The sequence below is a fragment of the Pseudomonas sp. GL-B-12 genome, assembly GCF_019955895.1.
In the GTDB taxonomy this organism is placed as follows: Bacteria; Pseudomonadota; Gammaproteobacteria; order Pseudomonadales; family Pseudomonadaceae; genus Aquipseudomonas.
The window spans coordinates 1-46,670 of sequence record NZ_JAHBCX010000045.1; the positions used below are offsets into that span (position 1 = coordinate 1).

General features: G+C 54.1%; 45 protein-coding genes. 14 read left to right on the forward strand and 31 right to left on the reverse strand.

Annotated features, from left to right (window positions below; all coding sequences use genetic code 11):
- Nucleotides 1–254: 254 nt before the first annotated feature.
- Together KGA85_RS23640 and sthA are read left to right on the forward strand one after the other, a co-directional pair.
- Nucleotides 255–1,280 carry an FAD:protein FMN transferase gene (locus KGA85_RS23640; RefSeq protein WP_223543406.1) on the forward strand — a complete coding sequence of 342 codons (1,026 nt, stop codon included), beginning with the start codon at nucleotides 255–257 and terminating at the stop codon, nucleotides 1,278–1,280.
- Nucleotides 1,281–1,487: 207 nt separating this feature from the next.
- Nucleotides 1,488–2,882, forward strand: coding sequence for a Si-specific NAD(P)(+) transhydrogenase (gene sthA / locus KGA85_RS23645; protein WP_223533360.1), 1,395 nt, complete (start codon nucleotides 1,488–1,490; stop codon nucleotides 2,880–2,882).
- Between the two features lie 42 nt (nucleotides 2,883–2,924).
- On the opposite strand, the gene KGA85_RS23650 is transcribed toward sthA, so the two are convergent.
- Nucleotides 2,925–3,647: a glycerophosphodiester phosphodiesterase gene (locus KGA85_RS23650; RefSeq protein WP_223533361.1), complete on the reverse strand. Its 723-nt coding sequence runs from the start codon at nucleotides 3,645–3,647 to the stop codon at nucleotides 2,925–2,927.
- 14 nt (nucleotides 3,648–3,661) lie between these two features.
- A complete protein-coding gene (locus KGA85_RS23655) occupies nucleotides 3,662–4,243 on the reverse strand; it encodes a PilZ domain-containing protein (RefSeq protein WP_223543407.1) in 582 nt (193 codons plus the stop codon).
- A 94-nt stretch (nucleotides 4,244–4,337) separates the two neighbouring features.
- Here KGA85_RS23655 and KGA85_RS23660 point away from each other — a divergent pair, with 94 nt between their 5' ends.
- From KGA85_RS23660 to KGA85_RS23670, 3 genes are all read left to right on the forward strand, one after another.
- Nucleotides 4,338–5,588 (forward strand): lipoprotein-releasing ABC transporter permease subunit, encoded by a 1,251-nt coding sequence (locus KGA85_RS23660; RefSeq protein ID WP_223454460.1) that lies wholly within the window; start codon nucleotides 4,338–4,340, stop codon nucleotides 5,586–5,588.
- A gap of 7 nt (nucleotides 5,589–5,595) precedes the next feature.
- The gene (gene lolD / locus KGA85_RS23665) at nucleotides 5,596–6,279 is read left to right on the forward strand and encodes a lipoprotein-releasing ABC transporter ATP-binding protein LolD (RefSeq protein ID WP_173677889.1); all 684 of its coding nucleotides are present in this window, start codon (nucleotides 5,596–5,598) and stop codon (nucleotides 6,277–6,279) included.
- Between the two features lie 63 nt (nucleotides 6,280–6,342).
- A complete protein-coding gene (locus tag KGA85_RS23670) occupies nucleotides 6,343–7,587 on the forward strand; it encodes a lipoprotein-releasing ABC transporter permease subunit (RefSeq protein ID WP_223543408.1) in 1,245 nt (414 codons plus the stop codon).
- Between the two features lie 123 nt (nucleotides 7,588–7,710).
- Here KGA85_RS23670 and KGA85_RS23675 read toward each other — a convergent pair whose 3' ends face one another.
- Together KGA85_RS23675 and KGA85_RS23680 are read right to left on the reverse strand one after the other, a co-directional pair.
- Nucleotides 7,711–9,060 (reverse strand): heavy metal sensor histidine kinase, encoded by a 1,350-nt coding sequence (locus tag KGA85_RS23675; protein WP_223543409.1) that lies wholly within the window; start codon nucleotides 9,058–9,060, stop codon nucleotides 7,711–7,713.
- Nucleotides 9,060–9,740, reverse strand: coding sequence for a heavy metal response regulator transcription factor (locus KGA85_RS23680; RefSeq protein ID WP_223454454.1), 681 nt, complete (start codon nucleotides 9,738–9,740; stop codon nucleotides 9,060–9,062). Before KGA85_RS23680 ends, KGA85_RS23675 begins: the two co-directional genes overlap by 1 nt.
- Nucleotides 9,741–9,895: 155 nt before the next feature.
- On the opposite strand from KGA85_RS23680, the gene KGA85_RS23685 reads away from it, so the two are divergent.
- Both KGA85_RS23685 and queF read left to right on the forward strand, forming a co-directional pair.
- Entirely contained in the window at nucleotides 9,896–10,432 is a 537-nt protein-coding gene (locus KGA85_RS23685; protein WP_223543410.1) for a plastocyanin/azurin family copper-binding protein, read from the forward strand.
- Nucleotides 10,433–10,493: 61 nt separating this feature from the next.
- On the forward strand, nucleotides 10,494–11,324 hold the full coding sequence (gene queF / locus KGA85_RS23690) for an NADPH-dependent 7-cyano-7-deazaguanine reductase QueF (RefSeq protein WP_223534966.1): 831 nt from the start codon (nucleotides 10,494–10,496) through the stop codon (nucleotides 11,322–11,324).
- 187 nt (nucleotides 11,325–11,511) lie between these two features.
- Here queF and KGA85_RS23695 read toward each other — a convergent pair whose 3' ends face one another.
- Complete coding sequence (locus tag KGA85_RS23695; protein ID WP_008053327.1) at nucleotides 11,512–11,775, reverse strand: DUF4404 family protein; 264 nt, start codon at nucleotides 11,773–11,775, stop codon at nucleotides 11,512–11,514.
- Between the two features lie 122 nt (nucleotides 11,776–11,897).
- Nucleotides 11,898–12,518: an HAD family phosphatase gene (locus tag KGA85_RS23700; RefSeq protein WP_223454449.1), complete on the reverse strand. Its 621-nt coding sequence runs from the start codon at nucleotides 12,516–12,518 to the stop codon at nucleotides 11,898–11,900.
- Between the two features lie 191 nt (nucleotides 12,519–12,709).
- On the opposite strand from KGA85_RS23700, the gene KGA85_RS23705 reads away from it, so the two are divergent.
- The 3 genes from KGA85_RS23705 to rssC all read left to right on the forward strand — a co-directional run bounded on the left by KGA85_RS23705 (nucleotide 12,710) and on the right by rssC (nucleotide 15,451).
- Complete coding sequence (locus KGA85_RS23705) at nucleotides 12,710–13,399, forward strand: VacJ family lipoprotein (RefSeq protein WP_223454447.1); 690 nt, start codon at nucleotides 12,710–12,712, stop codon at nucleotides 13,397–13,399.
- A 388-nt stretch (nucleotides 13,400–13,787) separates the two neighbouring features.
- The gene (rssB, locus tag KGA85_RS23710; RefSeq protein ID WP_056722032.1) at nucleotides 13,788–14,969 is read left to right on the forward strand and encodes a two-component system response regulator RssB; all 1,182 of its coding nucleotides are present in this window, start codon (nucleotides 13,788–13,790) and stop codon (nucleotides 14,967–14,969) included.
- Nucleotides 14,969–15,451, forward strand: a complete 483-nt coding sequence (gene rssC, locus KGA85_RS23715) for an anti-sigma factor antagonist RssC (RefSeq protein WP_008003418.1) — start codon at nucleotides 14,969–14,971, stop codon at nucleotides 15,449–15,451. The genes rssB and rssC overlap by 1 nt, the downstream gene beginning before the upstream one ends.
- 246 nt (nucleotides 15,452–15,697) lie before the next feature.
- Here rssC and tal read toward each other — a convergent pair whose 3' ends face one another.
- Nucleotides 15,698–16,624: a transaldolase gene (gene tal, locus KGA85_RS23720; protein WP_150758837.1), complete on the reverse strand. Its 927-nt coding sequence runs from the start codon at nucleotides 16,622–16,624 to the stop codon at nucleotides 15,698–15,700.
- A 469-nt stretch (nucleotides 16,625–17,093) separates the two neighbouring features.
- Between tal and KGA85_RS23725 the strand changes: the two genes are divergently transcribed.
- The gene (locus tag KGA85_RS23725) at nucleotides 17,094–17,468 is read left to right on the forward strand and encodes a hypothetical protein (protein WP_223533367.1); all 375 of its coding nucleotides are present in this window, start codon (nucleotides 17,094–17,096) and stop codon (nucleotides 17,466–17,468) included.
- A gap of 116 nt (nucleotides 17,469–17,584) precedes the next feature.
- Nucleotides 17,585–18,169: a hypothetical protein gene (locus KGA85_RS23730; protein WP_223534960.1), complete on the forward strand. Its 585-nt coding sequence runs from the start codon at nucleotides 17,585–17,587 to the stop codon at nucleotides 18,167–18,169.
- A gap of 38 nt (nucleotides 18,170–18,207) precedes the next feature.
- On the opposite strand, the gene KGA85_RS23735 is transcribed toward KGA85_RS23730, so the two are convergent.
- The 20 genes from KGA85_RS23735 to KGA85_RS23835 form a co-directional block, all read right to left on the reverse strand.
- Complete coding sequence (locus tag KGA85_RS23735) at nucleotides 18,208–18,669, reverse strand: mannose-1-phosphate guanylyltransferase (protein WP_223543411.1); 462 nt, start codon at nucleotides 18,667–18,669, stop codon at nucleotides 18,208–18,210.
- 70 nt (nucleotides 18,670–18,739) lie between these two features.
- Complete coding sequence (galU, locus tag KGA85_RS23740; RefSeq protein WP_223462655.1) at nucleotides 18,740–19,573, reverse strand: UTP--glucose-1-phosphate uridylyltransferase GalU; 834 nt, start codon at nucleotides 19,571–19,573, stop codon at nucleotides 18,740–18,742.
- Between the two features lie 122 nt (nucleotides 19,574–19,695).
- On the reverse strand, nucleotides 19,696–20,085 hold the full coding sequence (locus KGA85_RS23745) for a VanZ family protein (protein WP_223534956.1): 390 nt from the start codon (nucleotides 20,083–20,085) through the stop codon (nucleotides 19,696–19,698).
- Nucleotides 20,082–22,160, reverse strand: coding sequence for a YjbH domain-containing protein (locus KGA85_RS23750; RefSeq protein ID WP_223543412.1), 2,079 nt, complete (start codon nucleotides 22,158–22,160; stop codon nucleotides 20,082–20,084). The genes KGA85_RS23745 and KGA85_RS23750 overlap by 4 nt, the downstream gene beginning before the upstream one ends.
- Entirely contained in the window at nucleotides 22,157–22,924 is a 768-nt protein-coding gene (locus KGA85_RS23755) for a capsule biosynthesis GfcC family protein (protein WP_411741676.1), read from the reverse strand. Before KGA85_RS23755 ends, KGA85_RS23750 begins: the two co-directional genes overlap by 4 nt.
- Nucleotides 22,921–23,580, reverse strand: a complete 660-nt coding sequence (locus tag KGA85_RS23760) for a YjbF family lipoprotein (RefSeq protein WP_317848694.1) — start codon at nucleotides 23,578–23,580, stop codon at nucleotides 22,921–22,923. The genes KGA85_RS23755 and KGA85_RS23760 overlap by 4 nt, the downstream gene beginning before the upstream one ends.
- 13 nt (nucleotides 23,581–23,593) lie before the next feature.
- Nucleotides 23,594–24,706, reverse strand: coding sequence for a polysaccharide biosynthesis/export family protein (locus tag KGA85_RS23765; protein ID WP_223543413.1), 1,113 nt, complete (start codon nucleotides 24,704–24,706; stop codon nucleotides 23,594–23,596).
- 87 nt (nucleotides 24,707–24,793) lie between these two features.
- Entirely contained in the window at nucleotides 24,794–25,087 is a 294-nt protein-coding gene (locus tag KGA85_RS23770; RefSeq protein ID WP_223534938.1) for a hypothetical protein, read from the reverse strand.
- 477 nt (nucleotides 25,088–25,564) lie between these two features.
- The gene (locus KGA85_RS23775) at nucleotides 25,565–26,974 is read right to left on the reverse strand and encodes a mannose-1-phosphate guanylyltransferase/mannose-6-phosphate isomerase (RefSeq protein WP_317850337.1); all 1,410 of its coding nucleotides are present in this window, start codon (nucleotides 26,972–26,974) and stop codon (nucleotides 25,565–25,567) included.
- A 28-nt stretch (nucleotides 26,975–27,002) separates the two neighbouring features.
- Nucleotides 27,003–27,473: a GDP-mannose mannosyl hydrolase gene (locus KGA85_RS23780; protein WP_223543415.1), complete on the reverse strand. Its 471-nt coding sequence runs from the start codon at nucleotides 27,471–27,473 to the stop codon at nucleotides 27,003–27,005.
- A gap of 3 nt (nucleotides 27,474–27,476) precedes the next feature.
- Entirely contained in the window at nucleotides 27,477–28,685 is a 1,209-nt protein-coding gene (locus KGA85_RS23785) for a glycosyltransferase WbuB (protein WP_223543416.1), read from the reverse strand.
- On the reverse strand, nucleotides 28,685–29,662 hold the full coding sequence (fcl, locus tag KGA85_RS23790) for a GDP-L-fucose synthase (protein WP_223543417.1): 978 nt from the start codon (nucleotides 29,660–29,662) through the stop codon (nucleotides 28,685–28,687). The genes KGA85_RS23785 and fcl overlap by 1 nt, the downstream gene beginning before the upstream one ends.
- Before the next feature lie 2 nt (nucleotides 29,663–29,664).
- Entirely contained in the window at nucleotides 29,665–30,786 is a 1,122-nt protein-coding gene (gene gmd, locus KGA85_RS23795; protein ID WP_223534928.1) for a GDP-mannose 4,6-dehydratase, read from the reverse strand.
- A gap of 61 nt (nucleotides 30,787–30,847) precedes the next feature.
- Complete coding sequence (locus KGA85_RS23800; RefSeq protein ID WP_223543418.1) at nucleotides 30,848–31,804, reverse strand: glycosyltransferase family 2 protein; 957 nt, start codon at nucleotides 31,802–31,804, stop codon at nucleotides 30,848–30,850.
- Between the two features lie 568 nt (nucleotides 31,805–32,372).
- The gene (locus tag KGA85_RS31290; RefSeq protein WP_317850338.1) at nucleotides 32,373–32,915 is read right to left on the reverse strand and encodes a CatB-related O-acetyltransferase; all 543 of its coding nucleotides are present in this window, start codon (nucleotides 32,913–32,915) and stop codon (nucleotides 32,373–32,375) included.
- A gap of 8 nt (nucleotides 32,916–32,923) precedes the next feature.
- Nucleotides 32,924–34,084: a glycosyltransferase gene (locus KGA85_RS23815; RefSeq protein WP_223543419.1), complete on the reverse strand. Its 1,161-nt coding sequence runs from the start codon at nucleotides 34,082–34,084 to the stop codon at nucleotides 32,924–32,926.
- A gap of 30 nt (nucleotides 34,085–34,114) precedes the next feature.
- Nucleotides 34,115–34,900 (reverse strand): polysaccharide pyruvyl transferase family protein, encoded by a 786-nt coding sequence (locus KGA85_RS23820; RefSeq protein ID WP_223543420.1) that lies wholly within the window; start codon nucleotides 34,898–34,900, stop codon nucleotides 34,115–34,117.
- A complete protein-coding gene (locus KGA85_RS23825; protein ID WP_223543421.1) occupies nucleotides 34,881–36,158 on the reverse strand; it encodes a flippase in 1,278 nt (425 codons plus the stop codon). Before KGA85_RS23825 ends, KGA85_RS23820 begins: the two co-directional genes overlap by 20 nt.
- A 52-nt stretch (nucleotides 36,159–36,210) precedes the next feature.
- Nucleotides 36,211–37,203 carry a hypothetical protein gene (locus tag KGA85_RS23830; protein WP_223543422.1) on the reverse strand — a complete coding sequence of 331 codons (993 nt, stop codon included), beginning with the start codon at nucleotides 37,201–37,203 and terminating at the stop codon, nucleotides 36,211–36,213.
- A 47-nt stretch (nucleotides 37,204–37,250) separates the two neighbouring features.
- Entirely contained in the window at nucleotides 37,251–38,282 is a 1,032-nt protein-coding gene (locus KGA85_RS23835; RefSeq protein ID WP_223543423.1) for an O-antigen ligase family protein, read from the reverse strand.
- Between KGA85_RS23835 and KGA85_RS23840 the strand changes: the two genes are divergently transcribed.
- Nucleotides 38,263–38,526 (forward strand): hypothetical protein, encoded by a 264-nt coding sequence (locus KGA85_RS23840; RefSeq protein WP_223543424.1) that lies wholly within the window; start codon nucleotides 38,263–38,265, stop codon nucleotides 38,524–38,526. The genes KGA85_RS23835 and KGA85_RS23840 overlap by 20 nt on opposite strands.
- Nucleotides 38,527–38,675: 149 nt before the next feature.
- Here KGA85_RS23840 and KGA85_RS23845 read toward each other — a convergent pair whose 3' ends face one another.
- The 3 genes from KGA85_RS23845 to KGA85_RS23855 form a co-directional block, all read right to left on the reverse strand.
- Nucleotides 38,676–39,998, reverse strand: a complete 1,323-nt coding sequence (locus KGA85_RS23845) for a UDP-glucose dehydrogenase family protein (RefSeq protein WP_223543425.1) — start codon at nucleotides 39,996–39,998, stop codon at nucleotides 38,676–38,678.
- Between the two features lie 510 nt (nucleotides 39,999–40,508).
- A complete protein-coding gene (locus KGA85_RS23850; RefSeq protein WP_223543426.1) occupies nucleotides 40,509–42,734 on the reverse strand; it encodes a polysaccharide biosynthesis tyrosine autokinase in 2,226 nt (741 codons plus the stop codon).
- Between the two features lie 37 nt (nucleotides 42,735–42,771).
- Nucleotides 42,772–43,212 carry a low molecular weight protein-tyrosine-phosphatase gene (locus KGA85_RS23855; RefSeq protein ID WP_223543427.1) on the reverse strand — a complete coding sequence of 147 codons (441 nt, stop codon included), beginning with the start codon at nucleotides 43,210–43,212 and terminating at the stop codon, nucleotides 42,772–42,774.
- 629 nt (nucleotides 43,213–43,841) lie between these two features.
- On the opposite strand from KGA85_RS23855, the gene rfaH reads away from it, so the two are divergent.
- Nucleotides 43,842–44,372, forward strand: a complete 531-nt coding sequence (rfaH, locus tag KGA85_RS23860; RefSeq protein ID WP_223543428.1) for a transcription/translation regulatory transformer protein RfaH — start codon at nucleotides 43,842–43,844, stop codon at nucleotides 44,370–44,372.
- Nucleotides 44,373–45,045: 673 nt separating this feature from the next.
- On the opposite strand, the gene KGA85_RS23870 is transcribed toward rfaH, so the two are convergent.
- Nucleotides 45,046–46,440, reverse strand: coding sequence for an undecaprenyl-phosphate glucose phosphotransferase (locus tag KGA85_RS23870; RefSeq protein ID WP_223543429.1), 1,395 nt, complete (start codon nucleotides 46,438–46,440; stop codon nucleotides 45,046–45,048).
- Nucleotides 46,441–46,670 lie beyond the last annotated feature (230 nt).

Here is a 46,670-nt window from a genome sequence, read left to right on the forward strand (position 1 = left end):
CGTGGTTTGACAGGCTGGGACTGGTGCGCCTCTCATAACCTCAATCTCTCGAACCGCCCGGTGCGGACCCGCATGCCGGGTGGTGTGGCAGGGGTACGGCCTATGAAGGCCGTCCCCTATGCCGATTGTGTTTGTCAGTCGGAAATATGTTGCCTGCGCCGGCCTCTTCGTCGGATCGCCGCCCGGACCAAGCCCGCTCCCACAGTTCTATCGCATAATGGCTGGCCCTGGCGGTGTGTCAGGGATTCTTGGAGATGCGGGATTTGTTCAAATGGCGGCTGCATGGCCTTGGGGCTCTGATCATCATGCTGTCCGCCTGCGGCAACGGCGACACTCTGGAAAGCTTTGGCGGCCCGACCATGGGCAGCGCTTATTCGACCAAGTATGTGCGCCATGCCGGCCTTCCGGCGCCGGATGAAGTCCGTGTCCAGGTCGAGCAGATTCTCGCTGACATTGATCGGCAAATGTCGACCTACCGCAGCGACTCGGACATCGAGCGCTTCAATGTATTACCGGCCAACGGCTGTCAGGCAATGCCGGCGTCGATCCTCGAACTGGTCCGCGTGGGCGAGCAACTGTCGGTGCAAAGCGACGGTTCTTACGATCTGACGGTGGAGCCGTTGCTCAATCTCTGGGGATTTGGTCCGCAGGCCCGCGGGGGAAAAGTCCCGACCGCCGACGCGCTCGCCGAAGCCCGCAAGCGCGTCGGCCATGAACACTTGCGCATCGATGGCGACCAGTTGTGCAAGGACGCCGCCGTCGAGGTCGACTTCAACAGCATCGCCGCCGGTTATGCGGTGGACACGATTGCCGCAAGACTCGAGGCGATGGGCATCCATGACTACCTCGCCGAGGCCACGGGTGAGCTCAAGGCGTCCGGCAGGAAGGCCGACGGCTCGCCATGGCGCATCGCCCTGGAAGAGCCGCGGGATGATCGGCAGGTGGCCGAGCGCGTCATTGTTGTCGACGGCTATGGTCTGTCCACCTCCGGCGACTATCGTAATTACTTCGAGCAGGACGGCCAGCGTTTTTCCCACACCTTCGATGCCCGCACCGGTGCGCCGGTCTCACACAACCTGGCATCGGTGACGGTGATTCATCCTTCAGCGTTGATGGCCGATGGCTTATCGACGCTGTTGCTGATTCTCGGCCCGGAGCGTGCTTGGGACTACGCAGAAAAACACGATATCGGCGCATTTTTTGTGATTCGTGCCGATACAGGTTTCGTCACACGCAGCAGTCACGCTTTTGAACGCCTCAGTGGCCAAAAAACCGAGTGATTGTGGCGATTTGAGCATTGAAAACTGGCGTTGTAGCGCAGGCAAAAGTAGCCTACGACGCGACCAAGGGTTAATGTGCGCGGCGTTGACGCTTCTATAGACTGTGTCCGGGTTCTGCACTGGCCCCAAATTGTTCCTTCATGCCACGCATTGGCGTGATTTAGCCGCAGGTGCCGAGGGTGCCGCGGCCTGTTCTGAGGAGTACGCATGGCTGTCTACAACTACGACGTGGTGGTGTTGGGTTCCGGCCCGGCGGGGGAAGGCGCGGCAATGAACGCCGCCAAGGCAGGGCGCAAGGTGGCGATGGTCGATAGCCGTCGCCAGGTCGGCGGCAACTGCACTCACTTGGGCACCATCCCGTCCAAGGCACTGCGTCACTCGGTGCGGCAGATCATGCAATTCAACACCAACCCGATGTTCCGGGCCATTGGTGAGCCACGCTGGTTCTCCTTCCCGGATGTGTTGAAAAGCGCCGAGAAAGTCATCTCCAAACAAGTCGCTTCGCGTACCGGCTACTACGCCCGTAACCGCGTCGACGTGTTCTTCGGCACCGGCAGCTTCGCCGACGAGCAAACCATCGAAGTGGTCTGCGCCAACGGCGTGGTCGAGAAGCTGGTGGCCAAGCACATCATCATCGCCACCGGTTCGCGTCCTTATCGCCCGGCCGACATCGATTTCCACCACCCGCGTATCTACGATAGCGACACCATCCTCAGCCTCGGCCACACCCCGCGCAAACTCATCGTTTACGGCGCCGGCGTGATCGGTTGCGAATACGCCTCGATCTTCAGTGGCCTGGGTGTGCTGGTTGAACTGGTGGACAACCGTGGGCAACTGCTGAGCTTCCTCGACTCGGAAATCTCCCAGGCGTTGAGTTATCACTTCAGCAACAACAACATCACGGTTCGCCACAACGAAGACTACGACCGCGTCGAAGGCGTGGACAACGGCGTGATCCTGCACCTCAAGTCCGGCAAGAAGATCAAGGCCGACGCCTTGCTCTGGTGCAACGGTCGTACCGGCAACACCGATCAGTTGGGTCTGGAAAACATCGGCGTGAAGGTCAACAGCCGTGGCCAGATCGAAATCGACGAGGCGTACCGCACCTGCGTGCCGAATATCTACGGCGCCGGTGACGTGATCGGCTGGCCGAGCCTGGCCAGTGCCGCCCACGACCAGGGCCGTTCGGCCGCCGGCAGCATTGTTGATAACGGTAGCTGGCGCTTTGTGAATGACGTGCCGACTGGCATCTACACCATTCCGGAGATCAGCTCGATCGGCAAGAACGAGCAGGAGCTGACCCAGGCCAAGGTGCCGTACGAAGTGGGCAAGGCCTTCTTCAAGAGCATGGCGCGGGCGCAGATCGCCGGCGAGCCGCAAGGCATGCTGAAGATCCTGTTCCACCGTGAAACCCTGGAAGTCCTGGGTGTTCACTGCTTCGGTTATCAGGCGTCGGAGATCGTGCACATCGGTCAGGCGATCATGAACCAGCCGGGCGAACAGAACACGTTGAAGTACTTCGTCAACACCACGTTCAACTACCCGACCATGGCCGAAGCCTATCGGGTAGCCGCGTACGACGGCCTCAACCGGCTTTTTTGACGGGCTCCGGCCGGTGGCCTGAGCCGGCCGGGGAGACCGATTTCAGCAATTCTCGAGCGTGGCAGTGGCCAAACCGGGAAAGTCTGTAATCAGGCTGTCAACGCCGAAGTCGGCGAGTCTGCGCATCAGCGCAGGCTCGTTGACGGTCCACACCGACACATGCAGCCCCTGACGCTGCGCCCTTTGCAGGCGTTCCGGCGTGCACAGGGTCCAGTTCAGCGCCAGGATCTCACAGCCATAGCTGGCCGCGACCTTCAGCGGGTCGAGCCAGGCATACTCGGCCACCAGTCCGCGGGACACGTCCGGCACCAACTCCAGCGCAGCCTTCAATACTTCGCGTGAACTCGAGGTGATGGTCACCTTGTCCATCAGCCCGTGACGCTGCACCATTTCACGAATCGCCAGCACGGTGGTCGCGGCACGCATCCTCGATGCGCTTTTGACTTCCAACTGCCAGTGATCGAAGTCGCATTTCTCGAACAGATTTTCCAGCGTCGGAATCGGGCACGGCTTGATCCAGCCCGGGCCACCCTTGCGTGCGTCGTAAGTCACAAGCTCAACCGCCGTGTGTTCGACGACCTTGCCGCGACGGTCCGTGGTGCGCTTGAGGGTCGGGTCGTGGATGACCATCAACTCGCCGTCCATGGACAGGTGCAGGTCCAGTTCGCAGCGACGCACGCCGTGCTTGAGACATTCCTGAAAGCTGGTCAGGGTGTTTTCCGGTGCTTCGCCCTTGGCGCCGCGATGGCCGTAGATGAGGGTCACGGTTCTTCCTTAAATTAATTGCCTGATTCGAGTTGGTCGCGGGCCAGACGTCGTTCCTGGGCCTGCTTTTGCAAGATGTGGCGGGCCAGCAGTTGGCGCTGGGCGTCGGTCAGGTGTTCGAACTCGGTGCCAACGTCATACCCGTCGCCCTTGCGGTCGCAATGGGTGACGCGAGCGCGCAGCAGCAGGCCCAGGGCTTGCGGCATCAACACCAGCTTGACCGACAGGCGTGCGCCAGCGGCGATGGGCGTTGGATGCTGAAAGTCGATGCCGCCTTCGGAGATGATCACCGGCTGCGGTTCGCCGATCTGCCCGAGCACTGTCAGAGCGACGACCTGACTCAGCAAATCGATGCGTTTGTTCTGGGATTTGAGGAATGCGGCGGTCGTGCGGTCGCGTTCGCTGATCTGGCGCAACAGGTGTTGCGACTCGAATTCGCTCAGGTGCAGTTCGCTGAGCAAGTTGAAGAGAGGGGACGCATCCTGCAACACTTCCTGGCCGGCGGCTTCGGGAGCGGACAGGGGCCGAATTTCCAGTGCGATCGTATCCTCGATACGGTAGTATTCGCGGCGATCTTCTTCATCTAATGTCGACATGGCGAACCCATGGTAGCGGCGGTGGTCTGAGTGTAAAGCTGGTTATCGACCCCCGCCACAAGGACGTTCCTTTTCCCTCCGAACAAGCCCCGACATGTTCAGACCTCTCTTCGTATTTATCGGCACGCGTTACACCCGTGCAAAGCGTCGCAATCATTTTGTGTCATTCATTTCCCTGACATCGATGATCGGGCTCGCCCTTGGCGTGGTCGTGATGATCGTGGTGCTGTCGGTGATGAACGGCTTCGATCATGAGATGCGCACCCGCGTGCTGGGCATGGTGCCCCACGCGACCATCGAGTCCGGCGAGCCGATCAGCGATTGGCAAAGCCTGGCCGCCAAGGTCAAGCAGAACCCGCAGGTGACGGCCGTGGCGCCGTTTACGCAAATGCAGGGTTTGCTGACCAACAACGGCAAGGTCTCGAAAGTCCTGCTCAATGCCATCGACCCGGCACAAGAACGCCAGGTGTCGATCATCGATCACTTCATGACCCAGGGAAAACTCGACGACCTGGTGCCGGGTGAGTTCGGCATCGTCATCGGCGACAAGGCCGCGGCCAAGCTCGGTGCCGCGATTGGCGACAAGCTGACCTTTGTGGCGCCCGAAGTCACCGTGACCCCGGCCGGAATGTTCCCGCGCATGAAGCGCTTTACCGTGGTCGGCATCTTCCATGTCGGCGCCGGTGAGCTCGATGGCTATCTTGGCGTCACCAACCTGCAGGATCTGGCCCGGCTGCACCGCTGGAAACCGGATCAGGTCCAGGGCCTGCGCCTGAAGTTCGACGATCTGTTCCAGGCACCGCGCACCGCGTGGAGCATCGCCCGCGATCTCGGTGAAGACCGTTACTACGCCCGCGACTGGACCCGCACCCACGGCAACCTGTACCAGGCGATCCGCATGGAAAAAGCCATGATCGGCCTGTTGTTGCTGCTGATTGTCGCGGTCGCGGCGTTCAACATCATTTCCACGCTGGTGATGGTGGTGAACGACAAGAAGGGCGACATCGCGATCCTGCGTACACTGGGCGCCACGCCGGGCACGATCATGCGCACGTTCATGGTGCAAGGCACGGTGATTGGCGTGGTCGGCACGGCCATTGGCGCCGTGGTCGGCATCTTCGCCGCGCTGAACGTCAGCGCCGCGATCTCGGCCCTCGAAGGCCTGATCGGCCACAAGTTCCTCAACGCCGACGTGTACTTCATCGATTACCTGCCGTCGCAAGTGCAGAGCCAGGACGTGGTGATGGTCTGTTCTGCGGCGTTGGTCCTGAGTTTCCTCGCCACCCTGTATCCAGCTTGGCGTGCCGCGCGCACCCAGCCTGCGGAGGCGCTACGTTATGAGTGAGCCGGGCATGAGTGATAAAGCAATCTTGAGCTGCCGCAGCCTGGGCAAATCCTACGAGGAAGGCCCGGAATCGGTGGAAGTGTTGGCCGGCCTGCAACTGGAGTTGCACCCGGGAGAGCGTGTGGCGATTGTCGGCAAGTCGGGCTCGGGCAAAAGTACCTTGCTCAATCTGCTGGGTGGCCTCGATACACCGACCAAGGGCAGCGTCTGGCTCGACGGCGAAGAACTGTCGGCGCTGAGCGAGAAAAAACGCGGCCTGCTGCGTAATCGCGCCCTCGGCTTCGTGTACCAGTTCCACCACCTGCTGCCGGAATTCACCGCCCTGGAAAACGTCTGCATGCCGCTGCTGATCGGCAAGACCGCGATCCCCGAAGCGCGCCAGCGTGCCACGGCGTTGCTGGAGAGGGTAGGGCTGGGCCATCGCCTGGAGCACAAGCCGGCCGAATTGTCCGGTGGTGAGCGTCAGCGCGTGGCCATCGCCCGCGCCCTGGTGAACAATCCGGGCCTGGTGATGCTCGACGAGCCGACCGGCAACCTCGATTCCCACACCGCCCAGGGGATCCAGGACTTGATGCTGGAACTCAGCACCTCGATGCGCACGGCGTTCCTGGTGGTGACCCACGACATGAACCTGGCCCGCCAGATGGATCGCGTCCTGCATTTGCAGGAAGGCTGCCTCACTCCTATCTGATTGGCTGAAACCCGATGTCTGAAAAGGCGTCGGGTCTTTTATTTCCATACGGTGCCCCAGCGAATGTTCAGACCGTTATCGATCTTTATCGGCATGCGCTATACCCGCGCCAAGCGCCGCAATCGCTTTGTTTCCTTCATCTCGATGACCTCGATGATCGGCCTCGCCCTCGGCGTACTGGCGATGATCGTGGTGTTGTCGGTGATGAACGGCTTCCAGCGCGAAATGAGCTCGCGCATCCTTGGCATGGTGCCCCACGCCACCATCGTCGGCGTCAATCCGATTGATGACTGGAAGCCCGTGGCAGCGGCGGCGATGAAAAACCCGGAAGTGACGGCGGCGGTGCCGTTCACCGAGATGGAAGGCATGCTGTCCTACAAGGGCACGATGCAGCCAATCCAGGTCAGCGGTGTCGACCCGGCGCTGGAAGGCCAGGTGTCGATCGTCGCCAAGCACATCGTTCAGGGCAGCCTCGAAGCCCTGAAAACGGGCGAATTCGGCGTGGTGATCGGTGAAATCACGGCGCGCCGCTTCCGCTTGAACGTCGGCGACAAGATCACTCTGATCGTGCCGGAAGTCAGCAATGCGCCGGGCGGCATCACCCCGCGCATGCAACGGCTGAATGTGGTCGGCGTGTTCAAGGTCGGTGCCGAATTGGATGGCACCATGGCGCTGATCCACATGGCCGATGCCGCGCAGATGCAGCACTGGGAGCCGAATCAGGTGCAGAGCGTGCGCCTGGCGGTGAAGGACCTGTATGCCGCGCCGCAAGTGTCGAGCGACATCGCCACGGGGCTGGGCGCCGCCTACAAGGCTGACGACTGGACCCACACCCAGGGCAGCCTGTTCAGCGCAATGAAAATGGAAAAAACCATGATCGGCCTGCTGTTGCTGATGATCGTCGCGGTGGCGGCGTTCAACATCATCGCAACCCTGATCATGGTGGTGAACGACAAGGGCGCGGACATCGCGATCCTGCGCACCATCGGCGCCACGCCACGGGAGATCATGGCGATCTTCATGGTGCAGGGCACGGTGATCGGGATTGTCGGCACCCTGATTGGCGGTGTGTTGGGGGTGATTGCCGCCCTGAACGTCAGCCAGATCGTGGGCTGGATCGAGCGGGTCAGCGGGCAGCACATCTTCAGTTCCGACGTGTATTTCGTCAGCAACCTGCCGTCTGAGCTGCAAGGCGGGGATGTGGCGCTGATCTGCACGGCGGGCTTCGTCATGAGCTTCCTGGCCACGGTTTACCCGGCATGGCGGGCGGCGAAGATCGAGCCGGCTGACGCTCTTCGGTATTCGTAAGCCGCTACACCGCCTTCGCGAGCAAGCCCGCTCCCACAGGGATCTGCGTGTACACAGATTATGTGAACGCCACAAAACACTGTGGGAGCGGGCTTGCTCGCGAAGGGGCCGGAACTGCCGGCCTCATTCCCCCCTTGGCAACTCGATCACAAACCGCGTCCACCCCTTCTCCGATTCGCAACGAATCTGCCCGCCATGGGCCCGGATGATCGACTGGGTGATCGCCAGTCCCAGTCCCGCATGTTCGCTACTGCCTTCACGACGAGCAGGATCGGCCCGGTAAAACCGGTCAAAAAGGCGCGGCAATAGATCTTCGGAAATCTGTTGGCCCGTATTTTCAACGGTCAGCCGCAATTCTTTTGGTAGATCGACGATTCGCACCCGAACCTCGCCATCGACCGGCGTGAACCGCAGTGCGTTGTCCAGCAGGTTCGAAAGCGCTCGCCGCAACATGCTGCGGTCACCTTCGATGCGGGCATTGCCGTCACGACTCAGTTTTACCTGCGCGTCTTCCGCCAATGGCGCAAAGAACTCCAGCAGCAGATCCGCTTCCTCCGCCAGTTCCAGTGGCTCGCATTTGGGCATTAACAAGCCGTGATCGGCTTTCGCCAGATAGAGCATGTCATTGACCAGTTGCGCCATCCATTGCAGCTCTTCGAGGTTGCTGTGCAGGGCTTCGCGGTAGTCCTCGATGGGGCGAGGGCGGGTGAGGGTGACCTGGGTGTGGGTCAGCAGGTTCGACAATGGTGTGCGCAGTTCATGGGCAATGTCGGCGGAGAACGCCGACAGGCGCTGAAACGAGTCGTCGAGACGTCCGAGCATGGCGTTGAAGTTGTGGGCCATTTCCGCCAGTTCCGGCGGCATGTTTTCTTCAGGCAACCGCGAGTTCAGCGATTGCGCGGAAACACCACTGGCCACCGCACTGATCCGCCGCAACGGGCGCAAGCCGCTGCGTGCCGCCCAGGCGCCCAGCAGTGCGGTGGCCAGGGCTGACAGACCGACGGTCAGCCAGATCAAATGCTGCATGCGTTGCAAAAAGTGCTGGTGGTGGGTGATGTCCAGCAGCAAGGTCAGTTGCGGTGAATCGGGTTTGCCCGCGAAAAGCGGCGCATTCAGGACGCGGTAATCCATGCCTTCATGGCTCACCGTCGACAATCCGGGCTGGCGCGGCAATGCCTGGGGAATGTTGGTCGAGCTGTCATACCAGCGCTGGCCGTCGCTGCCGGTGATTCGCAGGGACAGGTCAGCCTGCCGGCTCAATTCCTCCGCCAGCTTCGTTTCGCTGTCACTCGACTGAAGGTCGTGCAAGGCCCGACGCAAGCCAATCAGCTTGCCGTCCAGCAGTTGCTGGTCGAGCTCAACGAAGTGCGCCTCACTGGCACGGCTGAACAGCACCCCGGCGAACAACGACACCACCGCTGTGCATGCCGCAAACAGCAGTGCCAGGCGGCTGCTCAAGGACAGCTGGCGCATCAGACAGGGCGCTCTTCAAGGACGTAACCCATGCCGCGCACGGTGTGAATCAGCTTGTTGGGGAATTCATCGTCGATCTTCAGGCGCAGGCGACGGATCGCCACCTCGATAACATTGGTGTCGCTGTCGAAATTCATGTCCCAGACCTGGGACGCAATCAGCGACTTGGGCAAGACTTCGCCCTGGCGGCGCAGGAGCATTTCCAGCAGGGCGAACTCCTTGGCGGTCAGGTCGATACGCTGGCCGCTGCGTTCGACCCGGCGCCGGATCAGGTCCAGGCGTAAATCGGCCAGTTGCAGGCTGGTTTCCTGGGGCGTGGCGCTGCCGCGACGCAACAGGCTGCGGACCCGGGCCAGCAGTTCGGAGAAGGCAAACGGCTTGACCAGATAGTCATCGGCGCCCAGTTCGAGGCCGTGAACCCTGTCTTCCACGGCGTCACGCGCGGTCAGAAAAAGTACCGGCGTGTCCAGACCGGCGCTGCGCACCGCTTGAAGAATCTGCCAGCCATCACGACCCGGCAGCATTACATCGAGAATCAGCAGGGCATATTCGCCGCTGAGGGCCAATTGCTGGCCGGTGTTGCCGTCGGCCACCAGTTCGGTGTTGAACCCGGCCTCGGCTAGGCCCTGGCGCAGGTAATGGCCGGTTTTCGGTTGGTCTTCGACAATCAGCAGTTTCATGGGCGACTCATGGCAAATGGAACGAAGGCTTTATACCGTGGGCAGCATTCGCACAGGGCAACCTGACAAAGTTGTAATCTGGCTGTCAGGTTACGGGCAGTGGCAGCAGTTTAGAGTTTTGCCCATGCTGAGCCTTATCTTGTTGGAGTATGACGATGTTTTTACGCAATACCGTGGCGAAAATCCTGTGTTTGCTGGCGCTGAGTTCGCCGGTGTGGGCCGACGGCGGGCATACCTATGATTTCGGTCAGCCGGCCCCGGCGGCCAAGGCGACCCGCAGCGTTGAGGTGGTGATGGGTGACATGTCCTTCACGCCGCAGGCCATCGACATCAAGGCCGGAGAAACCGTGCGCTTCGTGCTGGTCAATAATGGCCAGTTGCTGCATGAGTTCAACCTGGGGAATGCGGCGATGCACGCCAAACACCAGCAGGAAATGTTGCAGATGCAACAGAGCGGCATGCTGACGCCCACCGGCATGAAGGCCATGGATCACGGCAACATGGCCAGCATGGATCACAGCAAAATGGACCACGGCATGAAGCATGACGACTCGAACAGCGTGCTGGTGGAGCCGGGCAAGACCGCCGAGCTGACCTGGACCTTCAGCAAGGCCACCAGCCTTGAGTTTGCCTGCAACATCCCCAGTCATTATCAGGCCGGCATGGTCGGCAAATTGACTGTCAGTCAGTAAGCACTCAAAGGCGGGAGCAAAGGCTGATAGAATCCGCTGATTCTTCAGTCAGGTTTCCGCCATGCATCCCGCAGCCGAACACTCGCCGCTGGGCAAGTCCAGCGAATACATCGCCACCTACACGCCGTCCTTGCTGTTCCCGATCCCGCGCACCGCGAAGTGGGCGGAACTGGGCCTGACGGCGCAAACCCTGCCGTATAAAGGCGTGGACTTCTGGAACTGCTTCGAACTGTCCTGGCTGCTGCCGTCGGGCAAGCCGGTGGTGGCGATCGGCGAATTCAGCATTCCGGCGGATTCGCCGAACATCATCGAGTCGAAGTCGTTCAAGCTGTACCTCAACTCCCTGAACCAGACGCCGTTTACCGATACCGCGAGCCTTGAGGCGACGCTGGCCAAGGACTTGTCGGCGGCTGCCGGCAAGCCGGTGGGGGTGCGCATTCGCAGTCTCAAGGATGTCGAGAGCGAAGGCGTCGTGGCCTTGCCGGGTGTGTGCATCGATGAACTGGATATCAGCGTCAGCAACTACGAGCATCCACGGCCGGAACTGCTGCGTTGCGATGATTCGCGCATTGTCGAGGAGAGCGTGCACAGCCATTTGCTCAAGTCCAACTGCCCGGTCACCAGCCAGCCGGACTGGGGCAGCGTGGCGGTGGAGTACCGTGGCGCGGCGCTGGATCACGCGAGCCTGCTCGAGTACATCGTCAGCTTCCGCCAGCACTCGGACTTCCATGAGCAGTGTGTAGAGCGGATCTTCCTCGACCTGCAGCGGTTGCTGAAGCCGGAGAAACTGACGGTGTATGCGCGTTATGTGCGCCGTGGCGGGCTGGATATCAACCCGTATCGCAGCACTGAAGAGGTGCAGCTGCCGAACCATCGCCTGGTCCGTCAATGAAGATCTAATGTGGGAGCGGGCTTGCTCGCGAAGGCGGTGGGTCAGTCAACATCATCGTTGAATGTGAAACCGCCTTCGTCGGAACGCCGCCCGGAGCAAGCCCGCTCCCACAGGGGATTTGCATTGCCAGTCGTAGAAATGAAAAAGCCCTGCTGGCGATAGCAGGGCTTTTTTGCATCAGGAGGGTTCAGATCCCCATGTTGGCCAAGGCCTGCCCGATGTTGCGCAGGGTGCCGGCAAGGGTAGGGTGTTCGAGTTCGAAGCGTTCCACGGCCAGGTTGACGCCATCGGCGAGGCTGGAATCCTGGGTTTTGGTTTCGAGCTCAAGCTTCAACTCGATCTGTTGCATCAGTTCGTGTAGCTCGGCGCGTTCGGCTTCGGACAATGGAGGATTCTGTTCCAATTGCTCGCGCAGGGCATTGAGCTGTTCTTGCAGTTCGCGGGCAGGCATGGCGTTCTTCCTTCTATCGATAGGCACTGGCATAGACCCTGGCGGCACGCCAAGGCAGCGCGCCAAAGATCTATGGCTGACCTTTAGATTAATCCACTCGCGCCCAACGTGCATGATCTCGATCAGGGCTTTTCGCCCTTGAGCCGACGCAAGCTGATATCGGCCAGGCAGGTGTCGAGTTCACCGAGGTGATCGATCACCGAATGCACGCCCAGGCCGAACAGTTGCATCGTCGCCTTGCCGCGTTTGATGTCGCGCTCCTGCGGGGTCAACGCTTGCCATTGCTCGGGCGCCAGCCCGCACAACGAGCCGCAGGACGCCAGGCCGATGGTCCACAACCCGGCATTGAGCCCCGCTTGCAGCAAACGGGGTTCGCCGCTCACCAGTACGCAGCCGTCGAGTCGCTCGACGTTCAGGGTCATCAAGGCTTGCCAGCAGGCATTCGGGGCGGGCCATGGGGTGTTTGTTGCTGGATGTTGCGAAGGTTTGATCCACTCCGGCAGCGCCGCGGCCAGGGATTGGCTGAGGGCAGGGGGCAGTTCATCGAGCCAGGCACAGGGGATTTGCTGGCGCTGCAAGCTGCGCAGGCTATCCAGTGCGCCGGGTGTGGCCTCGGCATGTTCAGCCGAGTGGCTACCATGCCGGTGCGTGTGTGCGCCGAAATCCACCAGGCAGCCACTGAGGCCGAACAGTACGGCGGTCAGGCGGGGTGCGGTTTGGGGCAAGGCTTCGGCGAGCGGCATGTGGACGTCCCTGAAATAGCCTGAAGGCTAGCGGGCGACGGTGACAGTTGAGTGACATGGATGTGAATCGCTCACATTTGGCATGTGTGGATTTCGTGCAAAGTGCCTTAAACGGCGTTTACGTCTTATACTTGCCAACTTATTGCCCGGGCCAGGCGCCCGAGCCAGTACAAACCAAGGAGTTTTTTTCTATGCGCTGGAGCAATCATCTAGCCAGGATTTGTGTATGCGCCAGTGCGATGCTGGTTCCGTTCGTTGCCCAGGCAGCCACGGAAGATGATCCTTGGGAAAGCGTCAACCGCCCGATTTACAAGTTCAACGACGTAATCGACACCTATGCGCTCAAACCCCTGGCCCAGGGCTACCGGTACGTGACGCCGCAGTTTGTCGAAGACGGCGTTCACAACTTCTTCCGCAACATCGGCGATGTGCGCAACCTGGCCAACGATATCCTGCAGGTCAAACCTCGCGCCGCAGGCGTTGATACCGCTCGAATCATTTTCAACACCACCTTCGGCTTGCTGGGCGTCATTGATGTCGGCACCAAAATGGGCCTGCAGCGCAATGACGAAGACTTCGGTCAGACGCTGGGTTACTGGGGTGTCGGCAGCGGCCCTTACGTGATGCTGCCATTCCTGGGGCCAAGCACCTTGCGTGATGCGCCGTCCAAGTACGTCGACAGCTACACCGGCGCTTATCGTTACGTAAACGACATTCCGGTGCGTAACTCGTTCTTCGCGCTGGACGTCGTCGATACCCGTGCCAACCTGCTGTCGAGCGAGAAGCTGATCACCGGCGACAAGTACACCTTCATCCGCAATGCGTACTTGCAGAACCGTGAATTCAAGGTAAAAGACGGTAAGGTTGAAGACGATTTTTAACCTCGAGCGGTAAATTGAGAAGGCGGCCATCAAGGCCGCCTTTTTTGTCTGTGAAGACCTGCAGGCGGATAAAATCGCGCTTTTCGCTGCAGTCCCGAGCGGTTTGACTCATGGGTTGGAACCTTCCATTGGGTTACGGATTTGCCTGTTCTTATAACTCTCAGTGATTTGACAAATAAAGACGGCAAGCGACCATCGGCGTGAGCTTGAAACGCCCCGCGGATGGGAGTACCGTCTGCGCCTTAGAAGGGCACCTCTGGCGTACATGTGTGTAGGGCAAATGCCCGAAAGCGGTGCGACAGAGAGGCTAGAAAGCGAATCCAGTAGTCAGTGCCGGGCCAAAGTCCCCGCCTGCTACGCCAACCTAATTCTGGCGCCGTTTGCCCACATGCCAAAAACCAGTGCCACGCTGCTGATAATCGATGATGACGAAGTAGTGCGCGCGAGCCTCGCCGCCTATTTGGAAGACAGTGGTTTCAGCGTCTTGCAGGCCAGCAATGGTCAGCAGGGTCTTCAGGTATTCGAGCAAGACAAGCCCGACTTGGTCATCTGCGATCTGCGCATGCCGCAGATGGGCGGACTCGAACTCATTCGCCAGGTGACCGAACGTTCGCCGCAAACGCCGGTGATCGTGGTGTCGGGTGCGGGCGTGATGAACGACGCGGTCGAAGCCCTGCGCCTGGGCGCAGCGGACTACCTGATCAAGCCTCTCGAAGATCTGGCCGTGCTCGAGCACTCCGTGCGCCGGGCCCTGGATCGTGCGCGCCTGCTGCTGGAGAACCAGCGCTACCGCGAGAAGCTGGAGAAGGCCAACCGCGAGCTCGAAGCCAGCCTGAACCTGCTCCAGGAGGACCAGAACGCCGGTCGCCAGGTGCAGATGAACATGCTGCCGGTCAGCCCCTGGACCATCGACGAGTTCAAATTCGCTCACCAGATCATCCCGTCGCTGTACCTGTCGGGTGATTTCGTCGACTACTTCCGGGTCGACGAGCGCCGGGTCGCCTTTTACCTGGCGGACGTTTCCGGTCACGGCGCCTCTTCAGCCTTCGTCACCGTGCTGTTGAAGTTCATGACCACGCGCTTGCTGTTCGAATCCAAGCGCAGCGGCACATTGCCGGAGTTCAAGCCTTCAGAGGTGCTTGGTCATATCAACCGGGGCCTGATCAGTTGTAAGCTGGGTAAACACGTCACAATGGTCGGTGGAGTCATCGACGAGGAGACCGGTTTGTTGACCTATAGCATCGGCGGTCATCTGCCGTTGCCAGTGTTGTACACGCCAGACAGTGTTCGTTATCTGGAAGGGCGTGGTCTGCCGGTGGGCCTCTTCAACGAAGCCACCTACGAAGACCACGTGCTGGAACTGCCACCGACGTTCAGCCTGACGCTGATGTCTGACGGTATTCTGGACCTTTTGCCAGAACCCACACTCAAAGAAAAAGAGGCGGCGTTGCCCCAACGGGTCAAGGCTGCGGGCGGCACCCTGGATGGGCTGCGGCAGGTTTTTGGATTGGCCACGCTAGGGGAGATGCCGGATGATATCGCCCTGTTGGTGTTGAGCAGGAATCTTTGATGAGTACCGGTAGAATCCAGTTCGCCGAGCAGGATGGCACCTTCGTCCTGAAGTTCGTCGGTGAAGTTCGCCTGACCCTGTGTTCGGCGTTGGATGCGACTATTGAGCGGATCTTCAGCGCGTTGAATTTCAACACGATCGTGATCGATCTGACCGAAACCCGCAGCATCGACAGCACCACGCTTGGCCTGCTGGCCAAGCTGTCGATCCTGTCGCGGCAGAAAGTCGGCCTGTTGCCGACCGTCGTCACCACCCACGAAGACATCACCCGTCTGCTGCAGTCCATGGGCTTCGAGCAGGTGTTCAACATCGTTGACCAGCCAGTGCCGTGCCCGGAATGCCTGGACGACCTGCCAGACCAGGATCAGTCCGAAGAAGTGGTGCGGATCAAAGTGCTCGAAGCGCACAAGATACTCATGGGCCTGAACGACACCAATCGTGAAGCCTTCCATGACCTGGTGAATGCGCTCGAACGCCATTGATTGAGATATACCTGTGGCGAGGGGGCTTGCCCCCGTTGGGCTGCGAAGCGGCCCCAAGGCCATTCACCTCATAGTGTCAGTAGCATCCGATCAGCAAGATTTGCGGCTGCTGCGCAGCCGAACGGGGGCAAGCCCCCTCGCCACAAATGATCATTTTCTCTAAACCATCATCTGGCACATAATCGAGCGACACAAAAAAGGGCGAACCTGTGAGGATTCGCCCTTTTTGCATTACACCAACTCAGATCACAGCTTGGCCTGCAACAACGCCTCGAGCTTCTCCTGATCCCGCGCGAACTGACGAATGCCTTCAGCCAGTTTCTCGGTCGCCATCGCATCTTCGTTGGACTGCCAGCGGAACTGCGATTCGTTGAGGCTCAGGCGCGCTTCACCGGCATGCCCTGGCGCCAGTTTGCGCTCCAGCTTGCCGGTATCCGCGGCCAGCTTGTCGATCAGGTCCGGGCTGATGGTCAGGCGGTCGCAGCCGGCCAGTTGTTCGATCTGCCCCAGATTGCGGAAGCTCGCGCCCATGACCACGGTCTTGTAGTCATTGGCCTTGTAGTAGTTGTAGATGCGCGTCACCGACTGCACGCCCGGATCATCCGCGCCGGTGTAGTCGTTGCCGTTGGCCTTCTTGTACCAGTCGTAGATACGGCCCACGAACGGCGAAATCAGGAACACCCCGGCGTCGGCACAGGCGGCTGCCTGGGCGAAGGAGAACAGCAGGGTCAGGTTGGTCTGGATGCCTTCCTTTTCCAGGATCTCGGCAGCGCGGATGCCTTCCCAGGTGGACGCGATCTTGATCAGCACGCGGTCGCGGCCAATACCGGCCTTGTCGTACAGCTCGATCAGGCGATGCGCACGCTTCAACATGGCATCCGTGTCGAACGACAGGCGCGCATCCACTTCGGTGGAAATACGGCCCGGGATCACTTTGAGGATTTCTTGCCCCACGGCCACGCCAAAACGGTCGCTGGCCAGGCCCACATCGCCCTTGCAGTCATTGACGCTGGCGTTCAGCAGCCCGGCATACGCAGGAATGGCCGCGGCCTTGAGCAGCAGGGAAGGGTTGGTGGTGGCGTCCACGGGTTTAACGCGAGCGATAGCTTCGAAGTCGCCGGTGTCGGCAACCACGGTGGTCATTTGCTTAAGTTGTTCCAGCTTGGAAGTCATGGGCGTGCTCTGTCCTATGGGTCTGATGACATTACCCGAGCGCTGACAGCCACTCAAGGGCGTGTACGTGTATCGATGGTCCCTGCGGCAACAACCTGAAAACAGGTGTTTGAAAGGTCGGGCGCCGTATAGAGGAATAGGATGCCAGGCGGGCTCACAGGTTCAACTGACCTGACGGTTAGCGCCTGGCAATCGGATCATCCGACTCCCGAGTCCCCTGATAACTCTCGCGGCGCCTTACGTGTAATTACCGATATCGTTGAAGTCTATATAGTTCGGTTGCGGGCTCAATAATTGTTATAAAAGGTCAATTAATACCCCGACAAAGTTATCTCCCTGTTAACAAGTGTAATGTTATTTGGAAGAGGTTTTGATCGTTAGAATACGTCCAGTACATATATGGAATAAAGTGTAATGTGATAGTGAGAATGTGTGTTTGTAGAAATAACTTCACAACGTGAAGAGGTATATGTTTTTGGATGCGTTTGATGATCTGATGCTTGGCTACGCACTAAAAAAGTTGACCGGCGTGTTTGAAGAAATCGTGGAGGTTTCGAAAAACACCGCTTCGGACAAGGCAACGGGCGTGCTGGGTATCAGGCCATCCAAAACCGCAAAAAAAATTCCCGTCTGGCTGGGACGTCTGAGGGGCAACACCCCTTATCAAGTGACCCATGTGCTGATCGATCAGATGCACGCCTCTCGAAAACTCAACCTCGACCTGCGCTTCGCCGCACAAGCTGCTTTGCTGGATGCGCTGGTAGAGGACGGACTGGCAATGCACATCGCCAGTTATTCGGTGGCTGTCGTAGAGAATCGTCTGAAGTGCTTTGTTGATCGATGAACGTTGTACCTACTGAACACACGCCCAGTATTCATTACACTGGGAAATTGCATGAGACGTGAGTAAGTAGATTGGTGTCAAAACTGTACATCGCACAATACGCCGGAATCACCGTCATGCTTCCAGCGGCCATGGTCGTCGCCGGTTGGTTATGGTGCATGGCATCCAGAAAACTCGCCCTCTTATGGCTAGGCGTACTGTTCGCAGCCTATTGCGTCGTCGGTCTCAGTAAAGTGCTGTTCAAGGGCTGGGGAATCGGCCTGGAAAGCCTGGATATTGCGGTCATCAGCGGCCACGCGATGAACGCCTGCCTGGTGTCGACCGTTGTCCTGAGTTTGCTGTTGCGCCAACTGGATCATCGGCTTCGATGGCTGGCACTGGGTGCGGGGCTACTGTCGACCTGGTGGTTCAGCGTCCAGTATGTCGGCCAGACGATTCATCCTCTGCCGGAAGCGATTGCCGGGGCAGTTGTGGGCTCAGCCGCGGCGTGTGTATTTCTTTTCAGGCTGGAGAGAAAGGAAATCCGCAAAATTCCCCGCACGGCCTTGGCGCTGGGTCTGGCGGTAATTCTACTGAGTACGAGCATTCCCAAGTACACCGCTGAGGGGGTCTTGAACTCGCTGGCGGTGACTCTGTCGGGGGCGGAAAAGGCTTTTATGCAGCCTCATTGGCGCACTTCTAACGGGCCGTCACGGTTATAGAGATTGGCTTGATTTTGAGTCCTGACAAGAGGGCGGGGCTAGGACTCAATACTGCTTTTCTCATCAATCCGGGCCAGCAGCTCTGCTGTTTTCAACTGCATCAGTGCAACATCACCACGACTCTCAACGTTCAACACGATTTCGGGCTCGGTCTGCGAGAGGTGGATCTTGAAGCGCCATTCGGCGAACGTCAGGCTTAGGCCATCGCTCTCGTCTACATCCAGCGCTTTACTGGCATACAACGACCGAAGATGCGCCAGTACGGCAATCGGATTACCGACTGCACATCGAATGTCCCCGGAGGAGGGGAAAAGCCCGATGCGTTCCACCAGCAACCTGGGTTGAGTGGCAGACGAGGGGGGTGCGCTTTCGTATGTCCGCAACCAGGCCATCAACCCACTGTTGCCCTCGGTGAACTTCTGCCCCAAAACCATATTGCCCGGTGCAAAAGGGTCCAGCGATTTATAGACAGAGTCGATCGGTGATCTGGAAGCGTTCATGGTTGGTCTGCCTTGCAAAAGGTTTATGGCCGCTCAAAAAACGCGGCGCCCAAGAGCTAAGAATTACCGTTTACAGGCCTTTCTTATACAAGTTTTCATAACAGAAATTGGTCGCGTCGATATAACCTTCCGCGCCGCCGCAGTCAAAGCGGTGACCTTCGAACTTGTATGCCAATACACAGCCGCTTTGTGCCTGCTTCATCAACGCATCAGTGATCTGGATTTCACCGCCCTTGCCAGGCTCGGTATCAGCAATCAAGTCAAAGATATCGGCCGTCAGAATGTAACGACCAATAATGGCCAGATTGGACGGAGCATCTTCCGGTTTAGGCTTTTCAACCATGTTGGTGACCCGGTAAACACCTTCGCGAATCTGCTCGCCAGCGATGATGCCGTACTTGTGTGTCTGGTCGTTGGGTACTTCCTGGATGGCCACGATCGAGCAACGGAACTGCTTATAGAGCGCGATCATCTGCGACAGCACACCATCGCCTTCCAGGTTCAAACACAGGTCGTCAGCCAACACCACTGCAAAGGGTTCGTCACCGATCAACGGCTGGCCAGAGAGAATGGCGTGTCCAAGCCCCTTCATTTCTACCTGGCGGGTGTAAGAGAACGTGCATGTCTCCATCAGCTCCCGAGTGCCCAACAGGAACTTCTCTTTTTCGGTACCGCGAATCTGATGTTCCAGCTCGTAGCTGATATCGAAGTGGTCTTCCAGGGCCCGCTTGCCTCGACCGGTAACGATCGCCATATGCTGAAGACCTGCATCCCGCGCTTCCTCTACGCCGTACTGGATCAGAGGTTTATTCACAACCGGCAGCATTTCCTTGGGCATGGCCTTTGTGGCAGGCAGAAAGCGCGTGCCATAGCCGGCAGCAGGGAACAGACATTTACGGATCATAGAAGCGTCCTTTATTCCAATGTATAAGAGAAACCGTCATTTACTGCGGACAGCACTAAGATGCCCCCGCCAATAGGCAGAGCCCCCCAACTCTCGCTATGCGCACGAACGAAGCCATGGTCTTAAGTGCCTGGGAACCCGGCGGACTGTTTGACGGGCTGCACCCAACGCCACGCAATCAAGCCGATCAACACACCGACGGCATTGGCCAAGGCGTCGTAAGGTGATGCCGTGCGCAGCGGCATCAGTGCTTGTGCATATTCGATCAGGATCCCCGTCAGCAGACAGCCCAAGGCGATCCAGTGCGCCTTGACCCGCAGGAAGGCCAGCCGGCAACTAAAAGACAACGCGAAAAAACCAACCAGGTGATGCAGCTTGTCTTCCTGGGCAAAGGCTTCGGGAATCGGTTGCGCTCGCAAAGCGGCTGTCAGCAAAACCAGACTAACGCTGATGAAAAACAGCGTGCGTATCCATTGGGAAAGTTGTGTGACACCCAGGAATAACGAACTCATTCGGTGATTTTCTCAAAGTTCTTATAGAACGCATCTTTGTCGCGGCCATTGGTCATTGTGTACAGCGAATATTGGCGGTTAAGACGCGCGCCACCATCGCGGGTCAGCGGAGCCCAGACCAGGTTGGCGCGACGCATCGTGGAAACGCTCATCAACTCGTCGAAGGGGACCGAGATATAGATACCTTTGTCGAAGCTACCCTCGCCGAACTCTTCTGTGGAGGCCGTGGTGCGGGTGACCCAGCCACCGAACTTCACGCCGTTAGTGAACTCATGCGACAGATCGAACGTGGCACCCCAATCGCGCGCCAGGTAACGTCCGACACTGACCGCCGCCTGCAATTCGAAAGGCAGTTCGGTATAGGTGGTGATGTGACCGGTCGCGGTCTTGTAATCGCGCAGACCAAAACCCTGGTCAAAGTCACGCTGGCGTACATAGTTCAAATCAGCACCCAAGGCCCAGCGCTCGCCCATGGGGCGGTACAGCAATTCACCGCCGACCCCGGCGAACATTGACTCCAGATAACCGCCATACACCATGCCAAACAAGTCTTGATCCAGTTGCTTGGCATGATTGAGCTGAAATGTCGGCATTGTTACGTCAGAGGTGATGACGTACTTGCGCAAATCGGTCCGCACTCGGGGCAGATTGCTCGGCGCGTCGTACGTGAACTTGTCAAAGTTGTTCAGCAGATTGGTGCTGATGACCCCGCTCGTCCACGTATTGCGGGTAAAGCGGTATTCTGCGTCCACATCAGCAGTCAGTTGGTACAGCAAGCCGTCGGGGCCGCCAATGTTTTGCTTGTAACCCAAGCCGATACCATAGGTGAAACGCTCGAGGGCCTGGGAGTACAGCGTGTTTTCAATGTGTGGCGTGGCCCGGTTCAATTCGGTGGTGCGGTGCAGGTCTGTAAGGTCTTGTTGGTTGTTCACCACGGCCCGGAAGGTGTCGCGCGGCACACTGACTTCATCCACAGGCATGTCGTAACGCTTGTTCACCATCGTGAACCAGTCGATGTCGTCATTCGCGCTGTTGTCCAGAATCCGGCTGGCCCGGCCCACGCCTTTGGCGGAGTAGAAATAGCGCGACTGCTCGCCATACACAATCAGCTCGGAATCGCGCTGAGCAATACGCTCGACCTTATAACCTGCGTTGTTTTCCAGCCGTTTGGAAACCCCCGCCCAGTCGACCTGATCGAGCGGCGTAGTTGGCGCGTGTGCCGGCAGCGCTTCGGCAGCGGGGTCGTAGCGCTTGGCCGGCGCCTTGCGGCTGGCGAAATTGGTATGAAAAGTGATGCCGAACAACGCGGTGTTGCCGCGCTCCCAACCGGCGGTCAAATCGACAGAGTCAGTTAGCTTGAAGACCGCCCCGATGTTGATGGGCGAGTCCTGCTCCTGGTTATTGTTTTGCGGCTCGTGCTTGTAGTCGTTACCGTCGAACTCGAGTTTCAAGCTCAAGGGCGCCCAGGGCGTCTGATAGGCCACACCGCCAAACAACGCGGGCGAGCCTCGAAAATACGAGCCGGTATTGACGTCGCCCGCGGTCGTGCCTCCCGGGCGTGTATCAAAGCGCTCATCGAGGTACCCCAGCGGGTTCTCGAAATCCCCGCGGTTACCGATGTAGCCCCAAGCAACGCCCAGGCTGAGATCCAGATCGTAGTAACGTTTGTTCGCCACAAAGTATTCGCTGGAAAACAGGCCGGTGCCCCCGACATCCCGAAAACCGAGCGCGACCTCGGGCAACCAGTGGCTTTCTTGCCAGAGGCGGGCTTTGACATCGACAGCTTTGTCTTTATAGCTCTGGCCGCCACTGAATGATTCGGGCCCGTATTTACGGTTGCTGATAGAGGTATAACGAAAACTGCCTTCCAGCCAATCAAGGGGCTGTATTGAAATGCTATAGCGCGAATATGGGTCTGTCCGGTTGGCGTTCAGGCTGAATTCGCCGGCGGGTGCCATCCGTGCGGTGGGGGTTTGCAACAAACCCACGCCACCGAAATCATTCTGGGTAAAACGCGGCTCAGCATGAGCCAAGCTGTAGGGCAACAACACTACGGCGGCGAAACGTAACTTCAAGGGGCCACCTCGGGCAGCGGTTGGGTGGCGAGAAACTGGGCAAGCTGCTCGTTCAAGTCGGGTGTGGGCAGGTCCGGATCATCGTTGCGCACGGGCACCAGAATTGTGCTGCCTGCGGCGGCAAACACCCCGTCTTCGCGGTTCCAGGCGGCGTTGCCGACTCGCTTGACCTGGCCATCGGGCTGAATCAACCACAGGTAATCGGCATCTGCGTCGGTCACCGGCAGACAGCTGTTGAGGTATTCCTGGACTGGCTGCAGGGCGCGATAAGGCAGCGTGCAGGGCTGTTCAACTGCGCCCAGGACAGTGACCGTAGTCGGGCGTAGAGGGTAAATCAGTCGGTCGCCGTCACTGAGCGAGTAATTGCGGGCGAACGCAACCTCCAGCGCCACGGGGTCGAGCACCGCGACTTTCCGGCCGGTAACGGGTAGTCGGCTGACCTCTTCAAACAGGCGCGCAGCCAAGGCCGCAAGGCTGCTTTTTTCTTCAAGCAAGGCCCCACGTTGCAGCAATTTCAGATCGAACAGCACACCGGCTTTAAGGCGGACTTGCTGCTCCAACAGTGGCTGGTGCAGCCAGGCGGCGGCCAGCCAGTAACTTTCGGCGTTCGGGCGTCCCTGGCTGACGGCATCAAGCAAGCGTGCACCTGGCACGAACGCGAAGGATCCGGCGTTTTTTACATCACCCGTGACCGTGACAGCGGCCTGAGTCATCGCAGAACTTGCCAGCAACAGGCAAGCCGACAGCGTTTTCGAATATCTCACCGAGCCGTCTCCCGGTCAGGGCGCAATTGCACAATCTTCAAGAAAAGTTCCGGCGTAAGGTGTTGTTCGCTCTGCAGGATCAAGCCATCGTCAGGCCTGACCCAAAAACGGTTGGTGGCCTTGAATCCCAGCTCGGGTATGTCGACGCGTTCGTCTATACGCAGCAGCGCATAGTCCTTGTCCAGGATGGTGACGGTTTCGATGGCCTTGCGACTGAAACGACTGTTAACAACCATTCCGACCCGCGGCCCCTGATAGACATCTATCCAGCGGGTACTGCTGTAACCATCGGGCAATCGCTGCAAGCCAAGCTTGAACGGCGACTCGCCGTCGAAGCGCGTGCCATCGAGATTGATGCCCAGGCCGACGCTGCGCACGACCAGACCGTCGCGCATCAACAACACCTGTTTGCCGGAGGCGACCCAGAACTCCAGGTCGCCCTGCTGGCGTAGCTTCGCCAATACACCTTCGCTGGCGTCGGTGGTGACCTTGATCTGCGCATAGGGCACGGCCTCCACTTGCGCCGCAGTCACTTCCAGCGGCTGGGTGCCCAGTGTGGCGGCTTTAAAGGTATCCAGGGACGCCTGCATCAACGGATTACAGCCACACAGCAGTAATCCCACCGCCAGGCATGAGCTGTTACGCAAAGTTTTCAAAGCGGCTCAAACCTTATCGACTGCTGGCTTCACTGAGATTGTTTGTGGCCGCTGCTCCGGTACCCAGGATAACGGCCGAAGGTAGCAACTGGCTGATCAAGCGGTTCCAGCGGGTCACGCCTGCAGGGCCGACGTAGACAATGTCCTGGGGTTGCAGATCGAAGCGGCTGGCGATAGCAAACGCGGTAGGCGATTCGGCGTCCAGTTGAAAGACTTTTGCCGGCTCGGTTTCAAGGTTCTCGGCACCTCGAATGACATACAGCGCATTGCCATTGGATGTGGCCTGGTTCAGTCCACCGACCGTTCCGATCGCATCCGCCAGATTCATCCGATTGATTTTGAACGTGAGCGCCCGAGGCTGGCTGACCTCACCCATGACGTAGATCTTTTTCCGGTCGTTGTAGGGTAGGTACAACTGATCGCCGTCTTTCAAATAGACGTTATGCAACTGCGAGCCTTTGCTGTTCAGCGAGTCCAGGTCGAGCGGATACTCACGTCCGTCCCGGGTCAGTGTCAGGCCGGCAAGGTCGGCATTGAATGGATCGATAGTGGCAGTACTGATGGCTTCGACGACACTGAGCGGCGAAGTGGTAATGGGCTGTTGACCGGCTTTCAAAATAGCACCGGAAACAACGACTTTTTGACTGGCAAACCGCAACACACTCAAGTCAACCTGGGGGCTGTCGACGTATTGTGTCAGGCGCTCGGCAATAAAACCGCGCAGCTCCTCGATGGTTTTACCGGCGGCCTGAATATTGCCGATATAGGGGTAAAACATGGTGCCGTCCGGGCGTACCAGGCGACCGTTCGCATCAATTTGCTGTTGTGGACCCGATGGTGCGGTCAACTCCGGATGGTCCCACACGGTGATGTACAACACATCATTGGCGCCAATCCGGTAAGCCCCCGGCTTGTACGCCAACAACTCGGCGGGCACCGAGGCTTGCACTTTTGTCGCCGCGTTCTGGGCAATCAGTTTGGGCGTTATCGGAATCAACTCGATCCGACTGCTTTCCGGTGAGCCATCACGGCCGATCTGGCTGGTATCCAGGTGTTGACCGGGTGAGAACATACAGCCTTGCAGGGCAACACCTGCAAGCACAGCGAGCGACAAACTACGAATCATGATTGAGGACACTTGTGGAGGGAACACATCAAAACCACCCCCCCGGATTACTCCGGGGGGGTGAGGGCGATCGATCTGGCAGTGGGCTTAGCGGGTGGTGCCGGTGGTCCCGGTAGTGCCAGTAGTGCCAGTAGTGCCGCCGTCATTGTTGCTTCCGCCACCACTGGATGACAGCGCAGCGGCTCCGGCTATAACCGCAGCGCCGATGCCGAGAGCAGTCCCTGTGGTCAGACTGCCCACGAGAGGGGTGTTCAGATTCAATGGAGCGTTTTCTGCGGGTTTTGCAGGTTTGCCTGGAGCAGAAGACGCTGCGGGAGGCTCAGCGGCTAAAACGGAGGCACTTAAAGAAAGCATTAGCGCGGAAACAAATAATTTGCTCATGGGAAATTCCTTTTGATAGATCGTCTGTATCGGCGGTAAAACTCGAGCGCGTAAGTGGGAGGTTACGAACGTTGAGCATTCGGCATGAAGCACCGTGATGAAGCAGGGCGCACCGAGCGTGACACTCCAGTGATCACTTTATCGGCATTCATCTTTGCAATATCACTTTTAGAATACCTGCGCAGGGCACCTGAAGTTGCCGACGTTTTCTAACATCTCCACTGACCTGCTGTGGTTATTGGTTATGTAGTGCAGATCTCATGATTCGCTTGATCTTTCACCCAGGGAGTGATCAATAGAATTATTGGCTATAACCTTGCGGATTGCCTGCCTGCCAGCGCCAAAATTGAAGCTTAGGTCACGTCTTTTTTTTGCAATATGTATTGCAGCGAGAACTGTTTGAATAGAGCTGTACCAGCGCCATTCGAATGTTCACAGCGTTTCCACCTCATGGAAATCACCCATGCAGTAATGGCTTCACGCCCTGCCATATTTGTCTTCAAAACGCACGATATCGTCTTCACCGAGGTAGGAGCCGGATTGCACCTCAATCAGTTCCAGGGGGATGACGCCTGGATTTTCCAAGGCGTGGACCTGGCCAATGGGGATGTAGGTGGACTGGTTTTCCGAGACCAGATAGGTCTTGTCGCCATTGGTCACTTTGGCAGTACCGCTGACAACGATCCAGTGCTCGGCACGATGGTGATGCATCTGTACCGACAGTTTGGCGCCCGGTTTTACGGTGATACGTTTGACCTGATAGCGATGGCCGTTGTCCACGGAGTCATAGACGCCCCATGGACGATAGACCTCGCGATGGTTGATATGTTCAGTGCGCGAGCCGCTTTTCAATTGCTCAACGATCTTCTTCACATCCTGTACATGGTCCTTGTGAGCGACCAGTACCGCATCCTTGGTTTCTACAATCACCAGATCATCCAGGCCGACAGTGGCAACCAGGCGGCTGTCCGCATGCACATAGGTGTTGCGTGTCTGCTGGTTGAGCACATCACCCTTGAACACATTGCCTCGTTGGTCCTTGTCACTCACATCCCAGAGTGCAGTCCAGGAGCCGATATCGCTCCAGCCTGCATCCAGTGGCACCATCACCGCATCGGCGGTCTTTTCCATCACGGCGTAGTCCACCGAGTCATCCGGGCAAGCGGCAAAGGCGGCTTCGTCGACACGGGTAAAGTGCATATCCTGCGAGCCACCGGCCAGCGCGGCACGGCAAGCGGCCAGAATATCCGGGCGATAACTTTCCAGTTCTTCCAGGTAGCGACTGGCACGGAACATAAACATGCCGCTGTTCCAGAAGTAACTGCCGCTGGCCAGATACTCTTGTGCTGTTACCAGATCGGGTTTTTCAACAAAACGGTTTACCCTGAAACCGCCAATACCCACGTCGGCGCCTTGCTCGATATAGCCGTAGCCTGTTTCCGCATGGGTCGGAACAATACCGAAGGTCACCAGCTTGCCGTCTTGCGCCAAAGGCAAGGCAGTCTGGATACAGGCCTGGAAAGCGCCCACGTCCTTGATCAGGTGATCAGCCGCGAGTACCAGCAGGATCGGATCCTGGGCTTCGTTGCAGGCCTGCAAGGCTGCCAGAGCAATGGCTGGTGCTGTATTGCGGCCGACCGGCTCCAGCAAAATGCCGGCTTTCTCGAGCCCCAACAGGCGCAGTTGCTCGGCAGCGAGAAAACGGTGTTGTTCATTGCAGATCAGCCGCGGCAATTCGGCGCCCAGCCCGTCAAGGCGCTGAATAGTGGCCTGAAGCATTGAAAAATCAGCATCGGCCAGCGGCAGAAACTGTTTGGGATTGAGCTGTCGCGACAGCGGCCACAAACGGGAGCCGGAACCACCCGCCATGATGATCGGAAAGAGCATGTTCATATTCCTTTGTATGCTTTAAAAGTTATCGCAGTGCATCGAGATAAGCACGTGTGTTGGCATGTACTTGCTCACAGGTCTGCATCTCGGCCTGAGACCACCAGCGATAGGCATCATGCTGAGCGTAAGGGGGGTGCAATATGTCGTCTGCACCCAGAACCAACTGGTAAGCGAGTACTACGTAGTGGGTGTCCGGACCTTGCCCGGACGCCGCAAACACGCTGTCAGCGTAAAAGTGTTCATATACCCCCAACAAGCGGGCGTCGATACGCTGACTGGCCTTGCCCAACTCTTCCAGGGTCAGCCTGTTGAAGGCCGCATCCAGGGTTTCATTTTTAAGGATGCGTCCGCCGGGTACAAACCAGTTGCCCTGGGCTGGCCGATTAAGCCGTTGCCCCAACAGGCATTCGCCTTTGCTGTTTAGAACCACCAGATCGATGGAGATCAAGGGTGTTGAATCGACAACGCTGCGAAACAGTTCGTTGCTGAGCCACATGATTTAAATCTCGGTCAGGAAACGGTTCAATATCTGGTCTTTATCCAGAAACTCGCAGGCATAGCCAGTAGCAATCACATTGGGTGTCGGCATGGCTAAAACGGTCTCGATACCCTTGATCAAGGCTTCGACCGATTCAGGCTCCACCAGGGTGGCGATACCCGGGTACTCCGAGCACAGCAACCCCAGGCTGGTGTCAGGATCAGCGGTAATCAAGGCATTGCCACCTACCGCCAGGATATTGGTGAGCTTGGACGGTAATACGGCATCCGCTGCCCCGCGTTTCTGGATCACCAGATGACAGTCGGCCGAAGCCAGCAAGGCAGGCAGATCGTCATAGGGCTGAAGGGGCGCAAACACAATATTGTGCAGGTTGTACTGCTGGCTTAGCTCCAGTAATCGGGCTTTACCTGCACCTTCCCCCACCACCAAAAACACCAGGTCGGCTCGCGCTGACATGCGTTGTGCCGCTTCGATCACGCATTCAAGGCCTTGCTTTTCACCAATGTTGCCGGAGTAAAGCAGTACGCGCTTGTCAGGATCGACGCCAAGCCTGCGTAGCAGTGCTGCATCACGTGGCACATTGCGGAAACGGGCGGTTTCGGACCAGTTGGGAAAGAACCTCAACCGCTCTTTGGCAACGCCTTTTTCTGCCGCCCGCTGCAACATGCCACTGGAGATGGTCGACACGCGATCAAATGCCCGTAGCGCCGCCCGCTCAACAGCAAACGCCCAGCGCTTGAGGCGCTCGCCCTTGGCAATGGATAGCCCGAACAGGGCATCCACTTCGTAATCCTGAATATGCAGCACCGAAGTGGCGCCCGTCAGCTTGGCCAGCGCCAGTGCCTGGGGGGCGCAAAACAGCGTTGGCACGACCAGGATCACCAATTCAGGCTTCCAGCGTAACTGGGCCAGCATGGCTAAGGTCGACGACAGCGAAAAACTGGCCAAATGCAGCAAGCGTTTAATAGCTGTCGGCTTGGCCGGAACATACAGCGGGCAACGAATGACGGTGACACCAGCCTCCTGGCGTTTGTTAAAACGCCAGGAGCTGAAGCCCTGCCAGACCTTCCAGTCCGGGTAGTAAGGTGGGGCTGTAACGACCCGCACCTCGTGGCCCTGAGCTGCCAGCCAGGCAGCCATTTCACCGCTGTATTTGCCGATACCGGTCAGCTCGGGGCTGTAGTTGATGCCGTAGAGCAGGATCTTCATCAGTGTGTCCGCGCCTGTTGCACGTTAGTGACATACCAGTCATAGGCATCTTTGAGCCCGTCTTCCAGACTGATGCTGGCCTGCCAGCCCAGTGACTTGAGGCGTGACACATCCATCAGCTTGCGTGGAGCGCCATCCGGTTTACTGGTATCGAAGGTCAGCTTGCCAGTAAAACCGGTGACCTCGGCAATGGTTTTAGCCAGTTGACCAATAGTGCAGTCAACCCCGGTGCCAACGTTGATATGCGACAGCATCGGCTGGGTATTGGCCTGATAAGTGGCATCGTCCAGTTCCATCACATGGATGCTGGCCGCGGCCATATCGTCCACATGCAAGAACTCGCGCATCGGTTTACCAGTACCCCAGATCACCAGCTCTTCGTCGCCGCGCTGTACCGCTTCGTGGAAGCGGCGCAGCAGGGCAGGGATCACGTGGCTGTTCTGCGGGTGGTAGTTATCATGCGGGCCATACAGGTTGGTCGGCATTACGCTGCGGTAATCACGGCCATGCTGACGGTTATAGCTTTCACACAGCTTGATCCCGGCGATCTTGGCAATCGCATAGGGCTCATTGGTGGGCTCCAGCGTACCGGTGAGCAAGGCCTCTTCGCGCATCGGCTGCTCGGCATGCTTGGGATAAATGCATGACGAACCGAGGAACAACAGCTTGTGTACATCGTTCAGGTGCGCTGCCTGAATGATATTGGCCTGGATCATCAGGTTTTCGTAGATGAAATCAGCCGGGTAGGTGTTATTCGCCTGAATACCGCCAACTTTTGCCGCCGCCAGATACACCTGATCGATCTTGTGCTCCTGGAAAAAGGCCTGCACCGCCTGTTGATCCAGCAGATTCAGGGTGTCGCGCCCGGCAGCAACAATACGGGTATAACCCAGTGCCTGCAGGCGGCGGACGATGGCCGAGCCGACCATCCCGCGATGGCCGGCGACAAAGATATTCTGGTTCAACTCACGGGCCATACTCAGTTCTCCGTAGCCACCGGCAAGTCATGGCCGTGCTCTTTGAGCAGGGCATGGCGCTGCGCGACCTTGAGGTCTTCGCGAACCATTTCTGCGCACATTTCCTGCACGGTGATTTCCGGGGTCCAGCCCAGCTTTTGCTTGGCCTTGGTCGGGTCGCCCAGCAAGGTTTCAACTTCGGCAGGGCGGAAGTAGCGCGGGTCTACTTTGACAATAATGTCGCCAACCTTGAGCGCCGGAGCCTTGTCGCCCTCGATGCTGGCAATAATCGCGTGCTCATCCACACCTTCGCCGACGAATTCCAGGTTGATGCCCAGCTCTGCGGCGGACCAGCGTACGAAGTCACGTACCGAATACTGCACGCCGGTGGCAATCACAAAGTCTTCCGGCTCGTCCTGTTGCAGCATCATCCACTGCATGCGCACGTAGTCTTTGGCATGGCCCCAGTCACGCAGTGCATCCATATTGCCGAGGAACAGGCACTGCTCCAGGCCTTGACCGATATTGGCCAGGGCGCGAGTGATCTTGCGGGTTACAAAGGTCTCGCCACGGCGCGGCGACTCGTGGTTAAACAGGATGCCGTTGCAAGCGTACATACCGTAGGCTTCGCGGTAGTTAACGGTAATCCAGTAAGCGTACATTTTGGCTACGGCATAGGGCGAACGCGGGTGAAAAGGTGTTGTTTCCTTTTGCGGCGTTTCCTGCACCAGGCCGTACAGTTCGGAAGTCGAGGCCTGGTAGAAGCGGGTTTTCTTTTCCAGACCCAGCAAGCGGATTGCTTCCAGAATACGCAATGTACCCATGGCATCCACATCTGCGGTGTATTCCGGCGACTCGAAACTGACGGCTACATGGGATTGCGCACCAAGGTTGTAAACCTCGTCCGGCTGTACTTCCTGGATGATGCGGGTCAGGTTGGAAGAGTCAGTCAAATCGCCATAGTGCAGAACGAAGTTACGGTTATTGACATGCGGGTCTTGATAGATATGGTCTACGCGCTGGGTGTTGAATGAGGAAGCGCGGCGTTTGATACCGTGAACTTCATAACCCTTTTCCAGCAGAAGCTCTGCAAGGTAGGAGCCGTCCTGGCCTGTGATACCGGTGATTAGAGCGCGCTTTTTCATAGTGACATATCCTGTGTGTTCAATAATTTGGAAATGGTGCGGAAAGAGTTCATTACAATGCTTAAATCGGTTGCTCTGGAATTAACGAATGACCAGTTAATCGAGAGAGTTCTTCAGTAATTGCTTGTTTGTTTGTTAAGTGAGAGATGGCGCGTTCCAGTTCCATCACTTTTGCACCTACTAGGAATCGATACCAATACCCCTGGAGGAAGTGGTATATAAGACCTGAACGGCCATCAAGAAATCCTAGTTGGAAAATATATCGCCATACAAAGTACATCAAGGCACTGATGGTAAAAGGTATGTGATTGTATATGTGTTCTTTAATAAAAAATTTTGCCGCTGTTTGTAATGATGTGCTCTCTGTTGTCACTGAATGATCGCGAGGGTAAAAGTTCAAACGTTGATTCAGGATTTCAATAGCTTCACGCGTGGCATATTTATTGTGTTTGTCAGTAAAAAAAGTCAAATCATTGAGGTTGTGATCTGCAAAGCCACCCTCGAAGGTCACGGTCCGTCCGCCCCAGATAACAATATGCTCATCCATCCAGCGATTCTCAATACGACCGTGCCCTTTACGCCAAATACGCAACATGACCAAGGGGTAGCGGCCACCATGCTTGACCCAGCGATCCATAAATATATGTTTGCGCTTGAGATTAATGCCGACAACATCCGGGGCGAGTGCTGGAAGCTTTTGTACTATCTCGGCTGCCAGATCAGATTCGATTATCTCGTCTGCATCCAGACGTAGTATCCATTCACCTGAAATCGGTGCGTTATCCAGCGCCCACTGGAATTGTTTAGCCTGATTGATGAATTTATTTTGCAGTACAATTGCACCATGGGCGCGAGCAATCTCGGTCGTGCGATCAGTAGAAAACGAGTCGATAACAAAAATTTCTTTAGTAAGTCCGCTAATTGATGCTAAAGCACGTTCAAGATGCAGTTCTTCATTGAATGTCAGAATGATTGCAGATAGGTCCGGGTATTGTCGATGTTCAGATTCCGCTTTCATTACTTATTCCTTGTGCGCTGGCCAATTTGCTTGGCTGGGTGACCCGCACAAACGGTCCACGGTTCTAGAATACTTTTGGTTACTAGAGAGCGGGCTCCTACAACTACGCCATCCGGGATGTTGACGCCCAGTGAGACGAACGCTTCAGCGCAAATCCAGACATGCTCACCTAAAGTGATAGGCTTGGCATAAAGTTGGAAATTTGGACTGTTGTAGTCGTGAGAACCTCCACACAGGTGTGCGCCTTGCGAAATAACGCTGTAGCTGCCTATGCTTATTGTATCCATGTTATAGATAGTGACACCGTCGGCGATGCCTACATGGTCGCCAAGCACTAAATTCCATGGCGCCCATATTCGTGTAGCTGGGTACACATGTACATTTTTGCCTATGTGCGCACCGAATATTTTCAGTAAAAAAGCTCTCCATTTATGGAGGGGTCTAGGGCTTGGGCGAAATAGCATTAGCCAAGTATAATTCCATATTTGTCGTCGCACACGATTTGACAACGAAAACGATGCGGATGTATACGGGTTATTATTTTTGATTATCATCTCAATTGGCTCGCTTAATTAGTTTTAAGCTTGTCAGGGTAGTTGGAAGAGTGAATGCCTGATTCAAGAAATGATAAATGTGTTTCTTCATCAGTTAGCGCGTTAAACCTCTTTTTAATAAAGTGTGCTGGCACTCCTCCTGCGATACTAAAAGCCCCGATGTCTTTTGTGACAACTGAACCTGCCGCGACTATTGCACCGTCATGAATCTTAACCCCTGAAAGTATTATAGCCCCTGCTCCAATCCATACATCGCGTCCAATCAAGGTATGCTTAAAGGGAGGCCGGCCACTGAATATCACTGGAGTGCCGGGGACGTTGAACACATGATCATTCCCGATGATTTTCACGTTAGGACCTATCATTGTGTAGGCACCTAATTCTACGCCTGGACCGATTTCACACCCAGGGCCAATATATGTATAAGCACCGGCAATTAAATCCGTAGATATTTTTGAGTGGCCTCCGGCAAGAAATGTACGATCAACCTTTTTAAGGCGTAATCTGATACGCCAATACATTCTGCGAAATGAGCGAATATACTCACGGATACTCATGCTGGCACCTATTTGAAAAGACTTAAAACGTTTTTACCCTCGAGAGCATCGTTCCCTTCAATCGCCATTTTTAAAATATGGGCTTGGTTGGAGGGGTTGTAGATTTTATCAATCATTAAAAAGCACTCCTCGCGAGTTTTTTTTCTATCGAGGTATTTAGATTTAAAAATAAGTAGTGCATCAGCAAGGCTAGAGATACTTCCATTACAGAAAACTTCGCCTGTATGGCCGGTAACGATGGCCTCGACTTCAGGCATCTGGCTTACATAGTCATCATTACTGATTACAGGTGTTCCGTACATTAGACTGTGCATGGCCGTAAGGCCGATTTTTCCAGGCGAAATTGTGACATCTGCTGATGATATATATCTTGCGATTATTTTTTCGTCGTAGAGTTCACCAACGAAATCGGTTTCTATTTTTAAATCGCATGCAATTTTTTCCAAATGCGCGCGCTCAGGGCCGTCACCGATAAGTGTTACTGAAATAACCATATTTGGATTTATGGTTTTTGCAAGCTCAATTGCTTGGAATAGCATGTCGTACCGGCATGCATATGTAAGTCGGGAAATACATATTATATTAAGTGTTTCACTATCGCTCGGTTCGCTTGCAACTAAAGTGTTCCTGACTTTTAGTTGAGTGTTGTAATCAAGTGAATTATAGCCAACATGAATATTTTTGCTCGAAAAGCCTAAGTTGACAGCGTTATCTTTGGCGCGCCAACCGTAAGTGTAGAAAGAATTGGCAAGTTTAAAAAAAATCTTTCTTATAAAGTTGGACTTTGTCTTTTTGTCAGATTTGAAACCGTGTCCCCAGAAAACAACGTTTTTGAAACGCAATCTGCAAATGATAGCTGCAAGCCAGGTTGATATATGATTTGGGTTGGCTAAAAACACATAGCTAGTATATTTTCCGGTAAGTGCTACCCATATAACTTTTGGTTGCACCATTATTTTACCTATATAAAAGCACGAGCTCTGGATGAATGTATCATCGGCGCTGAATTCGTACGCTTTTATGCCTTCAACCCCTCGGTTATCCCCTAGGAATGTGGGCGAAATTTGTCGGGCCAGTTCCTCTATGATGCCTTTTCTGTAGTGGGGAAAGAAGTGGTAACAAATAATTGATGAATGAGATGTTTTAGGCAGGTCATGCTCTGTATTCATAATAAAGTTATTTACGTATTAGCAGAGGAGTTAATATGCCATCCATAATTCATATGGAAAAGAGTTTAATAAATCATCTTGGTGCTTTTTCAAATCTGGAATTGGTGGTGTATGGTTTAGGGCTGAGTTGAAGTCTTTGCAGATTAATACATTGTCGCGCCCAGTTCCTAGAAAGTAATCATTGTATTTGAATAGTGTCTCGCCTGAATTATTTTCTACTAAGACCGCAGGAATACCATATGATTCGGCAATTATTATCCCATGAAGAGAAGTAGATATTACTTTTGATGCCTTTTGTATTTCATTTATGAATAACTCCAGCTTCATGAGGGGGGAGATTACTTTGAAACGGCTCGATATGTTCGTATCTACTACCTCCCTCATGTGTGGGATGTAGATGGTTTCACCTGAAGTGTTGTCAGACTTTGGCCAGAACCTAGATGTTAGAATGCCGGGGTCGCCATATACATCAGGCGTTTTAATGTTTTTCGAGTTTAAAAAATGTGCCGTAAGAGGGCCTCTTAAAGCTTTTATATTTAAATTGGTGAACTTATGTAGGTTTGGGTCTACTTTTCCGTTGACTCCTGTACCCCAGATCGTGTCGCCATTACGAGCAAAATGCAGTACTGAGCCGATTGAAATTAAGCGGTTGTTTGTTTGAATTTTTTTAGCATCGAGCCTGGACCTTTCCAAAATCCGATGAACCAAATGAGGACCTAGCAGGTCGCCTGCATTTTCTTTACGGAGGAAATTTAATCCCAGCGGTGATCGAGGGCTCCACCAAAAAGTATGTTCTTTATTGAGTTTTGGTTGCATTTTTTTTTGTCCATTTGTAGGTGATTCTGAAATTTATTAAAGCGGTAATTTTTATTACAAACGCAGGTCGAGTCTTTGCAAAAAGAGCGTCAATTATTAAGGACGTGACAATGTAGGAAATAAGAGTTGCCCACGCAGCACCCAGTAATCCGTAGTGAGGTATGAGCGTATAATTTAGTGCTATGTTCAAGCACAGGCCTAAAATATTCCGAATCAATGCGTATATTTCTAACCCGTTATTAACGTACCAAAAACCACTTACGCTCCCTAAGAAAATGAATGGTAGGGAATATAACATTACGTTGAATAATTGAATGGACGCTGAATACTCTGGGCCATAAAGCTTCGATATGATATAGCTTGAAAAAGGAAGCGTAGCAAAGCAGATAAGTGTTGCGCCCCAGAAAACTACAAAATAATAGTTACGGTATAGATTGTTTAATTTCGAACCTGATTTCTCTCGACCTAAAATTGGATTAATTACGGTATTTAAAACGACTACAATAAATACCAGGTAGTCAAGAAGCTTCATTGCGGCTGAATATATCCCTACACTTGAATCGTCCATCAAGTCTTTTATGATGAATATATCAACTCGGTGATACAATTGTAAAAAAACCATCGAGAGGGTAAGTGGTAATGCCCTTTTTAGGATTTTTAGAGTATAAGGTAAATCGATATTGTAATTTTTAACTCTTATGCCAGTGCTATATATAAGTATTCCTTTGATGGCATATTCTAACCCGTAAGAAATTATTATGAAGTATGGGGGTAAACCTATGTAAATCATCAAGAATCTAAAAAGGTTAGATAGGATGCCTGAGATTAGTCTTGTGCGAGCTGCCTGCGTTTGTTTAAGCTCGCTTAGTTGTATGGACTCGAAGATGTCTGCGAAAGTGAAAATCAAACAAATGCAGATTACTATGTAATATCCCGATGTGTCTTGTGCGCCATAGGCTATAAAGTACAGCAGTAACATTGCGGATATCAGCAATGCGGCAGCGAATTTTATTGCTATATAGGTTGATACTAAGATGTCTTTGTTTGAGTGAGAGTATTCGCTGATAAAAATATTTCTTACGCCACAATCGGAGACTTGAAATAAAATAGTTGCAAGAACTATATAGATGCTTAATACCCCATATTGTTCTGGCCCCAACATTCTAATAATATAAATGTTAACAGGGAGAGCTACGAGTAATAAAATTATCTTTTCTAGGGCAACAGCGGATAAAGATTTTGCAAGATAATTAAGCACGACAATAGCTTCTCTTTGAAGTTTAGGGTGGGCGGCTAGGTTGCAAATACTTTCATTTAGTATGGAGGTGTATTTTATCGATAAGGCCCTGAAAAATAATAGAGTCAGAGTACTTGTTGGCCGCGTAGTGCTTGCGTCGCTCCAAATCGTTCTCTAATGTGCCATTCTCAGACATCTCATAAAGGGTTTTTATATTTTGGTTGTCCAGTCTCTTGGTTAGGCTCGGCTCAGCCAAATTGCTTAACAAATTTTCGTCTCTAACGAGAGTTAAAGCCCCTAGGCTATAAGCCAAGTATGCGGCACCTGAGACTATACAACTATTGTTTGTGTGTGGAAGTATCACTGCTATGCAGTTTTTAATTGTGGCCTCTAATTCAAGGTCGGAAAGTTCTTTCGCTAAAACGGTTGCGTTTAGTTGCTTAAGTTTTATTTTTTGCTCAAGCTCGGCAATTAACTCTAGGTCGTTGCAAGGTCCTGTTATCAGAAGAGGATAGGCTTTCGGCCAGTAGTCTAGAAGCTCGATGTAGCCTTTGTATCTACTTATCATGCCGAAGCATAGAAAATACTTATCCCCAGCTTTAGCTGGTTGGTCCATAATCTTATAGAGGGGATGTGGAATGTACGTGTAATTGTTTTTCTCCGACACTCTTTCGGAGTGAACAAAAATCTCTGAAGAGTTTTTTTCGACTAAACGTTGGCAGAATGTATGGAACTTTGAGTGTTTGCTGTCAAGGTTGTGTTTTGTAAAGTTGTGTTTGATGTAGAAAATGGTTCCAAAAATTTTTGCGTAGAACAAAATACAAGTGAAGAATATTAATTTTAACGGCTTCACACGACCCTTTGTGTCAAAGGGGTAGTCTTCAAACCAATTTAAAATGAATATGTTCTTTCTGCCAGAGAATGCACCTAAAATAAAATTTGGTTTGAAGATTGAATTTAGTCCTCTGGGAGCGCTCCCTGATTGACGGACTATTTCCTGTATGCGGGTATTGTAAGGATTATAGTTCTTGTTGGCTGGGAAATAAATGATATTGAATTTTTTCATTGAATAGATTCGTCATTGTTAGTAAGTGAGTAAGTAAGCGCTAAATACTATAGCCTGGCAGTAGGGCGTTTGTAAGTACTTGCGATAACGGCTAACAATGTCCAATAAAGGCCTTGGATTGCGTCCAGTCGCCATGACCAACCTAGGAAACCAGACAGGCATATAACGGATAAGCCTATAACTCCAATTAGTGCAAACTCTTTGTTTATTTGTTCGTCTGCTTTTTTTCTTCTTAATGTGATAATTCCCGTCTTGAAGAAAATATAGAGTTTAATGATAAAGACTGTGATTCCTATTAGTCCTAGTTCGGAGGCAACTAATAAGTATATGTTGTGTACGGGGTGTCTCCAGTAACTTGACATCATTGTATCATCGTATTTATCCATTACTTGGGTGAAAGAATTTAATCCTACGCCCAAAATAGGATTTTCCGACATCATATTTAGTGCAATTTTTGATAAGAGGATTCTGACTGTTCCGCTATCCGTTGAAGCATTTTCGAAACGGCTCAGTATTGAATCAAAATTAAACGATATTATAGCTACGAAGCCTACAAGCACACTTAAGTAGGTAATGAACTTTTTTGATAGATTCTTAGTTTGTTCGACGTGCGGGAAAAGAAATAGCGTTAAGAAAAGTGTGGCTAGTTGTATCGCGAGTGCTGTCCTAGAGTATGTAAGAATTACTGCAAGTGTCCCCGCTATGTAAATTGTGGCATAAAGTTTCTTGGGTACTCCTTTTGCAACTAATGCCTTGACTAATATTGCGATCAAAATGATATTTAGATATTGTGCCAATAGGCCGGGATGGCCGAATGTTCCCACGGTTCTAACAATGCCGCCTGCAATTTTATTTAACTCAACCTCTTCATTGTTCATGCCTGATGTTGTTGTACCGGTTATTACCTGCAGGTAAACAAAAAATAGCTGAGTTAAAACGGCAAAGCATGAAGATATATATAATAATCTTTTTCCCTCAGATGTTGTGAAAAGCGATCTTAGCCATAGGTAAATTATAAAAAACTTTAGCTGTCTTATGATTTCGTATATGGAGAATTCGATGTCACTTGAAGTGAACACGGAAATGATATTTGTTAGTATGTATAGTGCTGCTATGCAGTTTAGTTTGTCTTTGGCAATACTGAATGAGTTTGTTGAAATTTTTACACAAATGATCAGAAAAATTATAAGAAATGCTATGTCAAAAGGCGCAATAGCAAACTCAGCGCCTCCAAAATGGAAGCTTTCTGAATTATCAAGTCGGAACCTGGCTTTTGTCATAAGCAGCGTAAAAAATGCTAAAAAAGCGACAGCGTCAAAATGATACATTCTGATTTTTTGCATTGTTTTTTTTGAAAAGCTCTTTGATTATTGGTGCGTTATATACAGCCATACGTTCCAGGGTTTTTTAACAGCATATGGTGGATATGCTAATACATGAAATGTAATGGCTGTTAATATTTAGGCTGTTTTTTATCTTCCAACAGAGGAATAGGTGATTCCCTTTTTTGAAAGTCTTGCAGGATGATAAAGATTTCTACCGTCAAATATGACTGGTGTGGTTAGTTTTTCGATTATCAAGTCGAAGTCGGGGGCTTTAAATGCTTGCCATTCGGTGACTATGATAAGAGCATCGGCGTGTTTAAGTGCTGACTCTTTGGTGCCGCACAGGTTTAGATCATCCCGGCTACCATAAATACGCTGAGTTTCCTCCATTGCTTCTGGATCAAAAGCCTGGACCTTGGCTCCAGCTTTCCACAGTGCTTCCATCAACACCCGGCTTGGAGCCTCGCGCATATCGTCGGTATTGGGCTTAAAACTAAGACCCCATAATGCGAAAGTTTTGCCGCTCAACTCGCCATTAAAGTGCTTAGAGATTTTTTTGAATAGCACTGATTTTTGTTCATCGTTGCGATGTTCCACTGCCTTGAGCACTTTAGCGTCAAAGTCGATGCTGTCAGCAGTACGGATAAGTGCCTGTACATCTTTCGGGAAGCACGAGCCGCCGTAGCCAACACCTGCATATAAAAACTGGTAGCCGATACGTGGGTCGGAGCCAATACCCTGGCGAACCATTTCAATATCGGCTCCGAGCATTTCTGCCAAGTTGGCCATCTCGTTCATAAAGCTGATTTTTGTAGCCAGCATGCAATTGGCGGCGTATTTGGTCAGCTCGGCGCTGCGCACGTCCATCACGATGATTTTTTCGTGATTGCGGTTGAAGGGGGCGTACAGCTCGCGCATGACATCTTCAGCAGTTTTGCTATTGCTACCGATGACGATACGGTCCGGGCGCATGCAGTCAGCGACGGCGGAACCTTCCTTGAGAAACTCAGGATTGGACACCACATCAAAGCCCAGGTCTTCACGTTGACGCGCCGCCAGAACTTGCGAAATTTTGGCACTAACCTTATCGGCGGTACCTACGGGCACTGTGGACTTGTCGATAATGATCTGATGGCCTTCCATATGCTGGGCAATAGTTTCGGCAACGGCCAGTACATATTTAAGGTCAGCGGAACCGTCTTCGTCAGGTGGTGTGCCCACAGCGATAAATTGAACTTCGCCATGCTTCACGCCTGCTGCTGCGTCGGTGGTGAAGTTCAGGCGGCCAGCGGCATGGTTTTCTTTTACCAGTGCTTCCAGGCCAGGTTCGTAGATGGGGATATGGCCCTGCTTCAGGCGTTCGACCTTGTTGGCATCGATATCAATACAGACTACGTCGTGGCCTACCTCAGCGAGTACGGCGCCTTGCACCAGACCAACGTAACCGATGCCAAAAACTGTGACTTTCATGTCGATTCCCTTTGAGCGTGTGGCGTGTGGTGAAAAGTAAATAGGTCTAAGTTAATTGCCGGACGGTGTCTAAATGCAAGGCAGAACGTCTGCGCTACATGCTGGAACACGCTCTCAGGCTTTAATGGCCGCATCGACCAAGCGCAGGGCCAATCGGGCATACCGGTCCCGCCAGCTAACCGTTTCCGTTTTTTGCCGCAGGTGCGGCAACTGACGCGGCGCAGAACTACTTTCAACTGCGTGGGTTGACCTGGAATTGGCACATCGAGGATGTGCTCTTGTGTCGTGCATGGCATCAGCAGTCACTGAGTTGGCCCACGAATAGGTGAGCCATTCAACTTATACATTAGCCAGGGTGGTGATCAGGCATGCTACCGCCCCAGGATTACATGCAAGTCCCTGAAAGCAGCTTGATTTATTCAGATGTTCACATTCTATGTTGCAGATGCAGTAAATGAGCGCCCTTAGAGTCTCAGACGCGCTCGGCTATCATTAAAAATGGTGTGCAAATTAAACGCTGTCCGACTTATATTCGTAGTTGTAATAACCATAGTCGCCATAGCCGTATTTGGCGGAGGCGCGTTTTTCGACGCCATTGAAAATGGCGCCTTTCAAATCAATGCCATTTTGAGCAAAGCGACGCATGGTCAATTCAATTTCACGAACCGGGTTAAGCGCAAAACGCGTCACAATCAAGCTGGTGCCCGACTGGCGGCCGACAATGGCCGCATCCGTCACCGCCAGCAACGGCGGGGTATCCAGAATCACCAGGTCGTATTGAGCGCTGACTTGCTCCAGAAAGGCACTGAAGTTCGCGTGCATTAGCAGTTCTGAAGGATTGGGCGGTATTTGGCCGCGGCCGATAACGTCAAGGTTCTGGATTTCAGTTTTATTAATCGCGGTTGCAAGGTCGCAGCGCTTAACCAGTAAATCAGAAAGCCCGTTCTCAGCGGGGACTCCGAATACTTTATGCAGATACCCTTTGCGCATATCCACGTCGATGAGCAATACACGCTGGCCGGTCTGAGCGACGACTGCGGCGAGGTTGGCGGAAATGAACGTTTTACCTACCTTGGGGCTCGGGCCGGAGATCATCAGGCGATTATTGCTGGCTTCGAGCATGGCGAAGTGCAGGCTGGTGCGCAGGCTGCGCAATCCTTCTATGGCCAGGTCGGTGGGGTGACTACTGGCCAGTATGGGAGCGACTTTGTTGGCGCGGCCCCGGCTACTACGGGGGATTTTGTTTTCTTCACCTTTCTGCAGCGTGCTGAAAGGAATGGTTGCATACACCGGCAACCCCAACTGTTCAATTTGATCCGGACTTTCCACGCCGCGGTTAAGGGCTTTGCGAAAAAGCACCACTGCAATCGCCAGCAGAGCCCCGAACAGGGTGGCAATGAGTACGATGAGGGCCTTCTTGGGCTTAACGGGCTTGCGCAGATCCACGTCGGCGGTATCGATCAAGCGCACATTGCCCACGGTGCCGGCACGCATCACATCCAGTTCCTGGGATTTATTCAGGAGCTGGGTATAAATTTCGGTGCTGACTTTTACATCGCGGGTGAGGCTAAGCAGTTCTTGCTGCGTTGACGGCAGGCCCTCGACTTTTTTGGCCAAGCCATCCTGCTTGGCTGTCAGCTCGCCTAATTGGCTGAGCAAGGCCCGATAGGCGGGGTGCTGACGGGTAAACTTGCGATCCATTTCCGCTTGCTGCATTTTCAGTGCGGAGATGCTGGTATCAAGCGCCACGATCTGATCGAGAATGGCTTTGGCTTCCAGGCTGATATCGATGGATTTACTACGAATTTGATACTTGTTCAGGGCGTTTTCGGCTTTTTCCAGGTCTTTACGGACCTGAGGTAGCTGATCTTTTAGAAACTCCAGACTTTGAGCGGCTTCGGCCGACGTCCGCTCGACATTTTGCCGTACATAGAGCTTGGCGATTTCATTGAGGATTTGAATGGCTTCGGCCGGTTTCTCGCTTTCAAGAGCCAGTCCGATCATGCCGGATTCTTTACCGCGCTCCGATACATCAAGTACCTTTTGGTACTTCAAAATACTGGTCAGGCGTGGGTCACGCACAATGCTGAACGTTGTACCCGGATTCGCCCGCAACACTTCGACCTGCAGTTGAATGCCGTCTTGGTCATAGGCTTGTCCCACTTGGCTTTGGACCAGAACATTGTCGTCTTCATCCAGCAACGTAAAATGATCGTTTTCACCGGTGACCAACGTGAGCGTCTTACTCAGGAGCTCTTGTGGGAGTTTGAGCTGAAATATTTTCAGGGTTTCGCCACCCCAGGCAAAACTGTTCATGCCAAACCATGGCGTCGCGACCGTATTAACAGCGTCTGGCTTGAACCGACGAGCAATAAAGTCGCCGATCACCGGAAAACGGTTCGGCTCGACAGTGATATCGAGCGATAGATTGTCGACAACCTTGCCGATGATGGCGCGCGACTTGATTAATTCAATTTCTGTGGCTGAAGGCGACTCTTTACCCAGCATGCTGTTGATATCGGAGAAGCCGAGCATGTCATTTTTTTTGGCCTCCACCTGTATCAAGGCAGTTGCCTGGTAAACAGGAGTGGCCAACACCGCATAGGCCGTTCCAACGACCATGGAGGCAGCAGTGATCCCGGCAATCAACCATTTATGATCGACCAGTGTCCCAAGTAGGCCCATCAAGTCGATTTCATCATCGTCATGTGAGGTTAATGCTGGAGTTTGCTGCATAAGTGGGTTCTTTTTTAACAGGTGTTCGAGGAATGGTTTAGCGTGCGAGACGCGTTGCCCAGGCGGCTACTGCTTCTTCAATCAACGCGTATGCATGCACAAAAGCGGGTTTGCCTTGACGGTAGGGGTCGCTGATTTCACGGTTGTTCTGCCACTTGCCCAGCAAGAAGACCTTTCCACGCGCTTCAGGTGCGATCTTGAGAACACGGTCTATGTGCGACTGCTCCATCACCAGGATCAGATCCGATTCGCTGATGGCGGCAGGGGTCAGTTGATTGGCTTTGTGCTCTTTTGGCAGATGGCCATGTTCTTCCAGGACGATCCGGGCGGTGGGCTCGATAGGGTGGTCTTGTAGCGCGCCAAGACCGGCGGAGCTGACTTCGATGTCGGACCGGACCAGTGCTTCTCGCAACAAATGTTCTGCAGTAGGACTTCGGCAAATGTTGCCAATGCAAACGATTAGAATCTTGTTAAACAAGGCAACCTCCCTGGAAATTCCACACTTACGGTGATGGTGCAATTGGAAAGACTGAAATTCTACTTTTCTTCAATGGCACTTTTTTGACGGTTTGCAGCTATTGGGTGTGTGCCTCTTTCCGTGAGGAGTTACCGTACTGGATGAAGCTTTTCACTGCGAAGACTCTGGTCTGCTGGAATCCGGACTGGGAGCGTGCTTAACAGTTGCTATGGTAAAAATCATAACTGGCAACCCACGACAACATCAACCATTAAATGCCATGTGATTATTGAATGCCATACAGCAAAAAAAATATCCACATACAAATCCAGATATTAAATAACATTTCTGTCTGTTATCGGACGATTTATAACGTTTTCGGTTTTTTTGTGTTGTCCTGTATTGGGCTGTGTTAAATATCGCGGGTGTAGTTTGATGATAAGTGTAAGGCGGTTGCGTTGGGTAATGCGTTCCCTGGCATTCGTTTATTGCCAATAAGTTTCGCGTGTTTTTAAAGGGCGAAGTTTCCATGATCGGCCAACTCCGTTTTCCAGGTGCGTTTCCATCCTTGGGAGAATTCCGACGCAAGGTCGGGGAGAAAACCACGGAGCTACTTGACCATATAGGCGCAGAAGGGGCTGATTGTGTCCATCCATAGTGCTTCGGCTGTTCAAACGGCCTTGCCTGAGAGTCTCACCGCCAGTGCATGGTATTTGGTTCAATGCAAGGCGAGCCAGGACGAGCGTGCAGAGATCAATCTGGTTAACCAGGGATATACCTGTTTTCGCCCTACGCACCTGCGCGAGCGTGTTTTACAGGGGCGCAGGAGGGCTGTTCGTGAATCGCTGTTCCCGGGTTATCTGTTTATCCAGCTCGGCTCGGGTGAGAGTTGGGCGCCTTTGCGTTCTACCCGCGGTGTATTGCGAATTGTCAGTTTTGGGGGCAAGCCGCTGCCCGTAGGTGATGACTTGATCGCCCAGCTTTATGAGCGCGATAGCGGAGCCCCTGTAGAGGCTCGGTTTGCCTGTGGAGAGAGGGTGCGTATCAATGAGGGGCCTTTTGTCGATGTGGAAGCGATCTTCCTGGCGATGGTGGGAGAGCAGCGAGTGTTGCTCCTGATGACACTACTGCAGCGTGAGCAAAGAATTAGCGTCCCCTTGGCTGATATCTGTAAGCATTGATACGGCGCATTGCTCACTTGTCATCATCGGGATCTTCCTTGCAGTGTCTTCCAGGATCGATACCATGCCGCTCTGATTCGCCAGGCGCATTTCAGGGTATGGACCTGGCGGTTGTCGTCCGTGCATCCGTCAGGATGTTTGTGGGTGCCCGTCACAATGCGCTCGGCCAGCCAATCAACGAGCAGATACCGTTCTGGCAACAAGGTCAGTTGCCCTCATCTTCGCTTCCCCCCCCCCCAGTAGGCATTGAGCTTTTTTCGCAGCACCTGGAAAGCAGCGGTCTCAGCCAAGGCCGCATCTTTGCGGCGTAGCTGGCGTTCCAACTCGCGAATACGGTTTTTGTCGTGACGCGATTGCCCTGTATCCACTTTTTTAACGACCGACTGCTGCCGTTGTGCCTGCCTGACGCAAGCTTGTTGAGGTGCAAAGGGTTCAGTCTGAAAGTAAGCCCGGGCGTGCCAATATCGCCCTGAATCTGGTCAACAAGCTGTACGGTATATAGCGGGGATTTAAAAGAAGTCGGCGATGAACATCGCCACGAAAGTTGGCAGCAGAACAGTCTGCCGGTGTTGGTGCAGTTGCAGGCGTGGCTGGTGAAGGTCCAGCCACGGGTGACGAGGCTAACGCACTGCGCAAATGGCTTGCGTCCCCTGGTTAGCCTGCAGGCACACCATCAATAAATGTCTTTTGACAGCAAGGTGAACGGCGTCTTCACCAGGATTTTCACGTCCAGCCACAACGACCAGTTATTGATGTACTTGAGGTCGATCTCGACGCGCTTCTGCATCTTGTCGATGGTGTCGGTCTCGCCGCGGCAACCGTTGATTTGAGCCAGCCCGGTGATCCCCGGTTTGATTCGGTGGCGCGCCATGTAGGCAAGAATCTTGCCGGAGTAGTAGTTATTGTGCGCAACGGCATGAGGACGTGGCCCGACCAGCGCCATATGGCCCTGCAAGACGTTGAACAATTGCGGTAGCTCATCGATGGAGGTGCGGCGGATAAAGCGCCCGATCGGGGTGATCCGCGAGTCGTTACGACTGGCTTGCTTGACCTCGTGATCGTCATGCACGCGCATCGAGCGAAACTTCCAGACCTTGATGACCTTCCCGTTCCAGCCATGGCGGTCCTGTTTGAAAAACACTGGGCCATGGGAGGTGAATTTGACGGCCAGGCCAATGATCAGCAGTAACGGGCTTAGGGCGACAATGGCCATCAGCGCCACGCTTTTATCGAACAGGCTTTTACTCAGGGCGGCAGTGGGTTGGCTGGTCAGCGGGCATTCAATCAAATGGATTGCCGGCATGCCATCCACATCACTGACCGAGTGATTGAGCAGCGTCAGGCTGTTCAAGTCCGGGACCCAGACCACATCGACGTTGGCATCCAGCAAGTCGACATACATTTCTTCGATTTGTGCCGCTTCGCTCAGGGGCAGTGTGATGTACAGGCGTCGGATGTCATGGGTCTTGATCAGTTCGAGCAGTTCCTCTTGCGGGCCTACGACAGGTGGCATACCCGTCTCCGGCAAGGGAGTGGTGTCGGAGCTTACCAGGCCGACCAACGGGAAGTGCTCGAGGGCACGAAGCTTGTTAGCCAAGCCCAGTGCCAGCTCGCCAGTACCCACAATCAGCGTTCTACGCTCAATTTGCAGCGCCCGTTGGTAGTACTTCGAAAAACCATGCAGTGGGACGTACAACAACGCCTGCCCGATGTAGCTGCAGAAAGCCCATACCAGGATGATTTGACGAGAAAACAGTTCGTTGGCCTTACAGAGGAAGGCGACAATAGCTAGCGCTGCCAGTGTCATTGACCAACCCATCAGAAGTCTCAGCAAGCCCTCCAGGTAATTGTCCTTCTTTGCATAGGCGCCGCACCAGGTATAGGCTGGAACCGATGCTAGTACAGTAAGCGTTGCACACACTCGATAATAGAACTCTACCGTACCCGTCTGGTAGTAAACCAATATTAATAACAGGGCAACAACAAAGCCTTGGCCAAGTGCCCACTGTCCCCAGAAGGTCAGTCCTTTGAGGGTGGTATTTCGATTGATACGAAGATTGTTAACCATGCGATATCCCCAAAATACGTCCATTCGCGTTTCGACAGACAACAGCCAAAGTTGATGAAGCAAGAGTTATTGTTTTTATAAGATGGCGTTGCATTGACGAGCGAAACGCCAACGAGCGGCGCTCTCATCAGTGAATAGAATAATTTATTGACGCGAGTGCTGTCTGACGACTTTTAACGAGAGGTTGGTGTAACTGCTGTCTCTTATACACATCTCCGAGCCCACGAGAC

Excerpts from the sequence above, each read along its gene's own strand:
- KGA85_RS23685 (WP_223543410.1), top strand. The coding sequence starts at position 9,896 with ATGTTTTTACGCAATACCGTGGCGAAAATCCTGTGTTTGCTGGCGCTG.
- galU (WP_223462655.1), bottom strand. The coding sequence starts at position 19,573 with ATGATCCGTAAATGTCTGTTCCCTGCTGCCGGCTATGGCACGCGCTTT.
- gmd (WP_223534928.1), bottom strand. The coding sequence starts at position 30,786 with ATGAAAAAGCGCGCTCTAATCACCGGTATCACAGGCCAGGACGGCTCC.
- KGA85_RS23770 (WP_223534938.1), bottom strand. The coding sequence starts at position 25,087 with ATGAGCAAATTATTTGTTTCCGCGCTAATGCTTTCTTTAAGTGCCTCC.
- KGA85_RS23840 (WP_223543424.1), top strand. The coding sequence starts at position 38,263 with ATGTCACTTGAAGTGAACACGGAAATGATATTTGTTAGTATGTATAGT.
- sthA (WP_223533360.1), top strand. The coding sequence starts at position 1,488 with ATGGCTGTCTACAACTACGACGTGGTGGTGTTGGGTTCCGGCCCGGCG.
- tal (WP_150758837.1), bottom strand. The coding sequence starts at position 16,624 with ATGACTTCCAAGCTGGAACAACTTAAGCAAATGACCACCGTGGTTGCC.
- KGA85_RS23870 (WP_223543429.1), bottom strand. The coding sequence starts at position 46,440 with ATGGTTAACAATCTTCGTATCAATCGAAATACCACCCTCAAAGGACTG.
- KGA85_RS23775 (WP_317850337.1), bottom strand. The coding sequence starts at position 26,974 with ATGCTCTTTCCGATCATCATGGCGGGTGGTTCCGGCTCCCGTTTGTGG.
- KGA85_RS23705 (WP_223454447.1), top strand. The coding sequence starts at position 12,710 with ATGCGCTGGAGCAATCATCTAGCCAGGATTTGTGTATGCGCCAGTGCG.
- KGA85_RS23830 (WP_223543422.1), bottom strand. The coding sequence starts at position 37,203 with ATGAAAAAATTCAATATCATTTATTTCCCAGCCAACAAGAACTATAAT.
- lolD (WP_173677889.1), top strand. The coding sequence starts at position 5,596 with ATGAGTGATAAAGCAATCTTGAGCTGCCGCAGCCTGGGCAAATCCTAC.
- KGA85_RS23765 (WP_223543413.1), bottom strand. The coding sequence starts at position 24,706 with ATGATTCGTAGTTTGTCGCTCGCTGTGCTTGCAGGTGTTGCCCTGCAA.
- KGA85_RS23675 (WP_223543409.1), bottom strand. The coding sequence starts at position 9,060 with ATGCGCCAGCTGTCCTTGAGCAGCCGCCTGGCACTGCTGTTTGCGGCA.
- KGA85_RS23780 (WP_223543415.1), bottom strand. The coding sequence starts at position 27,473 with ATGTGGCTCAGCAACGAACTGTTTCGCAGCGTTGTCGATTCAACACCC.
- KGA85_RS23680 (WP_223454454.1), bottom strand. The coding sequence starts at position 9,740 with ATGAAACTGCTGATTGTCGAAGACCAACCGAAAACCGGCCATTACCTG.
- KGA85_RS23800 (WP_223543418.1), bottom strand. The coding sequence starts at position 31,804 with ATGAAAGCGGAATCTGAACATCGACAATACCCGGACCTATCTGCAATC.
- KGA85_RS23820 (WP_223543420.1), bottom strand. The coding sequence starts at position 34,900 with ATGCAACCAAAACTCAATAAAGAACATACTTTTTGGTGGAGCCCTCGA.
- KGA85_RS23655 (WP_223543407.1), bottom strand. The coding sequence starts at position 4,243 with ATGTCGACATTAGATGAAGAAGATCGCCGCGAATACTACCGTATCGAG.
- fcl (WP_223543417.1), bottom strand. The coding sequence starts at position 29,662 with ATGGCCCGTGAGTTGAACCAGAATATCTTTGTCGCCGGCCATCGCGGG.
- queF (WP_223534966.1), top strand. The coding sequence starts at position 10,494 with ATGCATCCCGCAGCCGAACACTCGCCGCTGGGCAAGTCCAGCGAATAC.
- KGA85_RS23845 (WP_223543425.1), bottom strand. The coding sequence starts at position 39,998 with ATGAAAGTCACAGTTTTTGGCATCGGTTACGTTGGTCTGGTGCAAGGC.
- KGA85_RS23730 (WP_223534960.1), top strand. The coding sequence starts at position 17,585 with ATGCTTCCAGCGGCCATGGTCGTCGCCGGTTGGTTATGGTGCATGGCA.
- KGA85_RS31290 (WP_317850338.1), bottom strand. The coding sequence starts at position 32,915 with ATGAGTATCCGTGAGTATATTCGCTCATTTCGCAGAATGTATTGGCGT.
- rssC (WP_008003418.1), top strand. The coding sequence starts at position 14,969 with ATGAGTACCGGTAGAATCCAGTTCGCCGAGCAGGATGGCACCTTCGTC.
- KGA85_RS23745 (WP_223534956.1), bottom strand. The coding sequence starts at position 20,085 with ATGAGTTCGTTATTCCTGGGTGTCACACAACTTTCCCAATGGATACGC.
- KGA85_RS23725 (WP_223533367.1), top strand. The coding sequence starts at position 17,094 with ATGTTTTTGGATGCGTTTGATGATCTGATGCTTGGCTACGCACTAAAA.
- KGA85_RS23660 (WP_223454460.1), top strand. The coding sequence starts at position 4,338 with ATGTTCAGACCTCTCTTCGTATTTATCGGCACGCGTTACACCCGTGCA.
- rssB (WP_056722032.1), top strand. The coding sequence starts at position 13,788 with ATGCCAAAAACCAGTGCCACGCTGCTGATAATCGATGATGACGAAGTA.
- KGA85_RS23670 (WP_223543408.1), top strand. The coding sequence starts at position 6,343 with ATGTTCAGACCGTTATCGATCTTTATCGGCATGCGCTATACCCGCGCC.
- KGA85_RS23815 (WP_223543419.1), bottom strand. The coding sequence starts at position 34,084 with ATGAATACAGAGCATGACCTGCCTAAAACATCTCATTCATCAATTATT.
- KGA85_RS23850 (WP_223543426.1), bottom strand. The coding sequence starts at position 42,734 with ATGCAGCAAACTCCAGCATTAACCTCACATGACGATGATGAAATCGAC.
- KGA85_RS23700 (WP_223454449.1), bottom strand. The coding sequence starts at position 12,518 with ATGCCGCTCGCCGAAGCCTTGCCCCAAACCGCACCCCGCCTGACCGCC.
- KGA85_RS23695 (WP_008053327.1), bottom strand. The coding sequence starts at position 11,775 with ATGCCTGCCCGCGAACTGCAAGAACAGCTCAATGCCCTGCGCGAGCAA.
- KGA85_RS23785 (WP_223543416.1), bottom strand. The coding sequence starts at position 28,685 with ATGAAGATCCTGCTCTACGGCATCAACTACAGCCCCGAGCTGACCGGT.
- KGA85_RS23735 (WP_223543411.1), bottom strand. The coding sequence starts at position 18,669 with ATGAACGCTTCCAGATCACCGATCGACTCTGTCTATAAATCGCTGGAC.
- KGA85_RS23640 (WP_223543406.1), top strand. The coding sequence starts at position 255 with ATGCGGGATTTGTTCAAATGGCGGCTGCATGGCCTTGGGGCTCTGATC.